This window comes from Enterobacter cloacae complex sp. IR53030 (assembly GCF_049238365.1).
GTDB lineage: Bacteria > Pseudomonadota > Gammaproteobacteria > Enterobacterales > Enterobacteriaceae > Enterobacter > Enterobacter kobei.
Genome location: NZ_JBMKHA010000030.1, coordinates 1 through 45033, shown reverse-complemented (window position 1 = coordinate 45033; position 45033 = coordinate 1). Strand labels below are relative to the sequence as shown.

At 42.5% G+C, this 45033-nt stretch carries 39 protein-coding genes; 15 read left to right on the top strand and 24 right to left on the bottom strand.

Annotation, left to right across the window (positions count from 1 at the left end; all coding sequences use genetic code 11):
• Positions 1-58: 58 nt before the first annotated feature.
• Together ACOTXR_RS22595 and parM are read right to left on the bottom strand one after the other, a co-directional pair.
• Positions 59-571: a hypothetical protein gene (locus tag ACOTXR_RS22595; protein ID WP_001151875.1), complete on the bottom strand. Its 513-nt coding sequence runs from the start codon at positions 569-571 to the stop codon at positions 59-61.
• 11 nt (positions 572-582) lie between these two features.
• Positions 583-1620 carry a plasmid segregation protein ParM domain-containing protein gene (gene parM / locus ACOTXR_RS22590; protein WP_000818954.1) on the bottom strand — a complete coding sequence of 346 codons (1038 nt, stop codon included), beginning with the start codon at positions 1618-1620 and terminating at the stop codon, positions 583-585.
• 363 nt (positions 1621-1983) lie between these two features.
• On the opposite strand from parM, the gene ACOTXR_RS22585 reads away from it, so the two are divergent.
• Genes ACOTXR_RS22585 through ACOTXR_RS22570 form a run of 4 tightly spaced genes read left to right on the top strand, consistent with a single transcriptional unit; the run spans position 1984 to position 4664 of the window.
• Complete coding sequence (locus ACOTXR_RS22585) at positions 1984-2931, top strand: metallophosphoesterase (RefSeq protein ID WP_000718595.1); 948 nt, start codon at positions 1984-1986, stop codon at positions 2929-2931.
• Entirely contained in the window at positions 2928-3764 is an 837-nt protein-coding gene (locus ACOTXR_RS22580; protein WP_000700976.1) for a hypothetical protein, read from the top strand. Before ACOTXR_RS22585 ends, ACOTXR_RS22580 begins: the two co-directional genes overlap by 4 nt.
• The gene (locus ACOTXR_RS22575) at positions 3757-4278 is read left to right on the top strand and encodes a hypothetical protein (RefSeq protein WP_000598517.1); all 522 of its coding nucleotides are present in this window, start codon (positions 3757-3759) and stop codon (positions 4276-4278) included. Before ACOTXR_RS22580 ends, ACOTXR_RS22575 begins: the two co-directional genes overlap by 8 nt.
• A complete protein-coding gene (locus ACOTXR_RS22570) occupies positions 4275-4664 on the top strand; it encodes a hypothetical protein (RefSeq protein WP_000815011.1) in 390 nt (129 codons plus the stop codon). Before ACOTXR_RS22575 ends, ACOTXR_RS22570 begins: the two co-directional genes overlap by 4 nt.
• 61 nt (positions 4665-4725) lie before the next feature.
• Here the strand turns inward: ACOTXR_RS22570 and ACOTXR_RS22565 are convergent, their stop codons facing one another.
• The 14 genes from ACOTXR_RS22565 to ACOTXR_RS22500 all read right to left on the bottom strand — a co-directional run bounded on the left by ACOTXR_RS22565 (position 4726) and on the right by ACOTXR_RS22500 (position 22450).
• Entirely contained in the window at positions 4726-5730 is a 1005-nt protein-coding gene (locus tag ACOTXR_RS22565) for a ParB family protein (RefSeq protein WP_001278838.1), read from the bottom strand.
• Positions 5727-6980 (bottom strand): ParA family protein, encoded by a 1254-nt coding sequence (locus ACOTXR_RS22560; RefSeq protein WP_001050364.1) that lies wholly within the window; start codon positions 6978-6980, stop codon positions 5727-5729. Before ACOTXR_RS22560 ends, ACOTXR_RS22565 begins: the two co-directional genes overlap by 4 nt.
• A 1128-nt stretch (positions 6981-8108) precedes the next feature.
• Positions 8109-8270 carry a hypothetical protein gene (locus tag ACOTXR_RS22555; RefSeq protein WP_001371949.1) on the bottom strand — a complete coding sequence of 54 codons (162 nt, stop codon included), beginning with the start codon at positions 8268-8270 and terminating at the stop codon, positions 8109-8111.
• Between the two features lie 2547 nt (positions 8271-10817).
• Entirely contained in the window at positions 10818-13499 is a 2682-nt protein-coding gene (locus tag ACOTXR_RS22550; protein ID WP_000387412.1) for a TraC family protein, read from the bottom strand.
• Positions 13500-13507: 8 nt separating this feature from the next.
• Entirely contained in the window at positions 13508-14458 is a 951-nt protein-coding gene (gene trhV, locus ACOTXR_RS22545) for an IncHI-type conjugal transfer lipoprotein TrhV (protein WP_001022588.1), read from the bottom strand.
• Positions 14459-14467: 9 nt separating this feature from the next.
• Positions 14468-15220 carry a protein-disulfide isomerase HtdT gene (gene htdT / locus ACOTXR_RS22540; RefSeq protein WP_182911723.1) on the bottom strand — a complete coding sequence of 251 codons (753 nt, stop codon included), beginning with the start codon at positions 15218-15220 and terminating at the stop codon, positions 14468-14470.
• Between the two features lie 118 nt (positions 15221-15338).
• Entirely contained in the window at positions 15339-15821 is a 483-nt protein-coding gene (locus tag ACOTXR_RS22535; RefSeq protein WP_000377632.1) for a hypothetical protein, read from the bottom strand.
• Positions 15822-15828: 7 nt separating this feature from the next.
• On the bottom strand, positions 15829-17184 hold the full coding sequence (trhB, locus tag ACOTXR_RS22530; protein WP_000351841.1) for an IncHI-type conjugal transfer protein TrhB: 1356 nt from the start codon (positions 17182-17184) through the stop codon (positions 15829-15831).
• Positions 17174-17635 carry a plasmid transfer protein HtdO gene (htdO, locus tag ACOTXR_RS22525; RefSeq protein WP_000521242.1) on the bottom strand — a complete coding sequence of 154 codons (462 nt, stop codon included), beginning with the start codon at positions 17633-17635 and terminating at the stop codon, positions 17174-17176. Before htdO ends, trhB begins: the two co-directional genes overlap by 11 nt.
• 1 nt (position 17636) lies before the next feature.
• On the bottom strand, positions 17637-18908 hold the full coding sequence (locus tag ACOTXR_RS22520) for a TraK domain-containing protein (protein WP_000592092.1): 1272 nt from the start codon (positions 18906-18908) through the stop codon (positions 17637-17639).
• Positions 18908-19696, bottom strand: a complete 789-nt coding sequence (locus ACOTXR_RS22515) for a TraE/TraK family type IV conjugative transfer system protein (RefSeq protein ID WP_000783153.1) — start codon at positions 19694-19696, stop codon at positions 18908-18910. Before ACOTXR_RS22515 ends, ACOTXR_RS22520 begins: the two co-directional genes overlap by 1 nt.
• An 11-nt stretch (positions 19697-19707) precedes the next feature.
• Positions 19708-20058 carry a type IV conjugative transfer system protein TraL gene (locus ACOTXR_RS22510; protein ID WP_001447770.1) on the bottom strand — a complete coding sequence of 117 codons (351 nt, stop codon included), beginning with the start codon at positions 20056-20058 and terminating at the stop codon, positions 19708-19710.
• Between the two features lie 17 nt (positions 20059-20075).
• The gene (locus tag ACOTXR_RS22505) at positions 20076-20429 is read right to left on the bottom strand and encodes a hypothetical protein (protein WP_000423602.1); all 354 of its coding nucleotides are present in this window, start codon (positions 20427-20429) and stop codon (positions 20076-20078) included.
• 1148 nt (positions 20430-21577) lie between these two features.
• The gene (locus tag ACOTXR_RS22500; protein WP_421767118.1) at positions 21578-22450 is read right to left on the bottom strand and encodes a RepB family plasmid replication initiator protein; all 873 of its coding nucleotides are present in this window, start codon (positions 22448-22450) and stop codon (positions 21578-21580) included.
• 476 nt (positions 22451-22926) lie between these two features.
• Between ACOTXR_RS22500 and ACOTXR_RS22495 the strand changes: the two genes are divergently transcribed.
• The 4 genes from ACOTXR_RS22495 (at position 22927) to ACOTXR_RS22480 (ending at position 26001) form a co-directional block, all read left to right on the top strand.
• Positions 22927-23979: a hypothetical protein gene (locus tag ACOTXR_RS22495; RefSeq protein WP_001065778.1), complete on the top strand. Its 1053-nt coding sequence runs from the start codon at positions 22927-22929 to the stop codon at positions 23977-23979.
• 19 nt (positions 23980-23998) lie between these two features.
• Positions 23999-24199, top strand: coding sequence for a hypothetical protein (locus ACOTXR_RS22490; protein ID WP_000594930.1), 201 nt, complete (start codon positions 23999-24001; stop codon positions 24197-24199).
• Complete coding sequence (locus ACOTXR_RS22485) at positions 24196-24912, top strand: zinc finger-like domain-containing protein (protein WP_000838219.1); 717 nt, start codon at positions 24196-24198, stop codon at positions 24910-24912. The genes ACOTXR_RS22490 and ACOTXR_RS22485 overlap by 4 nt, the downstream gene beginning before the upstream one ends.
• 234 nt (positions 24913-25146) lie before the next feature.
• The gene (locus tag ACOTXR_RS22480; protein ID WP_000970401.1) at positions 25147-26001 is read left to right on the top strand and encodes a hypothetical protein; all 855 of its coding nucleotides are present in this window, start codon (positions 25147-25149) and stop codon (positions 25999-26001) included.
• Positions 26002-26009: 8 nt separating this feature from the next.
• Here the strand turns inward: ACOTXR_RS22480 and ACOTXR_RS22475 are convergent, their stop codons facing one another.
• The gene (locus ACOTXR_RS22475; RefSeq protein ID WP_001121574.1) at positions 26010-26822 is read right to left on the bottom strand and encodes a DNA adenine methylase; all 813 of its coding nucleotides are present in this window, start codon (positions 26820-26822) and stop codon (positions 26010-26012) included.
• Between the two features lie 369 nt (positions 26823-27191).
• On the opposite strand from ACOTXR_RS22475, the gene ACOTXR_RS22470 reads away from it, so the two are divergent.
• The 5 genes from ACOTXR_RS22470 to ACOTXR_RS22450 all read left to right on the top strand — a co-directional run bounded on the left by ACOTXR_RS22470 (position 27192) and on the right by ACOTXR_RS22450 (position 31239).
• Positions 27192-28355, top strand: a complete 1164-nt coding sequence (locus tag ACOTXR_RS22470) for a hypothetical protein (RefSeq protein ID WP_000114860.1) — start codon at positions 27192-27194, stop codon at positions 28353-28355.
• A gap of 247 nt (positions 28356-28602) precedes the next feature.
• A complete protein-coding gene (locus ACOTXR_RS22465) occupies positions 28603-30294 on the top strand; it encodes a DUF4942 domain-containing protein (RefSeq protein WP_000096325.1) in 1692 nt (563 codons plus the stop codon).
• A complete protein-coding gene (locus ACOTXR_RS22460; protein ID WP_000070862.1) occupies positions 30291-30467 on the top strand; it encodes a hypothetical protein in 177 nt (58 codons plus the stop codon). Before ACOTXR_RS22465 ends, ACOTXR_RS22460 begins: the two co-directional genes overlap by 4 nt.
• A 60-nt stretch (positions 30468-30527) precedes the next feature.
• The gene (locus tag ACOTXR_RS22455; protein WP_001805248.1) at positions 30528-30971 is read left to right on the top strand and encodes a hypothetical protein; all 444 of its coding nucleotides are present in this window, start codon (positions 30528-30530) and stop codon (positions 30969-30971) included.
• Entirely contained in the window at positions 30958-31239 is a 282-nt protein-coding gene (locus tag ACOTXR_RS22450; RefSeq protein ID WP_000535423.1) for a hypothetical protein, read from the top strand. The genes ACOTXR_RS22455 and ACOTXR_RS22450 overlap by 14 nt, the downstream gene beginning before the upstream one ends.
• Positions 31240-31296: 57 nt before the next feature.
• On the opposite strand, the gene ACOTXR_RS22445 is transcribed toward ACOTXR_RS22450, so the two are convergent.
• Positions 31297-31923, bottom strand: a complete 627-nt coding sequence (locus ACOTXR_RS22445; protein ID WP_000966518.1) for a hypothetical protein — start codon at positions 31921-31923, stop codon at positions 31297-31299.
• Positions 31924-32295: 372 nt separating this feature from the next.
• On the opposite strand from ACOTXR_RS22445, the gene ACOTXR_RS22440 reads away from it, so the two are divergent.
• Together ACOTXR_RS22440 and repHI2 are read left to right on the top strand one after the other, a co-directional pair.
• Positions 32296-34752 (top strand): Ig-like domain-containing protein, encoded by a 2457-nt coding sequence (locus ACOTXR_RS22440; protein ID WP_001232713.1) that lies wholly within the window; start codon positions 32296-32298, stop codon positions 34750-34752.
• 1107 nt (positions 34753-35859) lie between these two features.
• Positions 35860-36948, top strand: coding sequence for an IncHI-type plasmid replication initiator protein RepHI2 (gene repHI2, locus ACOTXR_RS22435; protein ID WP_000159528.1), 1089 nt, complete (start codon positions 35860-35862; stop codon positions 36946-36948).
• Positions 36949-39025: 2077 nt separating this feature from the next.
• On the opposite strand, the gene ACOTXR_RS22430 is transcribed toward repHI2, so the two are convergent.
• The 6 genes from ACOTXR_RS22430 to ACOTXR_RS22405 form a co-directional block, all read right to left on the bottom strand.
• Positions 39026-41446 (bottom strand): Ig-like domain-containing protein, encoded by a 2421-nt coding sequence (locus ACOTXR_RS22430; protein WP_000681217.1) that lies wholly within the window; start codon positions 41444-41446, stop codon positions 39026-39028.
• Positions 41447-41910: 464 nt separating this feature from the next.
• Entirely contained in the window at positions 41911-42498 is a 588-nt protein-coding gene (locus ACOTXR_RS22425) for a hypothetical protein (protein ID WP_000491820.1), read from the bottom strand.
• Between the two features lie 43 nt (positions 42499-42541).
• The gene (locus ACOTXR_RS22420) at positions 42542-42805 is read right to left on the bottom strand and encodes a hypothetical protein (RefSeq protein WP_000149862.1); all 264 of its coding nucleotides are present in this window, start codon (positions 42803-42805) and stop codon (positions 42542-42544) included.
• Between the two features lie 93 nt (positions 42806-42898).
• Positions 42899-43660: a methyltransferase gene (locus ACOTXR_RS22415; RefSeq protein WP_001167418.1), complete on the bottom strand. Its 762-nt coding sequence runs from the start codon at positions 43658-43660 to the stop codon at positions 42899-42901.
• Between the two features lie 80 nt (positions 43661-43740).
• The gene (locus tag ACOTXR_RS22410; protein ID WP_000277498.1) at positions 43741-44505 is read right to left on the bottom strand and encodes a hypothetical protein; all 765 of its coding nucleotides are present in this window, start codon (positions 44503-44505) and stop codon (positions 43741-43743) included.
• 436 nt (positions 44506-44941) lie between these two features.
• Positions 44942-45033, bottom strand: a 92-nt coding sequence (locus ACOTXR_RS22405) for an IS1 family transposase (RefSeq protein WP_024193989.1), incomplete at its 5' end; no start/stop codon positions are given.

Genomic DNA, 45033 nt, shown 5'->3' with positions numbered 1-45033 from the left:
CTGCGTTGTCGGGAAGATGCGTGATCTGATCCTTCAACTCAGCAAAAGTTCGATTTATTCAACAAAGCCATGCACCTGAAGAAAGTGGGCTTTCAGATGGTATAGAGGTATCGCTTCCCTCATTTTCAATCTTCACACCAAAGCAGGCATGTTCCTTTTGTACAAGGAAGGTTTCTTTTACAGAAACAGAATCCTGCTTTGAATTATCTAATTGTAGAGGTGTTAAATACTCCTTAAACTTTTGATCTAAGACATTCTCTAGCAATACATTAATAGGAGGCTTAGGTTCAGTATCTATAGTATTTCCATCATTCAGAAACCTATTAAGATCTGCAAGTGTTAATCTTTCGTTTAAACCATTTATAAAATTTGCCAAGTCAGGAAATAAATTATTTAATACCAACCCGGTACTAATAGCCGACCTAATTAAATCCAGTTGGTCACCCCTATGACAAAGTTCTGTTTTTTTCAAGAAACTATAAACATAGGGTGCTTTTCTTTCGGATATCCAGAAAGACCGGATCTGAATCCGGTCGTTATCTGCCTTATTTGAGATAGGGTATTTAGCCATGTTCTAGCTCATTATTCTGAATAAATAGTATCAGCAATTGCCAAAGATAATGCGAACTGCGGATTGTCTACCATGATAACTTTAGCCGTTTCAAAATGTTTACGAATAGCTGTTTCGATGAGATATGAACCTCCCCCAACAAGGAAAACATTATGAGGCCTCTCTTCGACTTGTGTAACCGCTCTGATTACTTTACTTTGCAACTTCTGTACCGCAGAGTTTACCGCATCAAAAACACCGTCACGCTTGTCCTCTGCAACCTTCAAAGCTGATTTATCATGACGATTATCAACAAGATGATGAATGTAAGCATTACTCGTATTCAGTTTCTCAGATTCAAGATACCTGCTGATCTCATCGTAAACAATAGAACAACCAATACGGTCAAAACCTTTTACTTTCGAAATCTGTTCTAATTGCCCAGTAATACTTGCAACATCAAGAGTAGTACCACCAAGATCAATTACCAAACTTGATTCAAATGAAGCAATATCCTCAATTTCATCTGCCCGGGTCACAGCTGGTAAAGATTCAGGGAAAACAGTCACAGACAAAACGTTAAAAGAATAGCGTTTACCGTCAAGATAACGCTCTACTGGTTTCATCAGATTATCTTTTTTTCTCTGAATATTTTCAATATTCGTTTCCCCTAAAGCAGTATAGAACTGGCTAAGTGGTAAAGTAACAAAGAGGTGAACATCCTGAGGAACTAAACCAGAAGCATGAAGTGCATGGTGAACATTTAACCGGCTAATTTCATCGTATTGGTGAGATACATCAGTCGATTCCAGTGAGTTACTAGATTCGCTGTGATGCGAAAACCTTTCCAGCCCATCAATAAGATAGTTAAAAGGATTGAGACCCTCATGGCGAACACGGAAATCTGGAACAAAACTATTTTGTGTAAGCAAGGGAACTAATTCGTTTCTTTCATTAAGACAAACCAGTTTTGCAGCTTTACTTCCATCATCGACAACGATTTTTAAAGCTTCAGTGATATCCTGCACTGATGGTGAAACAGGACTTTCAGATTTTAATAGTTCAGCCATAAAAACTCTCTTTTATTAATAGGACCATATTAGATATTAACTTTATACATTAATGGTGACCTATTATCAACATTAACACTATTAAAAAAATACGTAAGTCTATGTTATTTCAGCATCCTTCCATTTTAAATACCTTACCGTTAAATTTCCTGTATTCATGTATTAACCATGTTTATAAAGGAGCCAATTATAATCAGAAAGTTACTTTGCATCCTAAGTATGAACTGTTTGAGAGCCAGGACTGGGGCCTTTACCTGTAAGTAACAAAGGTCCTTAGGCTTAGAATCCAAAATGACGCCTTTTTGTAAAAAAATCATAGTTCGAAATACCGTATCATCGATGTAAACATACGTAGAGGAATTTATGGCAGCTGAGCACGTCCAAACTATAGACCTTACAAACTTCTCCGGAAGGATTTTCTTTCTGGCAGATCCTCATGGACATTACTCTGCGCTGTGCAACTTGATCCAATCAGTTACAAAGCCAGAAGAAGAGATAGTAATTTTCTCTACTGGAAATTTGTTTGACTATGGGCCGGAACCCATAGAATTGATGAAGGCGATAAACAGTGGCTTTTTCGATGGACGTTTTGTGAGGCATTTCTCAGCTGCCGGAGCCGGAGAAGAAATGTTAAAAAAATTGTTACCATTAAACAAAGACCGGAGAACATTTTACCCCAGCACATACCTCAATGAGAGATGGTGTGTAATGGGCGGAAAGTGGCATAAAGCTGTGAATCGTTACTATTTAGAGGAAGAGGTAAAAAAACTTCTTAATACCCAGCTTGGTACGATGATGCAGATTTTACTAAAAGGCGATATAAAAATTGGGGTTTGCCCTTCTGATTACGCCCCTATCCGCACATCATTCACTGATACTTATAATGCGCTTCAAGCATTCAACTATGCCAATGTGAATATTTTTCAGAGCCAGTTTCTATTCGGTATGGACCATGCCGTAATACCAATGATGATAAATGACGTCAACCTTATGGTCCTAGGTAGGAATCCTGTAAACAGCATTCGAAAAGCCCATGGTCGTACTCAAAACAATCTTCCAGTACTGATCGGTAATTGTTTGCATATAAATACTGGATCACTCTATATGTCAAAATTAGAAGACCAGGTAATAGTTGCTCCGGGTATACCGCAAACTGACTCACCAGCACTTACATTAGTAGAAATAATCATGAAGAACAATCCAGTTTTATTGTGTCATCAGCTAATACAAACAACAAACAAGTTTTATTCACTTAAAACCTATCCTTTAGAACTCGATTCGATTGAAAACAACATTGAGGTAACAAGATGAAGATAAATTGGAAGATTATCTCAATTTCAACATTACTTTTGCATCTTCACGCAGCAGCTGCACCACATCAAGAGAAAGAGCATAGAAAAGATGCTTTTTCTTCTGCCGCACAGAAAAGTGATTCACTTATATCTGCTAAAGCGGAGCTTATAAACGGAAGGTGGTTTATAAATGGTAAATATAGGCCTGTTCTAAAGACCAGCATGACCAAAACCAATTTCTTAGAAATCATGAATGTTTCAAATAAAGAATCACTTTTTATTGTGATACCAAAACTTGAGTATAATATCATTGCCAAAAATAAAATCTTACTAAATGAAAAAATTGCATTAAGCGAAGGCACATCCGGAAAAAGCATTGTTTGGGTCGAGCCAAAATCAAGTCTAACTATATCGTTTATAAATGACCTTGCTAATACGCCCCTTCAGGCTATCGTTTCGATCACAAGAAACAACAAAGATATAATTGCCATCTTTGGACCGGATCAGGGTAAAGGGTTTACTCTTCCCGGAAATACGTCTAATGATCAAGTGTCCGTTCCTGACTATTCTGACCTAAATATAAAAAAACTTAACATACCTCAAAGTGTTGGTAATCCAGTAACCATCAATCCTAAAGAGAAGAATTACCTCTTAGTTGGACAAGGAAAATATGAAATCTTATCTCTTCCTAAATATCAACATTTAGTATTTTCTGAACCCGTTTATATTGAGAAAAGAAAAAATATCCTCGGTGGTTATGGTTATTGGACGAAAGAAACAATTCTCTACCCCGGTGAATCATTATCTTTTATAACGAGCGCCAAAAACAATCTAAGGAAGCGGGATGATTAAAGTTATCACACTTTTATTGTTTGCATTACTGACTGGTTGTCAGTCAGTAGAAAGTAAAATCGAAGAACTCCCGACAGTTGGTTTTGACCCTATTCTATACAATAAAAGTGAGGCCTTTACTGACGGAAAAGTTACTTTACGTGTCGAAAGTTCAGGAACTGATGTTTGGCTTGTCGCCAAGAATGGAACCAGAAGTTTTATTGAGCTTTCAGGCCTAACGCTAGGTGGTAGTCGTTGTGCTTACAATGCCCGTAGTAAGCAACTTTTGCCCCCAGGCAGCGTAAGCACATTCGTAGTTCCTACGGTTGGAATGCTTGGACTTTGCTTCAACAATGAAGATCAACTTATGTTTATTAACCGTGCTTTTAGCAGAATCTCTCCCAAAGCAAAAGGAAAAGATTCGCTTTCGCTTTTATTTTCTGTTAGTTACGATTTTCCCGGAAAAGCGGACCTAATTACTAACCACGATTTTCAAGAGTTATATCTTTTATTTTTGAATGAGGATAATCTATGAAACAAACATTAATTGTTATTTTAATATGTTTTTGTCACACGGCTTTAGCATATCCATACCGTATCTATACTGTCCCGGAAGGGGCATTAGTAAAAAACATACTAACTAATGAATATCTAGGAAAAACCCCTGTGGTTGTGGACGTGAGCAATACCGAAGCTGGTTCTACTTTTGGGATTTCATTATTTAGACATGAAAATGTTGCTATAAAGATTTTTACAGTAATGCCTTCAGCAGAAAATAATTTTGCTGTTTCTGGACCTGACGTTGCAACTATGTCATTGCCGGGAAAAGCACCTTTAAACGTAGTAAATGATGGGAATGGCGCTTCTGTTCATATAGAACTAAGACCTTATATGTCTGAACCTGCGCACACCCCATATTAATATAACAAGAAATTAAAAATATAAATCATATGAACTGCATCATAAAGATGCAGTTCAATATTTATTCTGATACTTTTAATTTTTCTTTTATGAACTCCTCTAGTTCCTTAATAAAACCCGCATTTATCCTATTGAATTCAAAGCGAATTTTTCTACCAGTATTGTTTTTACTGATTCTTGCATACTTATCTTTGTTATCAAAAGTAATAAGATCACTTGTTTCCCATTTTGTGGAATAAGTTTTTTCACAAACACTTTCCACAGATTGTGTGATTTTTTCCATTACAACTTTTTGAGCAACCTGGAGATCTCCAATGTCTAAATCTTTTGTTTCCTCTTTAACATTATCTATTACTTCATCTAAAGGAAATAGATTTTTTTGCACATATTTCTGTAAACGAGACAAGCGACTATAATAGGAGTTCGGGATTCCTTCATAATCCGGGAATAAAGAGATCAATGTTTCGTCAATACGGGCCGCCTGGATTCTTTTGGCTACCGATACATGACTAATCCCAAGATATGCTGCGAGTTCTTCATTAGTAGAAAATCCTTTTTCTTCCATTTTTTTGATAAATTGAAACCCAACTTCTCTATATGAAAATTTTCGAGATGTTTGTGCTGCGGATATAATTGAATTTATATCATCTTCGGTTAGTTCATCCGGAAGAACCCACAGGGGGAGATCCTTTTCTGCCTTTATACAGCAGAAACGTCTGCGACTTCCTTCTATTAATAAATAAACCCCATCTCTTTTTACAGCGATCCCTTCGGTATCGACCCCTCTTTCTTCAATCTGCTTAAGAATATCTCTAACAGAATAATCTGTAAGGGCTTCTTGATTTCGTGGGTTCGCTGGATGGACTAAGGTCTCCTTCTCCACTCTCTGGGCTGGAACAATCACATGTTCCGCTTCAAGTCTCCGGCCCTTATGAAGAGTGAATAACTTTTTTATGCGAGGTGCTGTTTTCAAACCCGCAAGACCTGAACGGTGACCGACTTCTGTCCGCTTTGGTGCGTTTAAATATCGAGATTTATCATTCCCGATATGTTGCTCATCGCTCATGCGTTAACTCCTTGCTTAGCTGAAAAACTTTTTATTTCATTTATAAATTGCTGATATACCTGTAATACAGATTCTTCTGCGACATCAAGCTGCTTTGCGGAACAAAGTTCCTCTGATTTTTTGATATCAAGCACTGTACGCCCTTTGGAAGCAGCTGCCTTAAATGCTTCAGAATTTTTTATGTTAGCGGACATCAAAAGGTCCTGAACAGTTCTGATTAATTTATCCAAAACTATTCTTTCATATGGACTTTTGTCATCTACATTGACAGCAAGAACTTTGAACCATTTTAAATTGTCGCCCTTACTTGGTGATTGTTTAAACCTTTCACTTATTGTAAGCATGAAGTCTGTAGTAGAGGCGTAATCATATTCACGTGGTGACACTGCGACAAGAATCCCATCGGCCGCTTCGTCAGCAGCCCAGATCAAAGGTGAATCTTCAGGTGGAGTGTCTATAATAATCAAATCATAGTTCTGCTTCAGTACCGGTAAGATAACTTCCTTGAAACGTAGTAACAAAGACGTACGTTCTTCTCTAGAACATTGCCAGTATTTATCTTTAAAACGAGCATCTGTCGGAAAAGCCGTTATTACGTCCAAGTTTGGCAGATGCGTTGAAAAAGGCATATTAGTGATGATTTCTTCTTCAGAGAATCCTGAATCTAAATATTTTTTATACTCAGAATTTTCTTCATAAATTCCAAGGATTGCATCAATTGCTGTAAGGAAGACATCATCTTCTGAGACACTTTGAATCATGCTGCTTCCAATCGAACCTTGTGGGTCCCATTCGATCATTAATACACGTGCATTGAGTTGTAGATCTAAAGCAGCTGCTACTGCTAAAGCTACAGATGTAGTGCTTTTCCCTGTACCGCCTTTATGATTCTGAGTAACAATAGCTCTGCTAAAGTAATGATCGCGGTACTTGGGATAACCCAGGGCATCCATTATTTTTTGAACATCCCAGCGGGTGTAAAGATGATTTTTGTTTTGATAAATAGGTGCACCAACAAGTTCTTTTTCTTCTAAGTCCGAAAGTATTTTATTGAACGTTACTCGTGACTTCCCAAAAAAATCAGAGAGATTTTTTTTATTCAAACAGTGGTTATAGATCAGTCTATCAACACCATCAACACTATCATCAGAAACAGATACTCTTGATGAAGCCATCAGAGATTCCTTTAGAGAAATCTGCTCGCTTTTCATGCGCTGACCAACGAGGGCGATCTTTTCAAGTAAATTCATGGTTATGACCTTTTTGCACTGAAAACCGACTTTTACGCATATATGTAAACTTTACGTATAATGCGTCCATTTCCTTGTTATGCGTACAATTCTATCCTTAGTTTCAATCTTAAGCTAATGTTTGTTTACTTTTTTATGATTTTTTGTGAGCTTAACTTGCAGATGTGAGCTCAGACTCTCTAGTCCATACCTAATGCACAACCTGTTTAAACCACGATTCTTGTCTCCTTCTCTACGCTTTGAAGTTAAGAGCTCCATTAATGAATCTTCACGCCTACCCTATTTCTTGCTTAGACCCTAAAATCTATCTCACCGGTGTGCTGATATACGTTTCCTAACTGTGAACCGTTGTCGTCAGTCCAGTCTAAAGATATGAGGTGTTAATCTCTTGAGGAGGCACACTACGAATTATGGGAGCAGAGTTAGCAACCTCACCCCGAAATGAAACCCAACTTAAGGAGGCAACCCCAGTGTGGAGATTAAGGGGGTTAAATCTGCCAGCGGCTGACAGTGTCCCAGCTGCTGCTCAGTCACACCACGCCCTGATTTAATCCCCTGCCCGGTATTGTAATGACCGAAAAAAACCCGTGCACTGGTGTCGGCAGACCGGCATGCATGAATATGACGTTAATCTGTATCAGCAGGCACTTTTCGCATAATGGGAGCAAGTGATAGCAACGCCGCCCAGAACGGAATGCCAACATCAGGACTGAACCCAAGTTTGGCGATTAAGGGGGTTAAATTTGCAAGCGGATGACAGTGCCCCCAGCTGCTGCTCAGTCACACCACGCTTGATTAAATCTCTCGCCAGGTCTTGTTTTGACCGAAAATAGCCCAAGCACTGATGTCGGCAGACCGGCATATAGGAATATGACGTTAATCTGTATCAGCAGGTACATTTCGCATTATGTGAGCAAGTGATAGCAACCCAGCCCGGAACTGAAGGCCAGCATGAGGACAGAACCCCAGTTTGGCGATTAAGGGGGTTAAATCTCACAGCGGCTGACAGTGCCTTCAGATGCTGCTCAGGCATACTACTCTCCCTGATATAATCTCCCATATGTTCTTGAGATCGTCGGAAATCGCCCATGCACCGGTGTCGGCAGACCGGTATGCAGTAATGTGAATTTAATCTGCATCATCAAGCACATTTCGTATTATGGAAGTAAGTGTTAGTAAACCAAAGCCCGCCCAGAACGGAAGGTCAACATCAGAACAGAATCCCAGTTTGGCGATTAAGGGTGTTAAATCTGCAAGCTGCTGACAGTGCCCCAGTTGCTGCTCAGTCACACCACGCCCTGATAGAATCTCCTGCCCGGAAATGTGATGACCGAAAAAAGCCCGTGCACTGGTGTCGGCAGACCGGCACGCAGGAATATGACGTTAATCTGTATCAGGAGGCACATTTCGCATTATGGGAGCAAGCGATAGCAACCCAAGCCCAGAACTGAAGGCCAGCATCAGGACAGAACCCCAGTATGGCGATTAAGGGGGTTAAATCCGCCAGTGGCAATAAGATCCCGAGCGGTGTTTAAGAAATATTTCCCGAAGGACAATCTTCCGCTCGTACGATGAATATAGTGTTCAACCCGGGAGAGGGATCACTTAACCTGCTTAGCCTAAATCTTACGTCATTCTCTAAACGGAGTTTAAGCTTAATGGTCCTGAGAAAGTTAAAAGGACTACCCATAATGACGGTTTGAGATGGCGAATAAGGGTTTTTCTGCCAGCGGCTGACATTGCCCCAGCTTCTGCTCAGTCACACCACGCCTGATTAAATCTTCCGCCAGGTCTTGTTATGACCGAAAATTGTCCGTGCACTAGAGTCGTAAGACCTGCATACAGGAATGAGGCGTAAATCTTTATCAGGTGGCAAGGTTCGCATCATGGGAGCAAGGGTCTTGAACTGGAGGTTAACATCATAAAATCCCAGATTGGCGATTAAGGGTGTTAAATCTGACAGCGACTGAAAGTGCCTTCAGATGCTGCTCAGGTATATTACACCCTGAAAAAATCAAGCATCTGTGCTTGCGAATATCGGAAAAGGCCATGCACCGGTGTCGGCAGACCGGCATGGGCAATGAGACGTTAATCTGTATCAGCTGGCGCATTTCGTATCATGGGAACAAGTGTTAGCAACCCTCTCCAGGACGGAAGGACACTATCAGGACTGATCCCAGTTTGGCGATTAAGGGGGTTAAATCTGCCAGCGGCTGACAGTGCCTTCTGATGCTGCTCAGACATACTATGCACAGATATAATCACCCGTCCGTCCTTGTGATTATCGGAAAAGGCCATGCACCGGAGTCGGCAAACCGGTCTGCAGTGCTGTGACTTTAATCTTTATCAGCAGGCGCATTTCGTATTAAGGGATCAAGTGTTAGCAACCCTGCCCAGGACGGAAGGACACTATCAGGACTGAACGCCAGTTTGGCGATTAAGGGGGTTAAATCTGCCAGTGGCTGACAGTGCCTTCTGATGCTGCTCAGACATACTATGCACAGATATAATCACCCGTCCGTCCTTGTGATTATCGGAAAAGGCCATGCACCGGAGTCGGCAAACCGGTCTGCAGTGCTGTGACTTTAATCTTTATCAGCAGGCGCATTTAGTATTAAGGGAGCAAGTGTTAGCAACCCTGCCCAGGACGGAAGGACACTATCAGGACTGAACGCCAGTTTGGCGATTAAGGGGGTTAAATCTGCAAGCGGATGACAGTGCCCCAGCTGCTGCTCAGTCACACCACGTCCTGATAAAATCTCCTGCCCGGTAATGTGATGACCGAAAAAAGCCCGTGCACTGGTGTCGGCAGACCGGCACGCAGGAATATGACGTTAATCTGTATCAGCAGGTACATCTCGCATTAGGGAGCAAGTGATAGCAACCCCGCCCAGAACTGAAGGCCAGCATGAGGACAGAACCCCAGTTTGGCGATTAAGGGGGTTAAATCCGGCAGCGTGAGTAAGTGCCCGTGCTGTGTTAAAGAAATATTCCCTAAGGACAATCTTCCGCTCGGCCTTTTGTATAAAGTTGTCACCCCGGGAGCGGGGATCACTTTACCTGCTTAGCCTAAATCTTACGTCAATCGCTATCCGGAATTTTAGCTTAATGGTCCTGAGCAAGTTAAAAGGGCTACCCATAATGACGTCCCCAGATGGTGATAAAGGAGTTAATTCCGCCTTCGGCTTACAGTGCCGCAGCTGCTGCTCAGCAACACCACGCCCTGATTAAATCTCCCGCCTGTCCTTGTGATGACCAAAAATAGTCCGTGCACTGGCGTCGTAAGACCGGCATACAGGAATGAGGCGTTAATCTTTATTAGGTGGCAGGATTCGCATCATGGGAGCAAGGGCCCTAGAACTGTAGACTAACATTAGAAAATCACAGTTTGGCGATAAAGGGGGTTAAATAAGTTAAAAGTCTTCGGTGAGCAAATTGGATAAATTTTCAGAAACCAAACCGTTAATAATAAACTTTTAGAAGAATGATTAAAGGATATTAAGTTTTGTATGCAAAATGACACCAGTGATCTGTTTTCACTAATAATGCCGCGCTACTTTGATTACCTTTGGTAAACAAAAATGTAATTTACGTGATTTTCATCTTATAATGTCAGTATTGAAGTTATAAATTTTGTTTACTTAATGCGTACACAACCTAACTGCGATTTGTATTTATGTCACTGTTTTTACACCACATTAATTATAAAACCAAAATTTGCAGCACAGTGATGAACTCATTAAGTCACAACCTCATTTGTTTACTTAAGGCATACAATAAAAAACCAGATTCTTATGAGACATCTGGTTTAATTATTTTTGCTTGAAGATATTTACTCTACGCGGCCAAACCCGCTGCTACTTCTTGAGCATAGAGAATTTCTATTGCCTCGCCATAGCTACAATTCTCGCGGCTTTGAATTTCCCATAATTTACTCCTGTCAGCACTATCCGTAGTAAAACAAAGCTCCATTTTCCGGTCTACGTATAACCGACAGATCTCTTGGAAGTTTTCGAACCTGACTAACATCTCTGAAAACACCTTTTTGACTGTACGAATATTTTTCATACGTTCATATTCTGCATCTGAAGTAGAAAAATATTTATTAGCCTTCATTGCTTCAATGCTTTCTTTTTCTTGTTTCATGATTATCTTCCAAGGCGAGTTAGCAGTCAGGGCCCGGCCAACAGAAGAAGTAAAATAATCTTCAAACGACTGTGTGATACAGATGCCAGCGCAGTTTGTTTTCCTGAACCTACGCCATGCCGCTTCGAGGAAGGAAGAGAAGAATTGGTTTGATTGATTTCCGGCACCTGATGAATTATCAGGACGAATGTACTCCCATGCTTCATCAAGGATGAACAAGCGACGACGCCCATCTTTTTTGATGAACATTGCATGCTGAGCAGCCTGAATGATAGACATTAATACAACTGTCTGAAGGTGGGGGGTGCCTTTTAGCTCCTCCAGTTCCAAAACAATAAATCTGCTGTCGAAGTTGATTGGAGGCAACGTATCGGTAAACCGGTGCCCATAAATTCCACCTTCGCACCATGCTCCGAGTTGCTCCCCAATATCCTTTATACGTTTGTCTTCATGCTTCTTGCAACGCAGAGCAAAGCCGGTTATTGAACCGGTCCGACCTGATTTTCTGGATTCTTGGTACTCTTCTGCAATAAGCTGAAGCATCACTGATTGTTGATAATCATCGATAAGGCCTTTCTCTGAAGCCATAATTTTTAGCTGATTCAAAACCATTATGGTCTGAGCAACTTTGTCTTTTTCTGCATCGTTTGAAGTTGATTCACCGGTAAATTCAGGTGCTTCGTTAAATACATCGTCGTTAACAGTGATGTCAGTTAGGAAGGCAAAGGGATTTAGGGTGAAGTCAGGGGTTTTACCGAAATCAATAAATTGACTGTTTGTATATTGTTCCGCAATCCCCTGGTAAGAACGGCCCACGTCCACAACAAATACTTGAGCACCGTCAGGATCATCATCTGGGTATTCGTTTTCTAAAAAATGCTTAAATGTTGAGCGATAATGAACGAGGTTATTAGATCGCGGTCCAGCTCCAAGATAGTTATTGATTAGATATGCTGTCCAGAATGACTTCCCTGCACCTGACGTTGCACCAATAACCATGTTATAGCTTGCAGAAGTCTTGAAAATATCAAGTCCCATGAGTTGACCTTCACGAGAAACTAAACTCAGTACTGGTCTATCTGTATTACCTTTCCAGGGCCCAAAGATCGGTGTCATATGAGCCGCTCCGGTGTTGCTCACTACTTCGGAACGGTCAAGGTCGAAAATTGTCTTTGGGTCATTGCACATTGGCAGACATGACATAAATGACGGGAAAACGATAAAGGAATCATCTGCTACTTTGACCCGGCTTTCGAGGTAAAAGGATTTGAGATCGTTAGCTGCTGTCTGCACAGAATTGGCATTACTACCCATAACAGTGAAAGTAAGATACCCTCTTAAAAGCTTTGCGCCATCCTCAAGCTCGCGAGTTACGGCCATGTAGTCATTATCCATATCCCGCAGGCGAGGGCAGAATGTGACAACTGAAGGTATACTTGCCTGTTTATTAGTGATTGCTTTGTAGCGGACGTTTTCTTTTGACAACTTGAGCGGATCGGCAAACTGAACAGTCTGAGTGATCATAAATGGGCTGAAAATTGTCTTACGTCCATGCATCCAGTTAACTACTAACTCATACATACAACCGAAATTGACGTATTCAGGAAACTTTACAACGGAAAGTTGTTTGAAGTAACGATGCTCAGATTCGTCGTCACTTTGTGTGACTGATGAGAAATGATTTTCTGTGACTGTATACTTACGGCCGGGAACGTTAACTTGTTCATTAAGCCTTTTCATAGTGTTAACGTCTATGAAACCTTCAGCCCACCGGGAGTTCTTTCCGGGGTTTACGACCTTATCTATACAATAGAGCCAGTTTTCTGCATCGACCTTAAACGGATGCAATCCAATCGTAATTAACTTACTTACAAGTTCAGAGTAAAGTGAATCGATACGCGAATGTTCCAGCTCGGTAGGAAGGGCAGACTGTAAAGGAATCGATAGCGAGATCCATACCTGAAAATCCCTCAACATAAGGTTATCATGATCAGGTTTTAAAGGCTTATGCATACTTCTGTCGTAGTAGTCCAACTGATAACCATTAAGCAGATCTGCTTTAAGCTTATCGTTCCCAGTCATACGCCCACCTCGCACAGCTGACCAAGCACTAAGCTGTAAAGTCAGGTCTGGCAATGCAGTCAGAGATATTTGACAGACAGTATCTGTAGGGAAATCCATTTTGAACATTTCAGCAAGAACATCTTGCTGATTATCAAAAACTCCAGGGGATGGATTACAGATAAACATAAACCCTAATCTGTTGCCATCAATCAAAAAATAGTGAGTCCCTGCTAATTGATCGTAAACAGGGATAAACCCACCTAATTGATGGCGATTTAAACCGCTATTGTAATTATTGATAGCTTCCATATTTGACCTTACAGTTGTCTAACAATGCCGTTCGAAGAGACAGCTTTAGTTGCTTTTTGTTGCTGCTGCATATTTTCCCGGGCCGCATCCTGTACTTCTAAAGGAACTATGCGAGCTGGGTTTGAGGTCGAATTCTTGCCAGCAATCCATGTTTGCGGTTTTACGTTGACATAAACGTAGCCGGGAAGATTAAGCGCATCGTTATCATCGGTATAAGGTGCAAAAGTAATTCTCATTACTTTCCCCTGTTGCAGAACAGCAAGTGGTTCAGGAGCCACTACAGCTTGTTTATAACCTTGCGAACGGTATTGCTGGATCTGCCCAGGGTTGAGAGTCGGGTTAACGGGCTGGCCATTGTAAAGAGAGTACATATCCTTACCAGGGCTGATATCAGAATTAGGTGCAACGTAGCGTGGGGCATTTCCAGCAGAAACCGGATAGCTTGTTTGTTTAACGACTTCCGCAGCCGGATGAACGAAAGGGTTACCAGTTGAAGAGGCAGTGCTATAACTGCTAGTCATCCTTACGTTTGAATTAACCGGTACACCAGAAATAGGCCGTGGTCCAATGGATGAAGTAGGGGCACCCATTTTTAAAGTTTTATCGTACATGACAGGTAACTGACCAACTGGCTTAATTTCGGTTTTTGAATAAGCCACAGGCTGATTTTTAAGGGTAGTAGACTGTGGATATTTGACTTCCCCTGGAGGGCTAATTTCAGTTGGATAACGGCTGTCATTGACAGCCGATTTCTCCTTTCCCGATTCCGACTCTTCCCCCGCCAGTGCAGACAGATCATCTCGATTATTAGTTAACTCCATAACTTCGCGAGGACCTTTACAGATAACGCCCTTTTCAATGCCTGGACATTCGGATTCGGAACTACCGATGGAGCACCCCGTAAGATATGAGGATGTACCTACAACCAGAGCACTGAGTACCAATCTTTTGATGTTCATAAACTAGCCTTAATTTGTCTCAAATGGATTTTTTAAGAGAGGTTCAACGCTTTGGTTCAACCAGTAGTCGAAATCTTTTGGAATGCCATTACCAGCCAAACCATCCTGTCTGACAACTGAAGGTACACCCTGCAATTTATAAATTCCTGCGAGCATCAATGACGCTACCAAAGGTTCCGCCGGACATTCTTCTGCTTCTTTTTGAGAGAGCAATCTTTTTTCAATGTCGGATTTGCTTCCCATTAGCCAACGAAGAATATCGAGGTTGTTTATTTTTCCTTTTTCTTTACTACACCAGAGCCTTCTAAGCTCTTCTTTTGGCTCACCGGGTGAGGGAACTAAAACAATATCTATCCGATACTTGTCCCGATCTGCATAGAATTTCTTAACAAGTTCCATGCAACCGTCACAATCAAGTGTTATGAAAATGGCTGCTTGTCTTTTAAGCTTTGAATTTCCCAGAGGAATGGACGCTACAGTTTCCAGAGGGAAGGGGGCCTCATCAAGACTAATAAAATAGGAATTCCTGATTTCTTCTACAGTCAGAACAGGTTTACGTTTAATTACATCAACAAGGCTTCCCCCAGTAAGGGAGTATCGGCCATCGGTCGTTACTGCCATTAGCTGCGAACGTTCGTCCTGAAAGAGGTATAGCCCACCAGAAGGAATGTATATGGCATCCTTAGGTTTATATCCTTTCATTTTTGATAACACACCCGAGATCTGACTGGGTGAAACGCCACCTTCCTTTGCCTTTGCCATTAACGCAGCAGCATCACTATTAGTTAGGACCTGCTCTGAAGCATAAGTGACCGTATTCGCCATAATGGCGAAAGCCGCCATTAAAGGGAAAAGTAACTTTTTCACTATTGGGTGCCCTCTACTTCTTTGCATTATAAGAACTTGATTGTACCGCTTCAGAGCTATCTTCAAGTTCCATATAAGTGACGATTTCAACACTATCCGGTACAGTAACGGCAAGCGTTGCATCAATAATTAAATAGCCACGGTCACGGTAGATCTTCATTAATGTTCTGAAATATTCTTCGAATTGAGATCTATCATTGTCAGCAGTACGGCCTCCGTGATGCTTGAAAAATTCCTTACGTAATTCAGGCATGTCAAGCACTGCAATCTTGTACGAAGGCTGGGATTGTTTATTGAAGTAATCGTAAACATTCATAAAGCCTTTATAACCATAAATAATGACCAATACGGCAAAGGCGAAGAAAAATAAATACTTCAATATTTTTTCAATATCAATTTCGAAGGTAATTTTTTTTGTTGTCCTTTCTCGCACCATTTTTTTAGTGATTTCAGGTCCAGCTGATTCAGGCGATTCTTTTTTTTCTAAACTATCCATTTAAACCTCAGCGACTGGTCAGATTCGTTGGAATTGTAGTTCCGGTCTGAACGACAAATGTAATAGCTCGGCCAGGGCTAATTTCTACGATTGGCCACTGTTGTTCTGCAATTGCGGTGTAGTAATCGACGAGTCGATTAAGACCACCTTGAGCTGCACCAGCCCCGGCTAATGCCCCAAGTGCACCAAAATTAGGGGACTGATACTGAGCCTGTGAATTAGGGTCGATGTTAAGTGAAGATACCTTACTGGGACTTAAGCTACCGGCAAGTGAAGAAAGTCCACCGGCAAATGCAGCTCCTGCAATTGCGTTACCATTTCGGCTGATAAGCGTGCCTCGGATCCCATTTTTTCCGTCATTTTCACTTACAGCATATGCTTCCAGTTTTACGTCAAAAGCTTTCCCTTTTGAATTAACACAAGAGATAGAAGTGGCACGTATGTAAGCACGCTGTGACGCCAGATCACCAACAGCTGAACCCAGAAGGTTACAGTCACGCAAATCCATGGTGAAATTATTGGGCATGATGACATCTTTTTTAATACGCATCGTTACTGGCATTGGTTCTGATTTGGAAGAAAGGCTTGTAGGCGCTTCAAGCCCGGTAATCAGAACACCAGTGATAATAGATGTTGCCGGAAGAAACATTTCATCTTTTCGGGCAGCATGCCGCGCTTTGCTATCAACTGGCGCAGTACCATCACCTCGTACAGTCCGAGTTGGCGCTTTATCTCCTGCAATGACCTCTCTGCCTTCCTTGATTCTGTTTTCAGACACGGGCATAACCTGAATGACACCATCGGTACCATTAGTCTTAATGGAACTTTGTGTGATTGTTCTCATTGGGCTATTACGCGTAGGTGTGATAGAAGCGTAATTAGGGTTTACGCCATTAATCGGCGCATTAGCATTAAGCTGATAAGGAGCTGCCGGTGCCTGCTCATTAATCGTTTTACGCGAACTACCAGCATCCAAGTTACGATTGCCGTTTCGATTTGTCTGCATATCATTAATTTGCTGAGACAGCTGCTGAAGTTGAGAAGTTAAACTTGCAACTTGGGCTTTAGTTTCCTGTTGGGCTTTTTCTGCTTTTTCGCGGTCCTCTTTCGCCGCATTTTGGTCAAGTCGGTTTTGCTTAACCATTTCTTTATATACTTTCTGGCTTTCTTCATTACTCAATTTGTTCATTTGCGAATCATCTAACAACAAATTGGTCTGCATGTCTTTTTTCTGTGTTTTCTTTTCTTTCTTAACTGGTGTGGAAAAAATAGACTGGCTAATAATATAAACAATCACTACCAGCAGAGCGCCAATAACAGAAAGTCTGACGGTCTTATTTTCCCAGGCCTTTTTAATGTCCATGATTAGCTCCACTTGTAGGTTTCTGGAATCGTTTAATTTTTAGATTTCGTTCGCTGTCAGACATCTGAGGAACGATATAGGGTTCACCTGCTCTGGCCCAGTTTTCACGAACAGATGGATGATTCATTTCAGCTTTATCTATCTGGCTCGTTCTAGATATTTCATGTTTGTAATTAGGTTCCAAAACGTTACTTTTGTGATAGTCAAAAGCATTCTCCTCATTAATATTGCCCTCTCCTACAAATTTATCAATAAGAGTTGGATCGTTCATTATTACTGTCTGAACGGGAAAAGCGTTACTGCCATCTTCGATACTAATGGGTGCGTCCGGAACGATTAATACACTCCTTTTTGGTATATATTCTGACCTGTAGTAAAAGCTGGTTAAAGCAAATACGACAAAACCAATCACGGTGGCCCCAAGCAGAGCAGGCAAAGTAACTTTTCCCATATTATTTTCTGATTAGACTTGGTCTGGTTGTAACCCGGGCCTCGCGTTCCTTGAACAATTTATCCCGGACTATGTAAAGCTCTGTTTCTTCTCCCGGTTGCAGGTATGCTTTATCAAATAAAGCACTTGCAATAACGCCTTCTGCCATACACTGCTGATCAGCAACGATTTGACCGTATGGTTTATCGTTTTTCACAAGAATTACATCAATAAGTTCACGTGAGCCAACCAGTCTCTGACCGAGCTTTGCATACATATTAAAGTTACATGGTGACTGCTCTGGCGCAGGAATACGAGAAAGTCGGTCCTGTTGTAAACTGAATCCTGAAGGGACCTCACCAAGAGCCACAGGAGTCAATAAATCAATGATTCTTTGTTTATGATCGTCTTGTTTTGGATCCGTTGGAGCCAGTTCTTCTGACTGGGAGCGGGCCAACATTTCCTCATAGTTTTGCTTATCCAATGAGGTTTCACGTTTGGCTTGCATAGATGGGCTTAAAGATGTAGTAACTGAAATCATCGCACCGGGAACATCAAGCGGTACCAGGGTCAGGTTATAGGTCGATTCAGGTACCTGATCTTCAGACAACATAATCCCGATTGGTTTATCGGTATTAGTTGAAATAAAGACATCGCCACCATTAACAAATATGCTTGCCTCTTCAGCAGGGGTAGAAGTACTGACAGAAGCATTCTTGAAGCTGGTCGATATTCTGTTTTGAAGTCCTCGTGAAACTGGCAGTACCACATTCCCACCAGGCGGCACATTTACACGCTGAACTTCTTTATATCGGTTACGAGCTTCGACATAAAGTTCATCGGCTTTTGACGTGGCGGTCGCATTGGTTGCATTCTGCTGGGAAGAGGTACCTGTTGGTCTCCCATAGCTATCAATTGCACCAGATCGGGTCTGTGCGTCAAATCCGGGGAGACTAGGATTATTTGATAATGCTCCAGTAATAGCGCTTACCGCAGGCGAAGCATTGCTGGCTGGGGAAAGTTGCACGGTAGGGAGATCAGTTGTAGGTTTTTGTCCCTGCGCATTACCGGCTTCACTAAGGTTTGTTTGTGCACCTGACTGTTCAGAACCAGCTTGACCCGGAATAATGGCTTTTGCAGCTCCATTCTGAAATCCGTCAGCACCAACTGGCATTACAACCGGGTTATTAATTGTTGCTGGCAATTGGTATTCTTCAGCGATTACGCAGTTCGAAGTCGTGAGCATGATCAATGCTGTAATTGCGTTGAAGCCTAAGCCCTTTTTTTTAATCATCACTTGTTACCTGTAGACGGTGGCGGATTATCCAGCGTTGCCAGTTGCTCTTTGCCGTTTATCGTAATTTTTTTAATATTCGGTGTTCCGGAATATTGATTTACATATGCAATTCTTGGGCGACCATTTTTCATCCCGAGAACCCATTCATAAGTCCATTTCGATGATTCAGTTTTGTCCGGAACATTTACAAGTCGAGTCGTTTTGGTACCCCAGACATAGACCATGTCATTTTTTGGATCAAAGTAAATATCATTAGGCTTAAAGGTCTGCTCAACACCACGAGCCTGCATGATATTTATCTGCTCCTGTAAAGACTCACTCGTTTTAGCCTGTAGTTCAGGTGAAAGGGCATCGAGGACATAGGCCGTCACAAAGGAAATATTAGTTGGATTAATATTCCCTAAAAGGGTACTAAAAAAGAGAGCCCATTGTGTTTTATAAGATTCCGATGCTTTGTTACCAACAACCGTGATCTCTTCATTCATGTTTGGAGGGGTAACAATCGTCACTGGGTCAGTGAAAAAAAGAATCTTTGCAACCAATAACCCAATGACGGCTATTGAAACAGTATTAATGCGGATAAGTTTTGTATCACGATTAATCAGGGCGCTGTATGTAATTCCAGCACCTGACGCTTCAGCTTGTGGGCTAAATCGTTTTTTAATGTCCAAAAAACGTCCCTTAGCACTTTCATCTTTCTTTACGTATGACTGTTCAAGATCACCGTTTTCATCCTTTTTAGATTTTTTGAAAAAAGGGATGTTAATGCCACTTAGCATTTTCATTCATAGCTCCATCAAGAATACAAATCTCTGATAAATGGATCGTTGAAATAACGGCTACTAAAAACTGCTTTACCTGGCAAAAAACCGAGCCACCAGAGTTTGTGTTTTAGCAATCCTCTTATTCCTGACTCAGCTGCTTTGTTATACGCAATCCAATACACAACCGCTGCTACAACAGAAAACCCGAAGCATTCGAAGATATTCCCAAATGCAACCAGAATGAATGCAAGCCCTAATTTTTTGGCATCCCAAAACAAAATCAGTAGAGGCATGTTGATCCTGAAAGGGAATCTATAGGTATGCTGAGGAACGTCGTTCTGCTTACTCATTAAAAATCCAGAGAGGGGGATGAACCCCCTCATGCATGATTAACAATAAATTACAGCGGTACGCCAGCATCCATAAAGGTGCTGATAATTTTCTCGCCGTTGGCCATTACCAGCATCATGAATAATGAAACCAGTGCCAGGCCCGGGTTAGGCTTAAGGACAGAGAAATATACGCTTGAGATCAACATCGCGGCTGCCAGAATTTTGCCCGGAGCTCCAGTCATACTTTCACTCATGTATGACCAAATATCTCCCAGTGCCCCATCATCTGAACCCGCATATGCCAGACCGCAAAAAAGCACGGTCAGCAGAACAAACAAAATCACTTTTGCGCTTTTTGTTTTAAAAAGTGCAGCCGTGTTAGATTTCTTTTCACTAAGGCCAATATTTAAAGAAAGTTCCATAATTACTCCGTGTAGATTTGAGTTCACGTAAACGCGAATGAATAATACTTTTTTATTCCGATCCTTCCGTTCGCATAAACCCCCTTTTTTTAACGTTTAGCGATTGGTGAATTTTTAAGCAAAGGGCCTAAAGCATAATCTTTGAAAGGTACCAGTGAACGCTTAGTAAAAGTTTGAAAGAGGGGAGGGGGTAAGATTACGTTAAGCTCAATCCTGAAGCTGATGAGACTCCTCAAGCATAAAAGTCACTTTTGATGGTTTGAAAAGCTCTAACTAGATATCGGGCAGGTAACTAAGCTTCATATCTAATCTTTTTTGTTCCCTTATTATCTATCTCTTGATTCTGAGAAGGCCGCATATCACTGTGCTCCCTGGTTCGGCAACTATCAGTTGGAGAAACTACATACAATCCTCGGGCCGGTGCGTCATTCATCTAAATGCCTTTTACACCTCTGGGCGTGAGTGGGACTTTGTCTTGTCCATACGAACATCATTCATTCGAATGCTTTTGGCCAATGCTATTTAAGCAAATGCTTTCTGGCTGAGTCCTTTTGCGAATGAGTCTTTGATATAACTGCATGAATTTTGGGTTGTTTGGTGTACTAACAAAACAAAGGCATTTCTTTGAATGCCATTGGAGTTGTGATGCTTCTGATATTTTTTTGATCTCATATCAAGCACATAGTCCTTCTGATGCCCAATGTCATAGATGTCTTGGACCATTCTCGCTCTTAACAAAGCTGAACTGTGTGTCATTCGACCTAATGCCATTCACCAAAATGCCTTTTTATACCACTGCATAGCTATGCTCGGGATACAGTGGCAAACAAAAGCATTTCAATGAATGAATTTTTGGGATACCGACATCAAAAGCATTTGTATGAATGTAAGAGGCGTAATCCACAAAAGGCATTCACGTGAATAGAGTGCGCACGAAACCATCTTGCTCAACGGCATTTAATGAATGGGCTAGCATGTACGCTTGAGTCAGAAAGGCATACAGATGAATAGTCAGGAGTTCGTTTGAAAAGTTACTTTTTTGCACATTAAGCCGAGATGTAAGACCAGTAGTAAAAGAAGCACTAAGCATAGCACTGATAAATAACTTATTTTTCAGCAGGTTATAACCAGTGCATACCAGATAGCTTTCAACCTTGTTTGGCAAGGGCCAGCTTAGGGCTTCTTTTGAAGATCTGAAATTGTATGTCGCGACCTTTCTTAACTTCTTGATAATCGAGATATCCGATAGATTCAAGTTCCCGCATTGCTTTACGAATTATCTGGTTTTGCGTACGAATAGGGGTTGTAAGAAGCAACCTTTCCCTCAACCGTTTCATATTAACGAACAACGTACCAGCTGGCATTGCTTCAAAATAAATATAGAGAGATTGCGCAGCTTCTTTTTTAGCCAAAATGTATAGAACCTGAAGGCTTAACAATGTCTTATGGTCGTAACGATACAGTTCCCACATAGAAGGATCCCCAACCAGCTCAACAGTATCGCTTGGATCAATCATAGCCTTCTGCACCAGATGCGTTACTGTGAACCGACCACTACGAGAGTCTGAGAAGGCAAGCACTACCGATGCAAGGTTCATTAATGACTCTTTAAAGCGCGCACGAGTTCGTTTGTTGATGTTTGTTGAACTGATACCACACATCTTCGCAAACTCGTTAAAAGTCAGGCTAATCTTCTCGGAAGTAAAACCATATTTACTGAAAGCCATGATGATCCCGAGCCAGCACTTAAAGTCGGTAGACATAGATAGTTTGACACCAGTTATCTTGATGTCGTCATAACCCTCCGATCTTGCAATTTCCATACACGAAAGCTCATCAGAGGCATCAACTTCAAAGTTTCGGTCGCGGTTTTCTTTTGTGCCGACAGGGGTAAATACACTCAATCTCAGCAGGGCCACGGGCTGAACCGACTTGGACGAGTTAGGCGTCAGTTGATAAGTCTTACCTGATTCATTACTGGTTACGTCAAAAGGATGGATTAACTCGTTGTTTTTAATCATTAACTTAACTCGTCGGTGATAAGATTTTCATTTGGCAAACTGTTTATAACATATTCTTGCAAATGCTTTTTACGCATTTACCTAAATGCCATAAGCATTCCAGTAAATGCCTTCCTTATTCATTCAAATGCTTTTCGCATGCATCCGAATGCCGGATCCTTTCATAAAGTTACTATAATCAATGAGTTAAAGATGCCGTGATCTTTACTTGAACTCTATTGATCTTTAGTGATCTAAAGAATTGATCTAACCTGTTGAAAACAATGATAAGTCCATATAAAACAAGGAATAGCGCTCCTTTATCAATATCTACAGATCGCAAACGGAAATGAAAGTGGGTTTACTATCATTGTTTTATTCAAGACAGTTTTTATTTTAATTTTATTAAGCAAATTTTTTGAGTTTACCTTTTAGATGTATCAGCCCTATTTGGCAAATTTGAGGTTCATGTATCATGTAGTAAACAGGAGGAAGATATGAACAACAGCAAACATACAGTCATTGAAGTGGATACTAATCTAGTTGAAATTGAAAAGGGATTTAATCCCCGAGAGGCGGTAATCGGAGATTTGTGTTACGAACAAGAACCTGTCAAATCGATGATTGTGTCAATCAAACAAGCCTTTAAGGAAGGAAGGCAGGTTGATATGATCAAGGTCGTAAAAAGAAAAGGTAAATATTTAGTTCGTCAAGGTCATACTCGTTTTCATGGCTTAAAATTAGCAATTTCTGAAGGTGCTAATATTCCAAAATTATCTGTTATCTTAATCGATTATAAAAACGAAATTGAAGAATACCTTGAGAACCTCGATGGTAACAGAAGCAATGGGCTAAATCCGGTTGGGCAAGCTCATGCATTAGCTCATGCTGTTAGTCTCGGGTATTCGGTTGAAGAACTAGCAATGCGATATCAACGATCAACTACCGCAATTCGTAATATGCTAAAAATCCTTGATATGCCATTAGAGCTTCAACGTTTGATTAGCCTAAATCTAATCAAAAAAACGCTCGCCATTGAAATAATGTTAAAATATTCCAACGATCACAAAATGGTTTTAAAACATATAGAAGGTTTCTTACCTGGCGTTAAGAATATTGAGACTACAACGAGCAAAATTGTAGGCATACCTGAACACAATGCAGCTGGAGCAGGACCAGACACCTTAAATAAAGGCGGACCAGAAAAGAAAAATTCGGCAGTCACACGTAAGACTTTGGGTATTAAGCGCCTCTCGCATAAGAAAACAGAACGGCTAAAATCTGAATTTCTTGAGCTTGTGGAAAGTACACATACGGAATCTATAACGAATACTCAAACAGAACTAAAATTTGGTAGAGATAGTGCACACTTGTTCAAAAATGTTGATAGTAAAAATGTAATATTTTCTGATGATGGTGTTCAAATAATCTTGAATGATGAAAAGCTAAATATTTTATTGTCTTTACTTAACGACGAAAATACAGCAATCATTCTTTCTAAACCAAAATTAGAAGAGCTTCTGGAAATTCGAGATCTCCTTAAGGAATAAAAACCCGAGGATTAGTTGAGTGATTAAACCTATAAAGCTGACTCTTATCGATAATTATAATGATTTGCTTCTAACTCATGAAGTCCTTAAACGCAACATGGAAGAGTTAGAACACGGTAAACGTTTTGACCAATTTCCTGAAGGGCATGACCACTATGAAAAAACTGTGAAAGAAGCTGTAGCAATCGTAGAGGCACGTTTGGAGGTGTTTCGAAAATGAAATCTCTTTTCTTTACTCTTGATGGTCATATGGTACCAGCCTCAGTGAATGTATCCCTTAACGGAGATGGAAATTATTATGCACCTATCGAAAGAGAATGTAACGAATGTGCGGGCACAGGCCACAAAGGGGCTGATGTATGTGAAAAGTGTCATGGGGTGCAAACAGTTGGACCCATTATTGAAAAATTAGTGGTACTAGAGCCAATTACCTTTCTCGATAACATTCCGGAACTGCGTGTTAACCCAACACTCGAAGCATGGAAATCCAGAAACCACGTACTTATTGAGAAAGCAAAAAAGGCTAACACTAAGTTTTCTAATAGTATATTGGCGCAACTAGACAATAACCGTTTTTTGACAGAACGCCAGCTGGATTGTTTCTTTACAACCTTTGATGTGATGTTGTCTGAAACTCCGGAAAATGAACAAGAAATTTTAAAACATAGCTACAATATCGGCCAGGTCATAAGCATTGAACTAACATTTACTGAAGTCAGGGCCGCGTACGCAAAAAGTAAAGGGAGTTATTTTTTTACATTTACTGGTAAAGTTAGAAATGACGGGATCGCTTTAACGGCCGATAAACAGGATCACATTTTATTGGGTGAACGTTATCATTTGACTGGAAAAGTCAGAAAATTCTATGATTTTGATTCGAAAAATTATGCTGCAATAACAGTTTTTAAGTTAAGTAAACTCCAAGACAGTTAAATGTTTTACTGCTTAAATATAGAGCCAAGACTTAAACTGTCGTTAGGACTCACTCACGTAATATTGTTGCTTACGCAATGGGTTTTATCCCTCATAAAGATCTGCGAGTATAAATCTTTTACATTTAAATTCCCCTCTATCACAACCTTTTCAATAGTAAAAAAATGATAATCTTATTAATTATAATTTTTAATTTTTTGTATACCAATACCATACAGTTAAGGCTAAAAGGTGATGATGGAGATGGACTTTAAAATGCACAATGATCTGGGTCTCGGTTTCATTTGTAAAAATGCAAGAACATCGTCAAAGCCAACGTTAAGAAAAGTTACTTTTCCGGTAAGCGCATATGAAACGTCTAAGCTTTCTTTAACCGGTTTTCAATGCCCCACAGCCTGCCGATTTCCTTTTTTTGTGCTATGCATGATAATCCATAACCATCTTTCGTCTGCATGCCCTATCAACCAAAATGAATGTTCAAATCATATATCGCAATTTTCTATCGACATTAAAGTACAAGATTGGCTTAGCCGTTCAAGAGTAGCGTTTATTGATTTCCATAATCTAAGAAATACAGATAAAACCACATTAATAACAGTGGAACATCTTGAAGCTTTACTTACTGTTATGTCAACTACTCTTGTCGCTTACGCTCCATATTCAAAAAAGAGACTTAACTTTAGCTTTCTAAATTCATTTACTTTGTCTAAAACTTCTCAAAGTTACACATTAACTTTCCCGGTAGTTCTCAGTCCGCTTTTAGATGCTCTTGGCGGTTTCATTCAGGAATGCATAACCGAAAAATTGTTAAAACGACGAAATTCGAATTTCATGGTTTACGAGTATCTTAAACGTTCAGGCCAGAGCTCTCATAAAGTGGAGGACATTAATAACGACTTACAGCTTAAAACTCTAAATATAAGACTTATGAGCGTCCTTACTGGGCTTTCTCAGCAAGGACTCATTTCATTTATTTGCGAAGGAAAGAGGGGCGACCGGAGAATAGAAGAGCTTCAGTTTATACCTTATGTTCAACGAACTCACCCTGAGGTATTAACTTTTCAGGAATGGATTAGCCCCGTTGATTAGAATTAACTCTATTTCAGCACGGCCAGTATTTCTGTTTCCGTTTTCCGTGTATTTGGCTTACTTCCTACGGATCGGTAAGCGCTGAGTCTGTGTATGACGAATCCACGCTCTTCATAGAGGCCCAAAGTGAATGGTGTCAGGCTATTTGATATCGCAACAGCAGCGCCTTTTCTGTGAGCGTCAACGAGCATATTTGCTAACAGCACGTGGTCGCTTTGGCTGAACGGTTTACCATCGTAACTGACAAAACTAGTTTTGCTTGTTTTGTCATATGGCGGATCACAATAAATCTGATCTCCTTCGCCGGTTGCGGCCAGAGTCTCCTCAAAACCAGCGGTGATCAGTTCAATACCTGAAAGACGAAATGAAAGGTAGTCTATTTTATTGAAGTCAAGCTTCAGTTCTGTATGTTTCCCCCAGGGCACTGAATAGATTCTTTCTGAGTTATAGCGGCACATACCGTTATAGCCCAGGCGATTCAGGGAGTAAAACAAAGCCGCTCTTTGAAGCGGTTGACCAGAAATACAGGTTTTGTTGAAACGGTCCCTCATCTCATAGTAGTCCTTTTCGACAAAGGTTTTATCCGCTAGGTTTTGGACCTGATTTATAAAGTTAGTTTTCTGTCTTTGAATAGTCCTGTATAGGTTGATCAAGTCTGGATTGCTATCTGCAAGCAATGCATTTTGTGCAAACATGTTCAGAAAAACGGCACCACCGCCTATAAAGGGTTCTACCCACCGGCAACTATGATCGTGTGGGTAGTGATGGCTGATGAAAGGCATCAGTTTCGTTTTTCCACCAGCCCATTTGATTATCGGCATGTGTCTGAGATGTCGAGTCAAAGTGTCTATACCTGAGAGAGAAATTTAGGTGCTGGTATCGTACCTAACCACGGGCTTTAACTAATAACTTAGGGAGCAAAAAAAAGTTGTTTAAGACGCACAGTTTTGACTTTCAGCATTGCGGATTTATAAGATTTTTCCTCACTGATACCTGAACTTTATGTTTTGGATTTATGTCTTTGTTTATGAAGCGATTTTGATGCCATCACAAGAAATGGGGAGCCCTCTTTTTTTGTGAAAAATCAGAATAGGCTCAAAAAGTACCTTTTTTGCGAAAAATTATGGATTTTTTTTTCGGTAGTATCCCCGCTACGCAGAAAGTAAGCAGAAAAATGTAACGGAGCCCCTATGAGTGTTTTACTGACAGAACCTACACAGCAAGCTAATGACAAGGTCTTTAAAACGGCCCATGTTGCCTTTTCAGTAGTTACTGGCACAGGTCGTTACGTCACTGGGCTTAAACAGTTCCGTGATGCAAACCCTGAACTTTGTACTGAAGTAAGTGACCAGAAAGCATGGGCTATCCACCCTTCAGTAATTCAGGTCACGCCAGGCTTCAACTCCCGCGAAATGGGAATGGGTGACGATTACTATAAGCTCCCTGAGGTTGAAGAACACATCTACAACATCAAGAATGCCTACATTCGAGGTGACTATGTAGACCCTATCCGAGTACGTGTCATTGATGGGGTACCTTTTGTTCGCCAGGGGCACTGCCGTTTAAAAGCCGCAATGATGGCATGTGATGAAGATCATGACATCACAATCCTTTGCGTTGAGATTAAAGAAGATGAAATTGGCTGTGAGCTCGCGACCATTGATGGTAACCGTGGTCTTGCGCTTTCTCCTGTTGCGCTTGGCGAGTCCTATCGTCGCCTACATTCTCTTGCTGGCTGGTCACTCGAACGAATTGCTCAACGTGAAAATAAAAGCCCGACGACCATCAGTTCTCTTATCCGCCTGACAACCTGTTCTGTTGTTATCAAGAAATGGATTCATGCTGACGCTATTTCGTATGTTAACGTGCTTTCACTGATCGATGAGCTCGGTGAAACAGAAGCAATTTCACGTATCAAGAAGATGATCGCGGAACTTGAGCAGGCCGATGCGAATGGCATCACGGTGAAAAAAACCCAACATGGTCAGGTACGAGTCAGACCTTCAGACTTCAAGCCAGCACGGATTCCGCCGGTTATTGCCACAAAAGCCGTAGAAGGCGTCAAACTCATCACCACCAGCTTATTACAGAAACTGGGGGATATTGAATTGCCGGAGATGACAGATTCAAGTGCTGACGAAGAAATCAACATTACGTTGAACCGCAGTACTCTGGAGATGCTGAGAAATCTTTCAAAAGAGATCACAGAATCAGAGAACAAGCAGCTTCGCCGTGCGGAGAATCGTCAGGCAAAACTTAATGGTGAGAAGCCAAAATACCCACGTAAAAAAAATGCTAAGAAGGCAGGGGAAGAGACCGATCAGGATACTGACCCACAGCCGGACGCAGAATAATTTACTTTTGGCAAAGTGTTGGTTTTGTCAGAGTCATTAAGGATTCAGGCTTTTTGCCCGCCTTTTTTAAACCTCCATGTATCGTTCTTGCCCCGTTTATGCGGGGCTTTTTTTTTGCTTCTTTCTATGAGTTGACATCTTTAAGTTTTATTCAGAGACATAAAAAACTTTTTCGTGTCACTGAACCTATTAGGTTACAGAGCGACGTTGCTATCCTGGTAAAAGTTTTTTCTAAAGGACCGGTAAAATGTCATCTCTTGATTCTGAAGCTAAACCCGATAATGCAGGTCACAGCGTACTGGCTTTAACAACCTCTCATAGCCTGGTGGTTAGCTCTTCTGAAACATTTCTTCCAGATATGCGCAAAGAGCTCGGCATTATCGCGGATCTTGTTGAGTCCTATAATGATGAACTCTGCTTGTTGAAACACATGGCTGTCCAGTTCAAAACCCACAATCACCAGAAACTTTATTCTTATCTCTCAGGCTACAACCACAGTATCTCTGAAGCGGATGCCTTGTTCGCGGAAAACGCTCTGAGATCTGAATACTGGAAACGCGTTATGGCACTCACTGATGTTTTGCCTATCATGTCGGATGCCAAACGTAACGAATGGGATAAGCAGTTTACGGCCGACCGCTATATTATGCCGCCTCAGGTGATCCCTGATTTCACAGCTGACGCTGTAGTAGGCACAGTCGTTGCTTTGCTTAATGACCGCAATCAATTTATTAAAGAAAGGGTTTACGACGTCTTCCAGTCTCTGAGCCGCAGTCATAAGACAAACAAAGCTTTTGGGTTCTCCACCCGCATGATCACTACCGGAGTTTGCGAGCCGTCTAAATACCCCTGGCAGAAATTAAGGGTGGATTTTAAAGAGTCTGGCATTTCACCACTGAGCGAGCTCCGCGTTATATGCGCATTCTTCCGTGGCGAACAGGTGAAGGCGATCCATAACACCAAATCATTGGTTGAGGCGTTGGTCGAACATGAGGGGTTCAGAAAATGGATCTGCATCGATGGCAACAGTATTCGTTTCAGGGTTTACAAAAATGGATCAATGCATATTGACGTCCACCCTGATATCGCCGAGCGGCTTAACAATATTTTATCAGCTATCGTACCGCTGGCATTACCTGCCGACCGCATGGCTCATAGCAAGAAATCTTTGGAGGCATTCCCTGTACTTAAGCAGTGCATCGACTTTGATACCCGGATGCAGCTTTCTGAACTAATGTTTAAAAATGACGGGGACAATAAATGGAGTTGCTGGACATCTTTAGGGTCTCTCGCCGAACGCAAATCTTCGAGTGTTGCCGCTGACACCCTTCGGTTCTTAGGGGCAACAGTAACAAAATACGATGTGACATTTTCCTATGATCCGTGTGAGGTTATTCGTTACATCGGCCAGATAGGGGAGATGCCTGATATTGTATCGCATCAGTTTTACCCTTCATCTTGCCGAATCAGCGAATATGTATATTCCCTGCTCGGTGCAGGGGAAGGGGATACCCTCCTGGAGCCTAATATTGGCCATGCGGATTTGCTTAAATCATTCCCTGCCGGTGTGATCGTTACTGGCATCGAGCTTGATACTTTGAATTGCCTTATCTCCCGGGCTAAGGGATACGATACGACAGAAGCTGACTTCCTCACATGGTCTAAGTCTAATCAACAGAAGAAGTTTGATTATGTCGTGATGAACCCACCTTTTGCCGATAACCGGGCCAGGCTGCATCTCCAGGCAGCTGCATCTCATCTCGCAGCCGGGGGATCTCTAGCAGCCGTTCTTCCATTATCTCTTCAGGGGCTCGATAACCTTCTGGGGGAAGAATTCCGGACGGAATGGATGGACGTTTTTGAGAACGAGTTTGAAAACACGACCGTTTCGGTTCGCATCCTGTACGCCGAACGTATTCAACAAGAGGAAGTCCTATGAGCAACCAACCCACCAGCCTGCCAGAAGAAGATATTGAGTTTGTTATGGATACCTTTCAGAGGAGCATGGGTAAATCCAAACCTGTCAGGGATACTCAAATAGAGGGCGAGAAACCGCAAAGTAAAGAGTCCGCAAACTCAACTGAAAACCCCGGTTATGAAGAATTCTTTTAATTACGCTCATGATATCCTGGTGCAGTTATTTAGAATGATATTTGAGGGATGGGGGACATTGTGATTAAAAGGCGTAACATTCGACGATCAGTTTATGGATTGCTTATTGTTCTTATCGCCGGAAATGTGTGGTTAGGCCTTAGAGCTGATAAAATTCATAAAGTGCGTTATCAGGATTTCTGGTCACCGGCAACTGTGATTAAAGTAACTGTAATGCCTTCAACGAATGAAATCCAGCTCAGTGGTAAAATCCCTAAATCGGTAAGAGTTTCAAACAATTATGTTGAGTACTCGTTACCGGGCACACTCTCGGACAAGACCATTTACCGAAGCGTGTTAGAAGATGAGATGCTCACTTTGCTTAATGCTGGAGGTCAACTTGAAGTTAAATACACTCTGGACAAGCAGACAAATCGAACTAAGGTATGCACTAAGTGCTTACGGGTGATTAAAGATATTAACCATCAATATTCAGCCACTGAGGTAAAGCATGGGCAGTCCTAAATTTGAAATTGCTGAGCAAATTAAAATGTGGATCGTTGTTTATCTAGTTTGCTTTTTAGCACTTTACTGTGTGTTAAGCGCTCTACATGCGCTTTATGATCCGCTAAATTTACCTGCCCTGACGTGGCCTATCAGCTGGTTCGTGGTGCCTGAAATGACAAGTTTTGGCAGTGCATTATTAGCTTTTGTCCTAACGCCAGGCCTTTGCTCTATAATTGCTGTTTTATTCGGTAAGTCTACCTTTAAAAAAGCTAAAACAAAAATATAGAGTTAATTAGATTGGTGGCTCAGGTTTATAAAACCTCTCACTAGAGAGGTTTATTTATTATTTTTGACTGAGATTAACAGCGTTTTCCATAAATGTATCAATAACAACCGTAAGAGACTGGCTGGTACCATGGCTATACTCAGGCCAAGGTAAAAAAGGATATGAAGAATACGCCATCAACATGATACTGGTTGGGCAACGCCAGTCCGTTGGAACACCTTTACTGTAATGGACAATCATAGCCGGGCGACTACAATCAATATCTCCAGCGTTTTTATCGAGTACGAAAGTAGCCAGAACGCCGGTGTCCTTCTGGGATACGAAAACAAGGCTGTCAGTAAAAATAAAGGCCATTAAGGAAGAGGCCAGGAAAGCGCCAGTAAATAAGGACTTCTTCTCTTTCCAAACGCGTCGAGCATATAACCCCATTAGCGCTACCGCTGAAACCATTCCGGACCACTGAGCACCCAAAGAAAAATCTGTTACTGTTTTAGATGTCATACTTTCATTAATAGTAATCATTGCGACAATGAATGGTGATGCAATTCCAAGTGTTGCTAGGACTATCAGCGATATTTCAGACCGGTTTTCTTTAGCGGATCCTTTACTTATTGCAGACATTGCTCTGAACATAACGAATGTACTGTTGAGCATCAGAAAACAGCATAAGAGCATGTATAACATTGGGTTTCCTCAACCTAGAAGTGATGGTTACCCTGTTATTTTACATAAATTTGACTCAACAGATGCTTTTAAAATCTCGCTTCCTTGAATTTAAAAACATATCAGCACAATTGGCAAACATAAAGGAGCAGCGTCTATCAAAAGTTACTTTTATGATTGGTTGAATACTCATTTTGAAGGCTAAAATCCAAAAAAGTGGGTACAAAAAGTTACTTTTGCGTCATCCAGATGCACTGCCGCCATTTTGCATTCTGTACGTTGGTTGCTTTCTCACTTGATGTCTCTTTTAACAGGCAAATTATCACTTTATCCGACCGGACCTTGTAGGCTGAATCCGTAGAATAAGGCTATAACCTATTCCCGGAGCATCATATGCGTAAAACTCTAATTGGCTGCATGGTTGCAACTGCCCTTGCTACTGTATCTTCGGCACATGCTCAGGTATTTAGCTACTCATTTACAGATACCAATAAGGCTGTTCGGAATATTAAGCCTGCAACACAAACATATCTTAATCCCGCTGGTGTTTTGACTCTGAACTTGATATCGGGTCTTGATCGGTACGAGCGAGTGACGGTCACACGAGACAGCGATAAAAAGGTTATGTATTCCTCCGTCTCGACCAAAACGAGCGTTGCAGATCGTATCGTTGCTGCCGATGGAACAGAATACTATGGAAAGGATATGGTTCTACCGGCGCTCGGAGAAGGGACCTTTACTGTAGTCAATGAAACTCTGGATATTCGCCAGACTGTAGTGAGCACATCTACTTATCATTTCATCGTTGATACAACTCCTCCACGCTATAAGAGTATTTATCCGAGTCAAAACGCAGGTTACGACATGGTACTTTCTGGGCCACTTTGGGAGTTGGGCCGAGGCGGTAGTGGCCAGTTTTCTATATTTGCAGACGGTATTGAGGATGCTAGTGGAATTGCCAAGATCCGTCTTGTCATTAAACGAAGTAATGGTTCTGTGGTCTCCGACAATAACCTGAGTTATGACACAGCCAATAAACGTGCGTTCTATCCGTGGATTAAAGATATGAACACCCAGGCTGGCATGCCCTCAAGTGATCTTGATGAAGAATTCACCTTCAATTTCATCGTTACGGACCTGGCAGGAAATACGCTTAACATTCCTCCCCAGCGGTTTTTATATGACGATCAAATGGGAGAATTTACGCCATTTGCAGTTCATGACTCACGTGTAAGCACCAGTGTTGTACCCGGCATTTCTTCGGGATACGTCCCGTTTAAACGAGGCCTTACAGTGCTGGAAAACCCCTACAAGTTGGTTATACGTATCCCAAGAACTAACTGGAAGCCATATCGAAATGGTGGCATGAGCATTACCAATAACTATGGCGGAGTACAGGTCCTTTCCGAAGATGCCACCTATGTCTACGTGGAAGTTAAGCTGCCACAGGGTGCCTTAGATGGAAACTACTATAGACCTGTGAATACATATCAATGGTCTGGAGGAGATCTTGGTCAGTATGCCAGCTGGCTCAACTGGGATCCTGCCTCTGTAAAGAGTCCGGCTTGGGGAAGTTCACCCATAGAACGACAAAAGGCTGATGGAACATGGTTCAACAGCGTAAACTGGAACCTGTTCAAGGCATCTGATATGCCTATAAAACTTACTAATATCCGGTTCAATGTACAGGCTAGGCCATATGATCAAAAAATCACTGGCGGAGCAACATGCAGTATTCCAGCTGGCTCAACAACCTGTACCGTCTCTTTGCCCCAGGATATTATAAATGGCACTACCGGCTATCTTCATAGTGGCTATGAAGTAAGGTCAACCACCGAAGCAACCTTCTTTGCCCCTATATGGGAGAATATAGCCTGGCATACACTGGGTCCCTCCGTCACTGGATTTGATTACATTGAAACCACCAACATTCTCCAGGTTTACGTGAATCAACCTGGAGATGGTTCATATTTCGACCATGTTTATGTAAATCGAGTTTGGTTGTCAGATAAAAACCGTAACAACGCAGAAATAAGCGTAACCGGCAAACAAACAGGTAGAAATATGGCGTCTGGGAACTACACGTATGAGTTCAACATGAAAGAGGTACCAGAAGGCAGTTATAACGTGGTAATTAATGCCCAAGATACATTCAACAATACCGGTAACCTCCCTTATCAAACTGTTGTCGTTGATAATACAGCACCATCTGTAAGTATTAGCTACGAAGGAAAACCGATCAGCAAAAACGTAACAGTATATGGGCTGGAGAACGTCCGTATACAGCTCACCGATGCTCTAACTAAACCATCCTTAAGCCGTATGACTCTTCGCGGTGGCCCTGTTTCTGATGCGGTGGAATTGTCTTGGGTGAATCTGGGAAACAACCTGTATGCACCTAATTATCCCAAGATCTTTCCGTCTCTTAATGAAGGCGAAACATACACTCTCACAGTTCAGGCCAAAGATGAGATGAACAACGTTAAAGAAAGCTCAGTCGAATTTAACTACCTTCCAAACAATCTCGTCAGGCTAGAGAATCTGAAAACCTTAGCTGTCAATGCTTCTCTCAAAACATCTGACAATACTCCTCTGGCTGTTCTGTATGCCAGCCAGCTGCGTAAAAAGGATGGTTCAATCGCTACAGGGCTTCAGGACGCAGTGCTTACTGTCCGTAAGGACGCTGCATTCGGCGTGACTGTAAATGGTGTTTCTGCGATGCCAGGTGAAAGCAAAGAGCTTCAACTGGATTTGGGGCTCGGGGACAGCCGTAGCTTTCCTATTTTCCCTGCTGTATCCGGCCTTACAGGCAGATCTGAGTTCATGATTAACATTGAAGAATTAAAATAAAGCAGGGCTGTTTTGCTGAAGCACAACGGCCGTCTTCTGATGCGCCGTAGCCCATGTTGTTGCAAATCAGTCCGACGTTCATTGCGTAAGTAACGCTTACTGCGGACCATGGTAGTGATTAGACTCACTACCATGGTCATTTCACCACATATCTTCTCTGCATTGCTCTTGTTGGGCAGACTAGTAACTCGTCACTAAATTGCAGCTTTTGTCTTGCTAAGTCGCTGGTATAACTGCACTACGAAATCGTCAAAAGATTTTATCCCTCATGTAGATCCAATAAATGATCCCAAAGGTGCCAGAGAGTACAAAGAAGATCCCGGTACGCTGTAGGCCGCATGGTTACTGGGCTGGAGCATTGTCACTGACAACAGTAGCGACATAAGTGACAACGGGAGTAACTTAAAAGACAATGGTAGAGACTATTTCGACGTTGGTAATGATTTTAAGTGACAATGGTAGTGAGGTTAGACTTAAACTTCCACTGTAAGGTAAGGTGACTCGCATTATTTAAATAAATTATTACTTTCAATTACTTGCGACACGAGTCTGCATGTATGCTTCTATTTCTCAAAAATTTATCCACCGAAAATGCCTGTGGCTGTGATTTAGCTTTGACGACAGTTTTTATCAGGGAGGCAAGTTGAGACCTGTATAAGAACTAAGCATTTATTTATCCCCATTTTCCACAAGGTAGTTCCAATAATTAGTACCTTAGTGTTCCTGATAGATCAAAAGAGATCCCCGCTGCCTCCAGGCCAGACGGCACAAGGCCTGAGACGTGATCAGTGACAACAGTAGTGATTATTTTGACATTGGTAGTGATTATTATAACGTTGGTAATGAGTTTTTTGACATCAGTAGTGATCAGAGCGACAATAGTAGTGACTTTTCATTAGATCTTTTTAACTTGATCTGATCCGTTGTTGATAAGAGTTGCAGGTCATTGTATGCAAAGAGTTTTTGCCAAGTTTTAATGAGTGGAGTCGTTTTTTTAGGTAGAACTTATGCACAGATATGGATCATCACAATGATCCATCCAGTGACATAGAGTTCGCTGGGGCTTACTATTCACCAATCTGTTTACACATTCAGTGATAACTTATTATGACTAAAGAGAAAGATACTGAGCAGCAGGACCTGGTCACCAGGGCTTTCTCTGTTAGAGAGAAAGAATCAGGTAAAGACATCATTTTGCGTCCTAACAGCAACCGTACGGTGCAGTCTATTGCTTTGATGCGGCTCGGGCTGTTCGTCCCATCACCAAAGAGTGTGGGGCGTCAAAATCGGGAATATAAAACGGTTGGCTTTGACGCAACGAAAGAGTTACAGACGCTCTCTTTAATGGAGAGCGAGGGGTTCACCAATATTTCAATTGTCGGTGAGCGTCTTGATATGTCAGTAGATTTTAAGACGTGGATGGGCATCATTCGAACCTATGCCAATCATCCGATTAACAATGACACGATAAGCTTAAAATTCACTGAATTCCTCAAGCTATGTACGCCTGAAAATTATCGCTCATCTACAGCGTCCAGAAAACGTATAGACGCCTCCTTACGCAGGTTAGCATCCGTTACCTTGTCGTTCACCAGTAATAACTCGTCCAAAGTCTATACAACGCATCTGGTACAGTCTGCCCTGTTAGACCCGGAATCAGATCAGGTTGTCCTTCAGGTTGATCCTAAGATTTTCGAGCTCTATCAATACGATCATAAGGTTTTGATGCAGCTGAAGGCAATTAAGGAGTTGGCCAAGAAGGAAAGCGCCCAGGCTCTCTATACGTTCATAGAGTCATTACCGCCAAATCCTATACCGATATCCCTTACTCGGCTGAAAAATCGTCTGAACCTCAAAACACGAGCAAATAGTCAGAATGCTACCGTGAGAAAGGCTCTTGAAGAGTTGGCATCGATAGGATACCTCCAGTACACCGAAATTAAGAAAGACGGAAAAGTATACTTCCAGATTCATAAGCGGGATCCCGATCTGAATTTGAACAATACTCAGCCTCCTTTAGAAGTGGTTGAAGATGAAGAAGAGAACTCAGGGTCTTCTGTTTTAGAAGGTGAGTTATGCCCACCAGCTGACCCGATAGACGGCGATGATGTTCTTACCGTCCATGATTTAACCGCTGAAGAACTGCGCTATATTCGTAGTCTTCGAAGCCAGAAAAAGAACAGCAACGCCAGCTAAAGTTAACCCGGCGGTTCAGGCTCCGGGTGCTAAATTACTTCTTCGATTTTCGTTAGTCCCAGCCCGCTCTTTCACGTCAACGGTAATGAGTCAAAAGTCATTACCGTTGTCATTGTTCTCTACCACCCTATGTAGATCGAGATTGCGAATTCAACGCTTTCTCCTGAGTCACCTGTTAACACCCGGTTTCTACGCTTTACTTCATTGGCCAGTACATCCAACGGAAAATATCGTAACGGGGTGACAATGGCAGTGAGTTGACCCACTCACTACCATCGACATTCAAATCCCGGCTTCTCTGGTAGCTATAGTGACAATGGTAATGATGTGTACCTTACTGGCATTGTCATTGTCCTCCGAGTGTGCGTTCAGCTTTGGGAGGACACCGGAACTTAATGCGGCGAGTCACGGCCATTGTGAATCTCGATTGGATTGGCGAATACGGCTTCCGGTTGGGCCAGATGTCAATGGTTATGCTTCATCCAGCTCATTACTGTAGTCATTGCCGTTCAGCTGAGCTGATGCTCCTCTCATTCTATGTGGCGACAACGGTAGTGAGCCCAGAAAGTGACTACCGTTGTCATGGCCGTCCAGTAGAGCGGGTCAACCTCTTAAATCACAGGGTGACAACGGTATTGAGCCCAGAAAGTCACTACCGTTGTCATGGACGTCTGGTTAAGCGGATCTACCTCTCAATTCACAGGGTGACAATGGTAGTGAGCCCAGCAAGTCACTACCGTTGTCATAGTCGTCCCGTTGAGCAGATCAACCTCTTAACTTACAGGATGACAACGGTAGTGAGCCTATTAAGTCATTACCGTTGTCATTGCCATCCAGAAGAGCGGATGATCCTCTCAATTCATACGGCGACAATGGCACTGAGCCCAGCAAGTCACTTCCGTTGTCATAGCCTTCCAGAAGAGCAGATGAGCCTCTTAATTAACAGGGTGACAACGGTAGTGAGCTCATTAAGTCATTACTATTGTCATGGCCGTACAGCTGAGCTGATCATCCTCTCAATTCACACGCCGACAATGGTAGTGAGCTATTAAAGTCACTACCATTGTCATAGACGTCCAGTTAAGTGGACCATCCTCTCAATACACACGGTGACAACGGTAGTGAGCCATTAGAATCACTACCGTTGTCATTGCTTTTCAGGTGCACTGATAAGGCTCTCAATAGACACGACGACAATGGCAGTGAGCAATTAGAGTCACTTCCGTTGTCATTGCTTTCAGCTGAGCTGATAAGGTACGTCATTTACACGATGACAATGGCAGTGAGCCAATCGAGTCACTACCGTTGTTAATGCCGACCAACCGAGGGAAGGGTCCGCTCAAAGAACTGAGTGACAACAGTAGTGAGATCATCCAATCACTACCATTGTCAGCTTAAACCTGTAGGACGAAGAGGCTTGTCCGATAAAATGACGACAATGGAAATGAGCCTATCCATCACTACCACTGTCATTAAAGTCCAGCGGTTCAACGTTAATCAGTAGCTCCGGATGACAATGGTTGTGAGTCAGGCAATTCCCAAGCATTAAGTGACAGCAGCGTAACACCTCTAAGCTCACTCCTGTTGTCAGGGGTTAGGGTATTGAGTCTCTACCGTCGTCAGTGTTTCTGAGACACCAGTATTGCAGATCACTACAATTGTCACTTAAGTATCGACGGGGGAATAGATGCAAGTGACTGGCTAACCAGTACCAGTTTAGATTCAAAACGATCCCATCTTTGTGGATGCACTTGAGTAAGCTCGTATGACGATATGTCAGAGAAGTGACAACGGGAGTGAGTTGCCGGACTCACTACCGTTGTCATCCCCGGTTGAAGGAAGAGGATCCCCGGGGCTGTATATTTACCGGGTATCCTTACTCAAGGGTTTCGACACTCACTCCCATTGTCGTAATCAACGAGTGTGCATTGTCTTTTAAAAGCATCGCTGGAAACGTACGATTAAAGTAACTTTTCTTTCGGTTCTTCCTTGCGAATCTCTGAAGACGTACTGGCTGATCGGAGTCAAGGAGGGCAGTAAAATTGAAGCCGTCAGTTTTACTGTCGGCTCCGGGTAGTTACTTCAACTCGTCGATCTGAATCATGAATTCTGAGGTGCCAACTTTCCCATTTTCGGAAGGATAAACGGGTAACAGAAGATTATCCCCCTGGCCCATATCTATTTGCACCTCAACTGACTCACCTGGAGCCGCCTGTGCCCCGTTAAATTTAATACCGAAGGCTGCATCCTTCCGCACAGTCAGCGTTGCGTTCTGGACCCCTTTAGCAATTTCTCCATTTGTCTTACGCAGAACGTTAGTGGACAGGTACGCAAGGGGTACGCCATCTGTCGTTTTGAGAGGCGAACTGACCGATAATGTGCGTAGATTATGTAACTGCACAAGGTTATTCGGTAGATAACTGAACTTCTGAGTATAGGTTTTGGTATTCGACTGACTATCGGCAACTGTTACGCTAATTGAATAATTTTCAGATGGTTCGAAATTTGGGAACAGCCTCGGATACTCAGGCATGTATGTATCTTTGCCTGCCGGTGACCACGTAAGCTCAACGTTATCAGCTGTGGGGCCACCTACGAGCTGAAGACGGGTTATCCTCGGGGTTGTCAGATTATCTGCCAGAGCGATCCTGAGGTTCTCCAGGCCGTACACTACCGTATCGTCTTTTACCGGCTTTCCGTCGAATGTTATGGCCACTGTCGGAGGAGTGTTATCCAGAGCAATTTCTCCGAAAGTTTTATTGGTCTGGTTCTGGAAGAAGTCCCTGATGTTGACCTCAACGTTGTATTTTCCTTCAGACTGACGGGATAAATCATAAGCAATCGTGTAGTTACCTGAGATACGAGATTTGATTACGCCTGTGGGTGACATCCGGGTACCGGTGTTCTTATCGGAAAGATAAAATTCCCTCAATGAGACCGAGTCGAACCAGTTACCATCGCCTTCAAGTGACGCCAGTACATCCAGCTGCTTGTTAGTCTCGTCATATGATATCGAGTTTATTACCGGCAGTTGTTTATTGTTCCAGCGTGTCATAATCCATTGCTCAGACCGCAAAATGGGATTGCTGATGCTGCGAACGAAGTAAAGGATCCTATTGTAGCCCTGGGTACCCAAGGCCATATCAAACGTCTCAGGCGCTTCACACGAGGTTTTTCCTGCCGGAATGGTGCAGGTCGCCTTACCGCCGATCTCTTGTGCAAAGGGCCGGGCTTCAACGTTAAAACGAAGTCGGGAAATTTTAATTGGCAGTCGTGATGAAGCCACACTCTCAAAATCCTTCCACTTAACCCAGTTCCCCTTATCATCGAGGAAATCTACCCAGGTACCCGCAAATGCAGGCGTTTGGTTTGCAGATGGGTTTAGAACGAGGCTGTATGACGGATAATACCCTCCCCACTGGCCAAAGTTCGCCATACGAGCCATATCCCCATTAATTGAGCCATAGGGAAGAGTCATTTCAACATAAGCATAAGTGCTGTCTACAGCTATCTCTTTGGGGGCGGAATATTGATTGATGAACTGAAGCCCACCTTCTGAATAAGCACGGTAGTTAGATTTTGGGATCCGGTAGACTAATCGAATAGGGTTTTCGTTAACGACCATACCGGCTTTGTAAGCCGGATAATTAGAAACCCCGGGTACGACGCTGGAAGACGTATTTGGATCATGAACGGCCCACAGTGTCATCTCACCCAGCGTGTTGTCGTAGCGAAATTTTTGAGTTGGCAGCGTTCGGCTATTACCTGCGTTATCGAAGATAACAACTTTTGCAGTAAAGTCTTCATCCAGGTTGCTGTCTGGTATTCCGGTTCCCTTAACTGAATTCTTAGAGTAAGTGTGGTACATCTTTTGGCCGGATACGTCATACTGCATCTGTGTAGTGCTGTAGAGGCTACCGTCCTGCCTGTAAATATATATTAGGCCCTTATCAATACCATTTGCATCACTTACGCCCGAAGAGGTGAAGTCATACTGCCCCGTTGCCTCTAATCCAAGCTTCCACACGTCACCAGCGGTAGAGCCAGAACCAGTATTAGCGGTAAGAGCATTTGCCGCTGGAGGGGTGACATCAATTAGCCAGTTATAGTTATAGGTCGCTACAGGCTTCTGATTGAGATCTAACACGTTTATCTGAACGACAAATTTGCCTTCACCCAAAGCAGGCAAAGTTACTTTTTTGCCGTAGAACTCACTACCGTCAGCAGCTGTTAGTCGGTCTGATACACCCGTCCGTGTAGTCGTAGTATTAAGAATGACAGTTCCAGTGTCTTTCGTGACTTTGACATTAACGAAACGATCAAGACCTGAAATAAGTGTCAAAGTTACCGGTGATGCCGGATTAAGCATAAGACGAGAAGACGGGGCGTGGATCTCAATACCGTTCGTGTCTTTAAAGGCCGATTCATATATCTGAGCTGGGGCCTGAACAGACATACCGAGTCCGGCTACAGCAGTAATAAAAGCGAGATGTTTCATTCTTATTCCCCTTTAGGTTTGGTGTTATTTTAAGCTTTTCCTAAAGGTCACTATGTTCGTAAAAGTATAAAAAACTTCTCCATATGGTGCTCGAAATTACAAATCTATAATTTGCCTTTCGACAAACCTTATTGTGCGTTCAGGACGGAAATCTTTCTTTTTGGAATTACATCTGACATTTCTGTGGTGTCCAAACTGGCAACGATTGCAAAACTTATAACATTAGCCTGAAACTATCGGCATCCACATATCGCATTAAGTGATGCTTTTACTTTGTGTAAAAAAGAATCAGGATAAATTAGGTATGTCAGATATAAATGCGTTAACGGACGGCATATATGAATCAAAACCTGGCGGCATTACGCCACCAGTCGAGAGGGGAGTGAACCTCAGTCAGTACGTCTACCTTCGTTCCGCAAGGCGCTTCTTGTTGTGAATTACAAACTGCCCTGGCGAGAACTGCATCATTTCACCCCTAGCAACACACGTGCCTCTTCAACGGTTTGCCAAGAAGGCATTGCTACGCCAGATTGAGTGCCGTTGCCCCTGCGCTCACCTGTGTCACATTCTACATAAAGACGCATCAGCATCGCTTCTGTTTCAGCGGCCCGGCTATTATCCATTACCAGTTCTGCTGCGCGTCGTAGCTGTTCTGGAATGTCATTCCACATTCCCGCACCACTTCTGTCTTTGTTAGTGAGCAAGTCTTCAATAGCAGATGAAGCCATGTTAAGCAGGTCAGCCGAAACTAAAGGCATCGGCGGGGCGGTATAGAGGATTCGACGTCTTCCGCGTCTGTCTGGATCGTATTTATCATAAAAAGCTTTGTTCACATCTTCCCAGTGCCACTGAAGTTGCCCGGTTGCGTCATGGTGGCAAAACTCGCACTGATAAACAGGCGCAATCGACATAACTGCCTTTCCAATACGTGCCAGTACAGCAACTTCGTCAGCTCTGAGACTCATTGCTTCGCTTGGGTTACTACCCTCGGCAAATTCCAAAATTTGTTCAATACGTTCTGGTGTGAAAGTGGTCATAGGCTTTGAAAACATATTTTTCCAGTTGTGCTTACCATATCATCAGGCATTAGGAGCGTTAGCGAATAATTAACAGGTCAGGACCAAAACTAAATCCTTCCCCCATACGGTCTTCATGACGGGAGACATATGCCTTACCGTATTTCTCCAGATCCTGTAAGCGATCTTTTGCCAGATTCCACGAGTATTCCTGGCCCCACACGGGTCCGTCACGCCCGTCAAAGCGGTCAGGTTTACAATTTGCTTTCAGAAGAGCGTAGACATGCTCCACCGTGGGTAGCTGCAAAGCACTATTAGCCTGAGAAACGGCAGTATGCGTCATTTCTGTTCACTCTTTATTGATTTAGTCAGTTAAGCCGGTCAGGTAACTTTAACCGGCTACTCGTATTAAGATTTCTTTCCGGTTGCTTGTCAGTTAGCGGCGAAGATCAATTTCAAGGCGGGCTGTTTTGACCTTTGTTCCGGACTCCCTAAATGTATCATCCGGAAGAGGCGAAATTTGTCCGCCAAGTTGTTTGACTCGCTCCCTGAGCGCTTTTGTCAGTGTGTCTTCCCGGAACAATACCCCAGCTGACAGAATGGCCTGTAAGCGACCTCGCTTAGCGAGCATTGCGATGGCATGCATGACTTGTTTAACGTCAGAGCGTTTAAGGAATGGTGGATTCATAACGATAACATCAAAAGTTTCATCGGGCTGGTACCCAAGAAAGTCGGTATGCACCAGCTCGACTCCTGTGCTAAGGACACTATCGTTCTTCACTGCAAGGAATCGCTCATCGTTCAATTCGATCCCGGTAATCAATGCATCCGGAGCCGCCAGTTTTAAGGCTTTCAGAATGCGGCCATCACCAAACTCTGGCTCCAGTACACGCTCCCCGGCAGCTGGTTCAGCGCGTAGAACCATATCTGTGACTAAATTCTCAGGTGTAGGGAAGAAATTGAACAGATCTCGTGGGATGTCAACCGAACCTGTCAGAATGATTTGCTCGATACGCTCAGCTGCATCCGCCGTAAAAATATGTGCCTGCTCTTTTCGGTTCCATTTGCCACCGGCGGCTTCGAGCACTTTGTTTGTCTTAACATAAATGCTGCGGTCGAGCTGGTCGGCCAGGAAAAGAAAGTTCCCTTCAGCACGGCAGCGAGATAAGACGTTCAGAACTTCAGTTGAGATTTGCATTAAAACTCCATTAAGAGGATTTACCCGCCTGGCGGCAGCGGGTTGGTTACTTAAACGGGACAATTCAGATTTGGCCTTGGTTAGTCGGCAGACAACAGCAGGGATGGGCTGTTATAAGAGAAGCGGTCAACGGGAGCCTTATCAAATCGCTGACCGCTTGCATCAGGGGTCAGAACGAGTCCGTTATGGGCGCAATGAATGTGGAGCAACATATCCCCGCCGGTGTTGATGTGTAAGGCAGGCACACCCTGATCGATTTCGAACATGACACCAAAACAGGGGTTACCTTCCTTGTTAACAACTTCACAGTGGATGTTATGTTGGCCGGTAACGCTGACCTGATAGGCCTGACTGTCCTCTTCTGGCAGTGTTTCCTCCTCCAGGCGCCAGTCCTGAAGTGTGAGGCTAATTTCAGGGGTGTCATGCTCTTTCTGAAGAGCCTGGATACCTTTACGGAACAGCTGCATCATTTCAGGAGTAAGGCAGTCTTCCTCAGCTCCAAAATGTTCTTTCCAGCCTTCAGGATCTGCATACATCCAGACGTTTTTAGCGAGCGAAGGTAAGGAAGCATCAGGCTCTACAAGGAGGTGAGGGATGTTCTCTTTGATTCCGAGATAACGTACCGGCTGGCCATTAAGCGGTAACCCATCCGACACTGTAACTTCTGTTCCTGGCAAGACGACGCTGTTTACCAGACCTCCACAATGTTCGGCCACCACGCGGCCTAAATCTGCCATAAACATCCGATGCTTTTCTGGTGAGTCCAGCTCACCAAGGAGTTCAGGTTTAAGCAGTAAACCGGTAATAATCTCAGTCAGTTCACGAGGAGATACTAATTTATACATTTTGTTTTCCTTTTCTGTGTTGGCTTTATATTACCAATCCAGATGCACGAGCTAATAACCTCCAGACAACTTTTTCAAAAATTATTTACTTAAAGCAGGGTGCTAATATGCGCAAGAAATGAATTTAGGAAGGACGGCTTCAAATTTAACTTTTTGGTTTTTTATTTTAGACGGACTTTAAAATAGCATCGTTGATAAAATAATAAACATGGTTTGTTTTTTTGTTTGTATTGACAATCAAATGGGTATAAATTAATTTACTTACATGGCGTATATTTAACGCCACCGCCCCGGCGGCACCGGGCATAAAAGGAAAACCATTTTGAAACCGATGCTCAAAAAAGATTTTTTTTCAGCTATTGAAAACCTTCTCAAAGCTGGCTTTCAACCTCGCTTTTACACTGTTAACAGTGGCCGAATCGGTAATGACTCCAACTTATTGATAGTGTTTTATGTTCAGATAATGCCCGATGACTTTGTCATGCAGCTCCACCGATTTTGAGAACGACAGCGACTTCCGTCCCAGCC

Excerpts from the sequence above, each read along its gene's own strand:
- ACOTXR_RS22500 (WP_421767118.1), bottom strand. The coding sequence starts at position 22,450 with ATGATTAAAAACAACGAGTTAATCCATCCTTTTGACGTAACCAGTAAT.
- ACOTXR_RS22560 (WP_001050364.1), bottom strand. The coding sequence starts at position 6,980 with ATGAATTTACTTGAAAAGATCGCCCTCGTTGGTCAGCGCATGAAAAGC.
- ACOTXR_RS22570 (WP_000815011.1), top strand. The coding sequence starts at position 4,275 with ATGAAACAAACATTAATTGTTATTTTAATATGTTTTTGTCACACGGCT.
- ACOTXR_RS22475 (WP_001121574.1), bottom strand. The coding sequence starts at position 26,822 with ATGCCGATAATCAAATGGGCTGGTGGAAAAACGAAACTGATGCCTTTC.
- ACOTXR_RS22485 (WP_000838219.1), top strand. The coding sequence starts at position 24,196 with ATGAAATCTCTTTTCTTTACTCTTGATGGTCATATGGTACCAGCCTCA.
- ACOTXR_RS22470 (WP_000114860.1), top strand. The coding sequence starts at position 27,192 with ATGAGTGTTTTACTGACAGAACCTACACAGCAAGCTAATGACAAGGTC.
- ACOTXR_RS22575 (WP_000598517.1), top strand. The coding sequence starts at position 3,757 with ATGATTAAAGTTATCACACTTTTATTGTTTGCATTACTGACTGGTTGT.
- trhV (WP_001022588.1), bottom strand. The coding sequence starts at position 14,458 with ATGAACATCAAAAGATTGGTACTCAGTGCTCTGGTTGTAGGTACATCC.
- ACOTXR_RS22510 (WP_001447770.1), bottom strand. The coding sequence starts at position 20,058 with ATGAGGGGGTTCATCCCCCTCTCTGGATTTTTAATGAGTAAGCAGAAC.
- ACOTXR_RS22535 (WP_000377632.1), bottom strand. The coding sequence starts at position 15,821 with ATGGATAGTTTAGAAAAAAAAGAATCGCCTGAATCAGCTGGACCTGAA.
- ACOTXR_RS22515 (WP_000783153.1), bottom strand. The coding sequence starts at position 19,696 with ATGAAAATGCTAAGTGGCATTAACATCCCTTTTTTCAAAAAATCTAAA.
- ACOTXR_RS22445 (WP_000966518.1), bottom strand. The coding sequence starts at position 31,923 with ATGTTATACATGCTCTTATGCTGTTTTCTGATGCTCAACAGTACATTC.
- ACOTXR_RS22450 (WP_000535423.1), top strand. The coding sequence starts at position 30,958 with ATGGGCAGTCCTAAATTTGAAATTGCTGAGCAAATTAAAATGTGGATC.
- ACOTXR_RS22595 (WP_001151875.1), bottom strand. The coding sequence starts at position 571 with ATGGCTAAATACCCTATCTCAAATAAGGCAGATAACGACCGGATTCAG.
- ACOTXR_RS22440 (WP_001232713.1), top strand. The coding sequence starts at position 32,296 with ATGCGTAAAACTCTAATTGGCTGCATGGTTGCAACTGCCCTTGCTACT.
- ACOTXR_RS22520 (WP_000592092.1), bottom strand. The coding sequence starts at position 18,908 with ATGATTAAAAAAAAGGGCTTAGGCTTCAACGCAATTACAGCATTGATC.
- ACOTXR_RS22550 (WP_000387412.1), bottom strand. The coding sequence starts at position 13,499 with ATGGAAGCTATCAATAATTACAATAGCGGTTTAAATCGCCATCAATTA.
- ACOTXR_RS22580 (WP_000700976.1), top strand. The coding sequence starts at position 2,928 with ATGAAGATAAATTGGAAGATTATCTCAATTTCAACATTACTTTTGCAT.
- parM (WP_000818954.1), bottom strand. The coding sequence starts at position 1,620 with ATGGCTGAACTATTAAAATCTGAAAGTCCTGTTTCACCATCAGTGCAG.
- ACOTXR_RS22495 (WP_001065778.1), top strand. The coding sequence starts at position 22,927 with ATGAACAACAGCAAACATACAGTCATTGAAGTGGATACTAATCTAGTT.
- repHI2 (WP_000159528.1), top strand. The coding sequence starts at position 35,860 with ATGACTAAAGAGAAAGATACTGAGCAGCAGGACCTGGTCACCAGGGCT.
- htdO (WP_000521242.1), bottom strand. The coding sequence starts at position 17,635 with ATGGGAAAAGTTACTTTGCCTGCTCTGCTTGGGGCCACCGTGATTGGT.
- htdT (WP_182911723.1), bottom strand. The coding sequence starts at position 15,220 with ATGGCAAAGGCAAAGGAAGGTGGCGTTTCACCCAGTCAGATCTCGGGT.
- trhB (WP_000351841.1), bottom strand. The coding sequence starts at position 17,184 with ATGGACATTAAAAAGGCCTGGGAAAATAAGACCGTCAGACTTTCTGTT.
- ACOTXR_RS22505 (WP_000423602.1), bottom strand. The coding sequence starts at position 20,429 with ATGGAACTTTCTTTAAATATTGGCCTTAGTGAAAAGAAATCTAACACG.
- ACOTXR_RS22420 (WP_000149862.1), bottom strand. The coding sequence starts at position 42,805 with ATGACGCATACTGCCGTTTCTCAGGCTAATAGTGCTTTGCAGCTACCC.
- ACOTXR_RS22565 (WP_001278838.1), bottom strand. The coding sequence starts at position 5,730 with ATGAGCGATGAGCAACATATCGGGAATGATAAATCTCGATATTTAAAC.
- ACOTXR_RS22460 (WP_000070862.1), top strand. The coding sequence starts at position 30,291 with ATGAGCAACCAACCCACCAGCCTGCCAGAAGAAGATATTGAGTTTGTT.
- ACOTXR_RS22425 (WP_000491820.1), bottom strand. The coding sequence starts at position 42,498 with ATGTTTTCAAAGCCTATGACCACTTTCACACCAGAACGTATTGAACAA.
- ACOTXR_RS22585 (WP_000718595.1), top strand. The coding sequence starts at position 1,984 with ATGGCAGCTGAGCACGTCCAAACTATAGACCTTACAAACTTCTCCGGA.
- ACOTXR_RS22410 (WP_000277498.1), bottom strand. The coding sequence starts at position 44,505 with ATGTATAAATTAGTATCTCCTCGTGAACTGACTGAGATTATTACCGGT.
- ACOTXR_RS22480 (WP_000970401.1), top strand. The coding sequence starts at position 25,147 with ATGATGGAGATGGACTTTAAAATGCACAATGATCTGGGTCTCGGTTTC.
- ACOTXR_RS22465 (WP_000096325.1), top strand. The coding sequence starts at position 28,603 with ATGTCATCTCTTGATTCTGAAGCTAAACCCGATAATGCAGGTCACAGC.
- ACOTXR_RS22430 (WP_000681217.1), bottom strand. The coding sequence starts at position 41,446 with ATGAAACATCTCGCTTTTATTACTGCTGTAGCCGGACTCGGTATGTCT.
- ACOTXR_RS22415 (WP_001167418.1), bottom strand. The coding sequence starts at position 43,660 with ATGCAAATCTCAACTGAAGTTCTGAACGTCTTATCTCGCTGCCGTGCT.